Annotated in this window: 47 protein-coding genes and 1 pseudogene (1 of these 48 cut by a window edge); 16 read left to right on the top strand and 32 right to left on the bottom strand. The window is 64.6% G+C overall.

Features of this window, described 5'->3' with window-relative positions; translation table 11 throughout:
- The first annotated feature begins 461 nt into the window (after positions 1-461).
- Positions 462-1,631: a methyltransferase gene (locus ACE3UG_RS00900; protein ID WP_374618405.1), complete on the top strand. Its 1,170-nt coding sequence runs from the start codon at positions 462-464 to the stop codon at positions 1,629-1,631.
- A 40-nt stretch (positions 1,632-1,671) separates the two neighbouring features.
- Here the strand turns inward: ACE3UG_RS00900 and ACE3UG_RS00905 are convergent, their stop codons facing one another.
- The gene (locus tag ACE3UG_RS00905; RefSeq protein WP_374618643.1) at positions 1,672-2,901 is read right to left on the bottom strand and encodes a TIGR03862 family flavoprotein; all 1,230 of its coding nucleotides are present in this window, start codon (positions 2,899-2,901) and stop codon (positions 1,672-1,674) included.
- Between the two features lie 153 nt (positions 2,902-3,054).
- Here ACE3UG_RS00905 and ACE3UG_RS00910 point away from each other — a divergent pair, with 153 nt between their 5' ends.
- Positions 3,055-3,180: a hypothetical protein gene (locus ACE3UG_RS00910; RefSeq protein WP_374618407.1), complete on the top strand. Its 126-nt coding sequence runs from the start codon at positions 3,055-3,057 to the stop codon at positions 3,178-3,180.
- Between the two features lie 20 nt (positions 3,181-3,200).
- Here the strand turns inward: ACE3UG_RS00910 and ACE3UG_RS00915 are convergent, their stop codons facing one another.
- From ACE3UG_RS00915 to astD, 6 genes and pseudogenes are all read right to left on the bottom strand, one after another.
- Positions 3,201-3,374, bottom strand: a complete 174-nt coding sequence (locus ACE3UG_RS00915) for a DUF2964 family protein (RefSeq protein ID WP_374618409.1) — start codon at positions 3,372-3,374, stop codon at positions 3,201-3,203.
- Between the two features lie 197 nt (positions 3,375-3,571).
- Positions 3,572-3,799, bottom strand: a complete 228-nt coding sequence (locus ACE3UG_RS00920) for a DUF2964 family protein (RefSeq protein WP_374618410.1) — start codon at positions 3,797-3,799, stop codon at positions 3,572-3,574.
- A gap of 172 nt (positions 3,800-3,971) precedes the next feature.
- Positions 3,972-4,274 (bottom strand): DUF1488 domain-containing protein, encoded by a 303-nt coding sequence (locus ACE3UG_RS00925; RefSeq protein WP_374618412.1) that lies wholly within the window; start codon positions 4,272-4,274, stop codon positions 3,972-3,974.
- 204 nt (positions 4,275-4,478) lie between these two features.
- Complete coding sequence (locus ACE3UG_RS00930; RefSeq protein ID WP_374618413.1) at positions 4,479-5,036, bottom strand: NADPH-dependent FMN reductase; 558 nt, start codon at positions 5,034-5,036, stop codon at positions 4,479-4,481.
- A gap of 67 nt (positions 5,037-5,103) precedes the next feature.
- A pseudogene (gene astB / locus ACE3UG_RS00935) lies at positions 5,104-6,452 on the bottom strand (N-succinylarginine dihydrolase).
- A 43-nt stretch (positions 6,453-6,495) separates the two neighbouring features.
- Positions 6,496-7,977: a succinylglutamate-semialdehyde dehydrogenase gene (astD, locus tag ACE3UG_RS00940; RefSeq protein WP_374618415.1), complete on the bottom strand. Its 1,482-nt coding sequence runs from the start codon at positions 7,975-7,977 to the stop codon at positions 6,496-6,498.
- Positions 7,978-8,206: 229 nt separating this feature from the next.
- Between astD and astE the strand changes: the two genes are divergently transcribed.
- From astE to ydiK, 3 genes are all read left to right on the top strand, one after another.
- On the top strand, positions 8,207-9,325 hold the full coding sequence (gene astE / locus ACE3UG_RS00945) for a succinylglutamate desuccinylase (RefSeq protein ID WP_374618416.1): 1,119 nt from the start codon (positions 8,207-8,209) through the stop codon (positions 9,323-9,325).
- Positions 9,326-9,523: 198 nt separating this feature from the next.
- Positions 9,524-11,446 (top strand): hypothetical protein, encoded by a 1,923-nt coding sequence (locus ACE3UG_RS00950; RefSeq protein ID WP_374618417.1) that lies wholly within the window; start codon positions 9,524-9,526, stop codon positions 11,444-11,446.
- A 129-nt stretch (positions 11,447-11,575) separates the two neighbouring features.
- Complete coding sequence (gene ydiK, locus ACE3UG_RS00955; RefSeq protein WP_374618419.1) at positions 11,576-12,766, top strand: AI-2E family transporter YdiK; 1,191 nt, start codon at positions 11,576-11,578, stop codon at positions 12,764-12,766.
- Between the two features lie 533 nt (positions 12,767-13,299).
- Here ydiK and fahA read toward each other — a convergent pair.
- Both fahA and hmgA read right to left on the bottom strand, forming a co-directional pair.
- Positions 13,300-14,574 carry a fumarylacetoacetase gene (fahA, locus tag ACE3UG_RS00960; protein WP_374618420.1) on the bottom strand — a complete coding sequence of 425 codons (1,275 nt, stop codon included), beginning with the start codon at positions 14,572-14,574 and terminating at the stop codon, positions 13,300-13,302.
- Between the two features lie 100 nt (positions 14,575-14,674).
- A complete protein-coding gene (hmgA, locus tag ACE3UG_RS00965; protein ID WP_374618421.1) occupies positions 14,675-15,994 on the bottom strand; it encodes a homogentisate 1,2-dioxygenase in 1,320 nt (439 codons plus the stop codon).
- Between the two features lie 113 nt (positions 15,995-16,107).
- Here hmgA and ACE3UG_RS00970 point away from each other — a divergent pair, with 113 nt between their 5' ends.
- Positions 16,108-17,016, top strand: coding sequence for a LysR family transcriptional regulator (locus ACE3UG_RS00970; protein ID WP_374618422.1), 909 nt, complete (start codon positions 16,108-16,110; stop codon positions 17,014-17,016).
- A 36-nt stretch (positions 17,017-17,052) separates the two neighbouring features.
- Here the strand turns inward: ACE3UG_RS00970 and ACE3UG_RS00975 are convergent, their stop codons facing one another.
- From ACE3UG_RS00975 to ACE3UG_RS01015, 9 genes are all read right to left on the bottom strand, one after another.
- Positions 17,053-20,421, bottom strand: coding sequence for an ATP-binding protein (locus tag ACE3UG_RS00975; protein WP_374618424.1), 3,369 nt, complete (start codon positions 20,419-20,421; stop codon positions 17,053-17,055).
- 44 nt (positions 20,422-20,465) lie between these two features.
- Positions 20,466-21,140 carry a response regulator gene (locus ACE3UG_RS00980; RefSeq protein WP_374618425.1) on the bottom strand — a complete coding sequence of 225 codons (675 nt, stop codon included), beginning with the start codon at positions 21,138-21,140 and terminating at the stop codon, positions 20,466-20,468.
- Between the two features lie 275 nt (positions 21,141-21,415).
- Positions 21,416-21,733: a hypothetical protein gene (locus tag ACE3UG_RS00985; protein ID WP_374618426.1), complete on the bottom strand. Its 318-nt coding sequence runs from the start codon at positions 21,731-21,733 to the stop codon at positions 21,416-21,418.
- A 675-nt stretch (positions 21,734-22,408) separates the two neighbouring features.
- Positions 22,409-23,254 carry a sulfite exporter TauE/SafE family protein gene (locus tag ACE3UG_RS00990; RefSeq protein ID WP_374618428.1) on the bottom strand — a complete coding sequence of 282 codons (846 nt, stop codon included), beginning with the start codon at positions 23,252-23,254 and terminating at the stop codon, positions 22,409-22,411.
- Between the two features lie 279 nt (positions 23,255-23,533).
- Positions 23,534-24,841, bottom strand: a complete 1,308-nt coding sequence (locus ACE3UG_RS00995; RefSeq protein WP_374618430.1) for a CaiB/BaiF CoA transferase family protein — start codon at positions 24,839-24,841, stop codon at positions 23,534-23,536.
- A gap of 248 nt (positions 24,842-25,089) precedes the next feature.
- Complete coding sequence (gene corA, locus ACE3UG_RS01000) at positions 25,090-26,067, bottom strand: magnesium/cobalt transporter CorA (protein WP_374618431.1); 978 nt, start codon at positions 26,065-26,067, stop codon at positions 25,090-25,092.
- A gap of 75 nt (positions 26,068-26,142) precedes the next feature.
- The gene (locus ACE3UG_RS01005; RefSeq protein ID WP_374618432.1) at positions 26,143-28,848 is read right to left on the bottom strand and encodes a GNAT family N-acetyltransferase; all 2,706 of its coding nucleotides are present in this window, start codon (positions 28,846-28,848) and stop codon (positions 26,143-26,145) included.
- Between the two features lie 135 nt (positions 28,849-28,983).
- Positions 28,984-29,469 (bottom strand): DNA starvation/stationary phase protection protein Dps, encoded by a 486-nt coding sequence (gene dps, locus ACE3UG_RS01010; protein ID WP_374618434.1) that lies wholly within the window; start codon positions 29,467-29,469, stop codon positions 28,984-28,986.
- 117 nt (positions 29,470-29,586) lie between these two features.
- The gene (locus ACE3UG_RS01015) at positions 29,587-30,159 is read right to left on the bottom strand and encodes an HdeD family acid-resistance protein (RefSeq protein ID WP_374618435.1); all 573 of its coding nucleotides are present in this window, start codon (positions 30,157-30,159) and stop codon (positions 29,587-29,589) included.
- A 547-nt stretch (positions 30,160-30,706) separates the two neighbouring features.
- Between ACE3UG_RS01015 and ACE3UG_RS01020 the strand changes: the two genes are divergently transcribed.
- The 4 genes from ACE3UG_RS01020 to ACE3UG_RS01035 all read left to right on the top strand — a co-directional run bounded on the left by ACE3UG_RS01020 (position 30,707) and on the right by ACE3UG_RS01035 (position 35,618).
- Complete coding sequence (locus ACE3UG_RS01020; protein WP_374618437.1) at positions 30,707-31,234, top strand: spore coat U domain-containing protein; 528 nt, start codon at positions 30,707-30,709, stop codon at positions 31,232-31,234.
- 22 nt (positions 31,235-31,256) lie between these two features.
- Positions 31,257-32,015, top strand: coding sequence for a molecular chaperone (locus ACE3UG_RS01025; RefSeq protein WP_374618438.1), 759 nt, complete (start codon positions 31,257-31,259; stop codon positions 32,013-32,015).
- 112 nt (positions 32,016-32,127) lie between these two features.
- A complete protein-coding gene (locus ACE3UG_RS01030) occupies positions 32,128-34,635 on the top strand; it encodes a fimbria/pilus outer membrane usher protein (protein ID WP_374618439.1) in 2,508 nt (835 codons plus the stop codon).
- Positions 34,632-35,618 carry a spore coat protein U domain-containing protein gene (locus tag ACE3UG_RS01035; protein ID WP_374618440.1) on the top strand — a complete coding sequence of 329 codons (987 nt, stop codon included), beginning with the start codon at positions 34,632-34,634 and terminating at the stop codon, positions 35,616-35,618. Before ACE3UG_RS01030 ends, ACE3UG_RS01035 begins: the two co-directional genes overlap by 4 nt.
- A gap of 32 nt (positions 35,619-35,650) precedes the next feature.
- Here ACE3UG_RS01035 and astA read toward each other — a convergent pair whose 3' ends face one another.
- From astA to ilvB, 6 genes are all read right to left on the bottom strand, one after another.
- Positions 35,651-36,715 carry an arginine N-succinyltransferase gene (astA, locus tag ACE3UG_RS01040; RefSeq protein ID WP_374618646.1) on the bottom strand — a complete coding sequence of 355 codons (1,065 nt, stop codon included), beginning with the start codon at positions 36,713-36,715 and terminating at the stop codon, positions 35,651-35,653.
- 219 nt (positions 36,716-36,934) lie between these two features.
- The gene (locus ACE3UG_RS01045) at positions 36,935-38,176 is read right to left on the bottom strand and encodes an aspartate aminotransferase family protein (protein ID WP_374618442.1); all 1,242 of its coding nucleotides are present in this window, start codon (positions 38,174-38,176) and stop codon (positions 36,935-36,937) included.
- A 206-nt stretch (positions 38,177-38,382) separates the two neighbouring features.
- Positions 38,383-39,105 carry an amino acid ABC transporter ATP-binding protein gene (locus tag ACE3UG_RS01050; RefSeq protein ID WP_374618443.1) on the bottom strand — a complete coding sequence of 241 codons (723 nt, stop codon included), beginning with the start codon at positions 39,103-39,105 and terminating at the stop codon, positions 38,383-38,385.
- A complete protein-coding gene (locus ACE3UG_RS01055; protein WP_374618444.1) occupies positions 39,089-39,841 on the bottom strand; it encodes an amino acid ABC transporter permease in 753 nt (250 codons plus the stop codon). Before ACE3UG_RS01055 ends, ACE3UG_RS01050 begins: the two co-directional genes overlap by 17 nt.
- A 150-nt stretch (positions 39,842-39,991) precedes the next feature.
- Positions 39,992-40,771 (bottom strand): basic amino acid ABC transporter substrate-binding protein, encoded by a 780-nt coding sequence (locus tag ACE3UG_RS01060; RefSeq protein ID WP_374618445.1) that lies wholly within the window; start codon positions 40,769-40,771, stop codon positions 39,992-39,994.
- 197 nt (positions 40,772-40,968) lie between these two features.
- Complete coding sequence (ilvB, locus tag ACE3UG_RS01065) at positions 40,969-42,789, bottom strand: biosynthetic-type acetolactate synthase large subunit (protein WP_374618447.1); 1,821 nt, start codon at positions 42,787-42,789, stop codon at positions 40,969-40,971.
- A 172-nt stretch (positions 42,790-42,961) separates the two neighbouring features.
- Here ilvB and ACE3UG_RS01070 point away from each other — a divergent pair, with 172 nt between their 5' ends.
- From ACE3UG_RS01070 to ACE3UG_RS01080, 3 genes are all read left to right on the top strand, one after another.
- On the top strand, positions 42,962-43,441 hold the full coding sequence (locus tag ACE3UG_RS01070) for an Lrp/AsnC family transcriptional regulator (RefSeq protein ID WP_374618449.1): 480 nt from the start codon (positions 42,962-42,964) through the stop codon (positions 43,439-43,441).
- A 386-nt stretch (positions 43,442-43,827) separates the two neighbouring features.
- A complete protein-coding gene (locus ACE3UG_RS01075; RefSeq protein ID WP_374618451.1) occupies positions 43,828-44,385 on the top strand; it encodes a peroxiredoxin in 558 nt (185 codons plus the stop codon).
- A gap of 28 nt (positions 44,386-44,413) precedes the next feature.
- The gene (locus ACE3UG_RS01080; protein WP_374618453.1) at positions 44,414-45,058 is read left to right on the top strand and encodes a hemolysin III family protein; all 645 of its coding nucleotides are present in this window, start codon (positions 44,414-44,416) and stop codon (positions 45,056-45,058) included.
- On the opposite strand, the gene ACE3UG_RS01085 is transcribed toward ACE3UG_RS01080, so the two are convergent.
- Complete coding sequence (locus ACE3UG_RS01085; protein ID WP_374618454.1) at positions 45,049-46,776, bottom strand: response regulator; 1,728 nt, start codon at positions 46,774-46,776, stop codon at positions 45,049-45,051. The genes ACE3UG_RS01080 and ACE3UG_RS01085 overlap by 10 nt on opposite strands.
- 268 nt (positions 46,777-47,044) lie before the next feature.
- Here ACE3UG_RS01085 and ACE3UG_RS01090 point away from each other — a divergent pair, with 268 nt between their 5' ends.
- Entirely contained in the window at positions 47,045-48,688 is a 1,644-nt protein-coding gene (locus ACE3UG_RS01090) for a methyl-accepting chemotaxis protein (RefSeq protein WP_374618456.1), read from the top strand.
- On the opposite strand, the gene ACE3UG_RS01095 is transcribed toward ACE3UG_RS01090, so the two are convergent.
- Entirely contained in the window at positions 48,651-48,884 is a 234-nt protein-coding gene (locus tag ACE3UG_RS01095; RefSeq protein WP_374618458.1) for a hypothetical protein, read from the bottom strand. The genes ACE3UG_RS01090 and ACE3UG_RS01095 overlap by 38 nt on opposite strands.
- A 39-nt stretch (positions 48,885-48,923) precedes the next feature.
- A complete protein-coding gene (locus ACE3UG_RS01100; protein ID WP_374618460.1) occupies positions 48,924-51,536 on the bottom strand; it encodes a PepSY domain-containing protein in 2,613 nt (870 codons plus the stop codon).
- Positions 51,537-51,890: 354 nt separating this feature from the next.
- On the opposite strand from ACE3UG_RS01100, the gene otsB reads away from it, so the two are divergent.
- A complete protein-coding gene (gene otsB, locus ACE3UG_RS01105; protein ID WP_374618462.1) occupies positions 51,891-52,712 on the top strand; it encodes a trehalose-phosphatase in 822 nt (273 codons plus the stop codon).
- The gene (gene otsA, locus ACE3UG_RS01110) at positions 52,709-54,130 is read left to right on the top strand and encodes an alpha,alpha-trehalose-phosphate synthase (UDP-forming) (RefSeq protein ID WP_374618464.1); all 1,422 of its coding nucleotides are present in this window, start codon (positions 52,709-52,711) and stop codon (positions 54,128-54,130) included. The genes otsB and otsA overlap by 4 nt, the downstream gene beginning before the upstream one ends.
- A 95-nt stretch (positions 54,131-54,225) precedes the next feature.
- Here otsA and ACE3UG_RS01115 read toward each other — a convergent pair whose 3' ends face one another.
- The 5 genes from ACE3UG_RS01115 to mltG form a co-directional block, all read right to left on the bottom strand.
- Positions 54,226-54,900 carry an ankyrin repeat domain-containing protein gene (locus tag ACE3UG_RS01115; protein WP_374618466.1) on the bottom strand — a complete coding sequence of 225 codons (675 nt, stop codon included), beginning with the start codon at positions 54,898-54,900 and terminating at the stop codon, positions 54,226-54,228.
- 65 nt (positions 54,901-54,965) lie between these two features.
- On the bottom strand, positions 54,966-55,748 hold the full coding sequence (locus tag ACE3UG_RS01120) for a TatD family hydrolase (RefSeq protein WP_374618468.1): 783 nt from the start codon (positions 55,746-55,748) through the stop codon (positions 54,966-54,968).
- Positions 55,749-55,777: 29 nt separating this feature from the next.
- On the bottom strand, positions 55,778-56,818 hold the full coding sequence (gene holB, locus ACE3UG_RS01125) for a DNA polymerase III subunit delta' (protein WP_374618470.1): 1,041 nt from the start codon (positions 56,816-56,818) through the stop codon (positions 55,778-55,780).
- Between the two features lie 134 nt (positions 56,819-56,952).
- Complete coding sequence (gene tmk, locus ACE3UG_RS01130) at positions 56,953-57,597, bottom strand: dTMP kinase (protein WP_374618649.1); 645 nt, start codon at positions 57,595-57,597, stop codon at positions 56,953-56,955.
- A gap of 23 nt (positions 57,598-57,620) precedes the next feature.
- Positions 57,621-57,671, bottom strand: partial view of an endolytic transglycosylase MltG gene (mltG, locus tag ACE3UG_RS01135; RefSeq protein WP_374618472.1) — the 3' end only. It continues 945 nt past the right edge of the window; only the last 51 of its 996 coding nucleotides appear in the window; its start codon lies beyond the right edge, outside the window; its stop codon occupies positions 57,621-57,623.

Below are 57,671 nucleotides of genomic sequence, written 5' to 3' on the forward strand. Positions count from 1 at the left end.
CCCCCCCCCCCCCCCCCCCCCCCCCCCCCCCCCCCCCCCCCCCCCCCCCCGCCCCCCCCCCCCCCCCCCCCCCCCCCCCCCCCCAAGTCATTTGGGCGGAGGCGAGTGAACGCGGGCATAATGCGGGCTTCTGGCGCATCCTGAAGAAAGAGAAGAAGACGGACCGGAGCCCCTTTTTGCAGCGAGTTGGGTTTATGTCTGAGCGGCGGAAAGGGGCTCCGGTCCGTCTGGGGTGGGCATCCCGAGGGGGTTTGGAGCGTCTAGGGGGGGGTCTCTCAAAGGGGGGTTCCGATTCGACTGGGCCGGACTCCCAAAGGCGGCTCCGATTTGACTAGGCGGGTGTCCCAAAGGCGGCTCCGATTCGGCTGGGCCGATCTCCCAAAGGTGGGGCTCAGTTCCGACTGGTGCGGGCCTTCCCAAAGCGGCTGCGATGCGTCGCCACGTAATTCAGAAGACAAAGCATGAACACAATCCCGACGGTATCCTGGACTGAAGACGGTCGTCCCGTCAATGCGCGCTGGCGCTCCGAGGCGGGCGTAATGCCGCCGCGCAGAGTTGAAGTTGTTGACGACACGTTGACGGCTGACGACGCCTACCACATGGCCTGTGGCGGCACGGCGATGCTGTATCGAGGCGACTATCAGAATGCGCGCCAGTTGATGCAGGCGATGGCACGGCGGGTAGATCGAGTGCCGCATCGTCCGCGCCGCAAGTCGGTTGGCAAGGATACGGTTGCGCAGTCGAGCGCGGCAGAGGCGTTCCATAAGCATCGTATGGCGCAGGCGCAGCGGGCGCGCATCCTTGGCATGGTGCTTATTCCGTTGGATGCGGACTATGGAATTCCGTTGCGTCGCGCGCCGGAGGTTCGCGACGCTTGCGCAGAGGCGTGGGGGGTGCCGGACGGGGAGACGTCGGTGGCATCGCTGCGAGAAATACTTGGGTTGATCGGCGCGCATGAGTGGCGCAAAAAGGGCGTGGCGATTCCCGCGCTGGGCGCAGCGATCCATCCTTGGTACGGGGTGTTTTCCCCCGTACGCGGAGAGTACCTTCAGCTAATCGAGCAGGCGCCGTTGCCGGCGACCTCGTTGGCGTTCGACGTGGGCACGGGCACGGGGGTGATTGCAGCGTTGCTGGCTCATCGGGGAGTGGAGCACGTCGTCGGTACGGATCGTGACGCTCGCGCGCTGGCGTGTGCGCGGGAGAACATAGCGCGGCTGGGGTATGACCGTTCGGTGAAGATCGTGGAAGCCGATCTCTTTCCCGAGGGGCATGCACCGTTGATCGTCTGCAATCCGCCGTGGCTGCCGGCCAAGGCCAATGCGCCCATCGAGCATGCCATCTACGATCCGGACAGCCAGATGCTCAGAGGTTTCCTGAACGGACTGCAAGCGCATCTGAGCCCTGGAGGCGAAGGCTGGCTGATCCTGTCGGATTTGGCCGAACACTTGGGCCTGCGTACACGCGAGACGTTGCTGTCGTGGATTCACGCTGCCGGACTCGTGGTGCTCGCGCGTCACGATGTGCGGCCGCAACACGCAAAGGCGGGCGACGCCAGCGATCCGCTTCATGCTGCGCGACGCGCCGAAGTAACGTCGCTGTGGCGTCTGGGCGTTCGGCCGGCGCAACGTTAAGCGCAGAGACACCTGTCGGCCAATGGACCGTCGGGTGATATCAGCGCAGGGCCGCAAGATACGCTGCGGCGCCCTCGCCCGCCACACAGGCGCTGGCGAAGCATGCCGTGAGGAGATACCCGCCGGTGGGGGCTTCCCAATCGAGCATTTCCCCGGCACAGAACACGCCGGGCAAGCCCTTCACCATCAACCGCGCGTCCAGCGCTTCGAGCGCGACCCCCCCTGCACTGCTGATGACCTCGGCCATCGGGCGAGTGCGTAACAGCGTCAACGGCAGCCGCTTGATACCGGCTGCGAGCGCCGCCGGATCGTTGAACGTCTCGCGCGGCAGGCACTCGCGCAGTAGCGCCGCCTTCACGCCCGCAATGCCCAGGCGGCTCTGCAGATGACTGGCCAGCGAACGCGAACCGCGCGGGCGGGTCATTTCCTCGGTCACGCGCGCCGGCTGCCAGTCCGGCAGCAGGTCGAGATACACCTGCGTGCTGCCGTTGGTCAGGATCGCGTCGCGAATCGGCGCACACAACGCGTACACCAGACTGCCTTCGATGCCGTGCGTCGAGATCACGAACTCGCCTTTGCGCGTCGTGCCGTCCGGCGACGTCATCGTGACCGACTTTACCGGATGACCCGCGAACCGCTCTCGCATATGCGAAGTCCAGTCCGTCTCGAAGCCCGCGTTGGCAGGCATCAGCGGAGCGATATCCACGCCGTGATCGCGCAACCAGGGCACCCAGGCGGCGTCCGAACCCAGTTGCGGCCAACTCGCGCCGCCCAGCGTCAGCACCACGGCCTTCGCACGAACGCGACGCACGCCACCGGGCGTCGCGAATCTCAGATCATCCGCGCCTGCCGATGTTCGTGCGTCCCAGCCCAGCCAGCGGTGACGCACATGCAGACGGACCCCCGCCGCACGCAATCGGCTGAGCCATGCCCGCAACAACGGTGCGGCCTTCATGTCGACGGGAAAGACGCGCCCCGAGGTGCCAACGAACGTATCGATGCCCAACCGATGCGCCCATGAGCGCACGTCGTCGGCGCTGAATCGGCGCAGCCACTGACCCACCGCATCCGCCCGCTTGCCGTATCGGGCCACGAACGGCTCGGCGGGTTCGCTATGGGTAAGATTCATGCCGCCCTTGCCGGCCATCAGGAACTTGCGCCCCACCGACGGCATGGCGTCGTACACATCGACACGCCATCCCGCCGACGAGAGCACTTCGGCGGCCATCAAGCCGGCCGGACCCGCGCCTATCACGGCGACATCGATCATATCGACAGGCGCAGAGGTCGGGTTGTCAGAGGGCGTGTGAGAAGCGTACGAAGGGGTCATGCCTGGGAGCGATGTCGCGGGATAACAGCCGCCACACAGCACCGCTCGATAAGGCAAAGCAGAGCCGCGCGTCGTTGGCGTTGAAGGCCGCCATTGTCCCACATCAGTGCCATCCGGGCACTCGATTCTCCCGAGTGGGCCGTGCGGATCGGTGCGGCACCGTCATCGACGCTCATCCGCGACTCCCCCGGCATTGCGCTCGCCGAACCGGTCGAGTGACGGATCTCTGACCACACACGTCACGACGCGTCGTGCGACCCCCAAGGAATGAGCATCGTCGCCGTGCAGGTGGCCCCAGCCAGCACCACGGCCACGCCGTAGCGCGACACCTCGGGCAGGCTGAACAGCAAACCGTGAATCGTGGCGAAAACGCCCCCCAGCGTTACGAACGCCGCAAGGGAAGCAATGAACACGCGGGTATCCGAGCACATGGGTCACCTCGCAACGAGGCCACGCGCGTTGCGAAGCGCTTCATGCGGGGAAATCGACGAGACCCGCGGCTTGCTCAGCCGGGGCCACGCGAGTTTCGGCTGACTTCGGCGGCGTCCCTCATCTAGCAGTTTAGGCCGCAACCCGCCGAACGGCTACACGGCTAAACCGCTAAACGGACTCAGGGCTTGGAATTGGAATTGGCCTTGGACTTGGCAGCGCGCTCATCGTCACGCGGCCAAGGCGTGAGCATCACGACGACGAACAGAATACCGAACAGCGCCGTGATCACGCCGCCCTGCATCACGCGCGTTTGGTCGTAAAGCAGGCCGTGGATGGTGGCGAACGCCCCGGCCAATGTCATAAAGGCCGCAATCGAAGCAATGACGATACGGAATTCCGAACCCATGGCGACTCCTTGGACTGATCGGCAATGGTGCCGCTGAGGCATCCTCAACCGCAGCGATACCAGTGTACGCCACCGCCTAAGGCTCGCCTATCGAGTCGCAGGGCCAAACAATCGGGGATTTGACGCGCGTCAAAACCGTTCGACGAATTACCACTGTGTGGACCCGCGTCGATCAACGCCACGCCTCATGTCGCTTGGCCTCCCGGACCCAGCGAAAGTGCCCGCTGCGCAGTCGCACGGGGCCGGCGAGCCCCATCGTCAGATACTCACGGGTGAGCGCTTGAATATGACTGCGCCCGTGTTCGAAAGCGTGCAACAGATCGTCGGCGCGGGCCGAGTAGGCGCCGAAGTGATCCTCCAATGCTTCAGCAGATACCGCGCAATCAATCGGGCGACCGTTGACGACCACAGCGAACTCGATCGTCAAATCTTCGTAATTGAACACCGGCCGGTGATCCGGAAACTCGATTTGCATGGCAGCACCCCCGGTTGACGAAAGCACGCGATCGACGTGTCGGGCGACACGTTCCATCCAGCATAGTGCATCGACGGACAATTCGCGCGTCGGGTCATTAATCGATTCGTCAACGGCGATGGGTAGGTGCTCGAGCCTCCACCAAGACTCTCATAAATGGCATTAAAAAATTCACGTAATTCATTGATTTTAATATTTTTACAATTAATTTCTGTGTTCGAGAAATGCAACGAACCCGGCAATGAACGCCGCCAGTTGCTGCCGAACGCCGTCGTCCTGGAGATGCCCGTCCGCATCGAAGACCGTATTCGCGTGTGACACCATCAAACGCCCCTGCCACCAAGGAGCGGTTTGCAGCGTACGCAATACCGGCATCCACGCGTTCTGACTCAGAATCGTGCCGAACCCGCCGGGCGATGCCCCGATCATGGCCACCGGCTTGTCGCGAAACACGCGTGCGCTATCGGCGGGCGGTCGCGATAGCCAGTCGATACCGTTCTTGAACACCCCCGGTATGCCGTTGTTGTACTCCGGCGTGGCGAGCAGCAAACCATCGGCCTGTGCGATCGCGTCCTTCAGCGCGGCGACAGCGGCCGGAATCCCCTCGTTCGCCTCAACGTCGGCGTCATAGAGCGGAATGCCGTGCAGCGTGCGAACGTCGAGTGAGATGCCTGCGGGGGCAACCGCCTTCGCCGCCGCCAGCAGCGCCGTATTGAACGAGCCCTTGCGCAGGCTGCCGGACAGGCCAATGATTGTCGTCATCGAATCGACTCCTATCGTGATGAATCGGAAGTTACGGTGGCGCGGCACAATGGCCGGCCGAGCGCGCTCAAGCGTCGCGCTGGAACGGATACAGGCAACCCAGGCCAAGCAATCGCGTAAGTTCATCGAGGGCGGTGCGGCATTCGTCGAGCAGCGCCGGGTCGGCCAGATCGCTCACCGCCAGGCGGTCACGATAGTGGCGCTTCACCCAGTCGGCGAGCGCCGCGTAACGCGCATCGTCGATCCATATCCCCGCGTGGGTGGCGTTGCGCTCCTCGTCAGTCAAAACCACGCGCAAGCGCAGACACGCCGGCCCGCCGCCGTTGCGCATGCTCTCGCGCAAATCGAACACGCGCAGTTCGCGAATCGGTCCGCCACCGGCCACCTGCGATTCGAGATAGCGCCACACGGCCGGACGTTCGCGGCACTCCTGCGGCACAACCAAACACATCCCCCCACCCGCCTCCGGGGCGCGGGTGAGTAGCTGGCTGTTGAAAAGATAGCTGCCCACCGCGTCCGCCAGCGAAACCTCATCGACCCGTCCAATCGCGTGCCTCTGGCCGCCAGCCGTTCGCGAAGCCTTGCCAGCACCGCCGCCTGATCGACAAACGCCTGCGCATGACAAAACAGCACGTTGCCATTGCCCACGGCAATCACGTCATTATGAAAAACACCCGCGTCGATGGCGTCCGGATGCTGCTGCGCGAACACCACGTCGCCGTCGGCCAGCCCATGCACGCGCGCAATCGCCTGACTGGCCTGCAACGTCTGACGCGCAGGAAAGCGGCGCGGTGTCGGCGCGCTCGCGAGGTCGTCCCGCCCATAGACGAAGAACTCGACACCGCGCTCGCCATAGGCGCCACATAGCCGCGTATGATTCGCCGCCCCCTCGTCCCCCAGGGAAGGCCAGCCCGGCAACGCGTTGTGATGCGCGAAGCGTGCCTCGTCCGGGAATGCTGCACGCAGAACCCGCGCTGTCGTCTCGTGCTCAAACGCACGGTGCAACTTGCTGCACAGATTGGCCGGCGTGAAATGCACCCGGCCATCCGCCGTATCGGCCGACGGGCTGACCGTGGCCGCGTTGGCCGTCCACATGCTCGCGGCCGAACACGCCGCACCCAGTAACCCTGGGGCGGTGCGGGCCGCCTCGCGAATGACAGCGCGGTCATCCCCCGAAAAGCCCAATGTGCGCAACAACCCGACCGACGGACGCTCCTGCGGCGGCAATACGCCCTGTGCGTAGCCAAGATCGGCCAGCGCCTTCATCTTGGCAAGACCTTGCAGCGCGGCCTCACGCGGATTCGACACGCGATTGGCGTTGTTTGCCGAGGCAACGTTGCCGAACGATAAACCCGCATAGTTATGCGTGGGGCCGACCAATCCGTCGAAGTTGGCTTCGAGGGCAGAACGCGTCATGTCAATTCCTGAAAAAAGCGCAAAACAAGTCGATCAACGAGAATCAGTGCGAAGCGAAGTCCAATCCCGGACTCAGGTGCTCGGGCATGACCGCACGCGGCGCTTCCATCGACGCCATCGGGTACGCGCAGTAATCCGCCGCGTACCAGGCACTGGGTCGATGGTTGCCCGATTCGCCAATGCCGCCGAACGGCGCGGTCCCGGCCGCGCCCGTCGTCGGCCGGTTCCAGTTGACGACGCCCGCCCGAATCTCCGCGAGAAACTGCTCGTAACGCGCGGGATCGTCGGACAGCAGACCGGCCGCCAGCCCATAGCGCGTGCGATTCGCCAGCGCAATGGCCTCATCGAACGCGTCGTAGCGCAGCACCTGGAGCAACGGGCCGAAATACTCTTCGTCGGGCAATGCATCGCGCGTGGCAAGCGCCGTGACGTCGATCAATCCCGGGGTCAACAATGCCGCGCGGCTATCCGGCTGGGTCAGCGGCAGCATCGCGCGACTGCCGAGCGCCATCAAGTCGGCCTGAGCCGCAAGCATGCGGCGCGCCGCCTGCAACGACACCACGGCGCCCATGAAAGGCTGCGGCTGTGCGTCGTAACGTCCCACGCGAATGCGTTGCGTCACGAACACCAGCCGTTCGACGAACGCATCCCCCTGAGGCCCGCGCGGCACCAGCAGACGCCGCGCGCAGGTACATCGCTGCCCCGCCGAGAGGAAAGCGGATTGGATCGCCACGTGAACGGCCGCGTCGATATCGGCCGGTGCGTCGACGATCAGCGGGTTGTTGCCGCCCATCTCCAGCGCAAGGATCTTGCCGGGACGCCCGGCGAATTGCTGATGCAGCACGCGGCCCGTGGCGGAACTGCCTGTGAAGCAGACCCCGTCGATATCGTCATGCGCTGCAAGCGCCGCGCCCGTATCACGCGCGCCCTGCACAAGATTCAGGACGCCCGGCGGAAGGCCCGCTTCGATCCAGCATTGCACCGTGCGCTCAGCCACGCCGGGCGTCAGCTCGCTGGGTTTGAAGACAACGGTATTGCCCGCGAGCAACGCCGGGACGATATGCCCGTTCGGCAAATGGCCGGGAAAATTGTACGGCCCGAAGACTGCCATCACGCCATGCGCCCGATGACGTACGACGCTCTGGCCGTCCACCATGGCACCACGTCGCTCGCCCGTGCGCTCCTGGTACGCGTTCGCCGAATGCGTCACCTTTGCAGACATCGTCGCGACTTCGGTGCGCGCCTCCCATAAGGGCTTGCCGGTCTCTCGACCGATCGCGTCGGCAAGCGTGTCGGCTCGTGCGCTCACGATGGCCGCGAAACGCTGCAATACGCCAAGACGCTCGTCGGCACTGTATCGCGCCCAGCCCCGCTGCCCGCGACGCGCGGCCTTGACGGCAGCATCGACATCGGCCGAATCGGCCGCGTGGCCCTGCCACACGACATCGCCCGACATAGGGTCGAGCGAGTGAAATTCGGCACCGCTGGCGGTGCTCCAGACACCTTCGACATATAGATCCGTCATGAACGGTCCCCCTGCGTGCCACGCTCGATGGTACGGCGTGCGATGCGGATCATCATGACACGGATTCGGTCGCCGGAACAACGCGCACACGCCGGAACTGCCGTCAAACGCACATGAGCAGGACGTTGCGGGGCGTTGCGGGGCGTTGAGTGGCGTTGGCGCCGCCGTATGGCCGCGACGCCGATACCATGCATAAAATACGCGTCTGAGCCCCCGGAGATCCTTCATCATGACCGACGCCAACCGTTCGGCCTTGCGCCACTGGCTAAGCGACGTACGCGACTCGCGCGATAGTGCGCTCGTCGCAGGCACCGATCCCTGCGGTGTGCGCTGGCAACGGCACGCGCAAGGCGTTCTGGAACTGACGCCAGCCGATGCGCCAACCGATGCGCCAGATGTGGGCGATGCTCGCGATGCGACGGACACGAGCGTCGGGCGCCATCGCCCGCGCTTCGACGCCATCCTCTCGTGCGGCATTCACGGCGACGAAACGGCGCCGATCGAAATCGTCGACGCCATTCTGCATGACATTGCCGACGGCCGCCTGACGCTGCGCGAGCGTGTGCTCGTCGTGCTTGGCAACCCCGACGCCGTGCGGGCCGGCAAACGCTATCTCGAGTGCGACCTGAACCGCCTGTTCCAGGGCGCGCATGCCAAGCGTGCGGAGTCGCCCGCCGTACAGCGCGCGCGCGAGCTCGAAGTGATCGTTGCCCAGTTCTTCGCCGGCACGAACGGCGCGCGCCGTCTGCGACGGCATGTCGATATGCACACCGCGATCCGAGCGTCACTCTTCCCTCGCTTTGCAGTCGTGCCGGGAACACCACAGCACCCGCCGAGCGATGACTGGATCGATACCCTTGCCGCCGCCGACATCGAAGCGATCATGCTCACCGAGCAGCCATCGGTCACGTTTTCGTATCACACCTGCGCACGATTCGGCGCCGAGAGCTGCACGCTTGAGTTGGGAAAGGTCGCGCCGTTCGGACAGAACCGTCTGGAAAACTTCGCGGGTATCGACGCTGCACTCCGCCGCTGGTTGTCCGGCGCCGAAATGGGAGCGCGCGACGATGGCAAGACCCTGCGCGCGCAACGCTTTCGTGTGGCCGCGGAGATCGTGCGCCGGACCGACGCGTTCGTCCTCGACGTCCCCGCAAACACACCGAACTTCACCCCGTTCGCGGCAGGCACGGTGCTCGCGCGCGATGGCGAGAACACTTACACCGTTTCGCATCCGCAGGAACGGATCGTGTTTCCCAACCCCGATGTCGCGAATGGATTGCGCGCCGGCGTGATGGTGGTCCCGGTGGTGCCGGTGGTCCCGGTGGTGCCGGTGGTACCCGATGCGTGACACGCAGGTTGTGGAATCCCCCACCAATCAACATTTGACGGCCTGAGGCCGCTACGCAGCATCGCGAATTAACGACTTCAAACGACTGTTCAAGCGTGGCCGCAGCGGGCAGACGCGCGTAGCATCGCCCGCTTCATTTCGTCCTTTCATGCCTGCGGCGCAGTACCTCGCCGCTGCCCAAGTCACGCCCTTGACGCCATGCTCCGCAATTGCTGCTCGTGCTTTCCCCCGATTTCCAGCGCCACCCCGACCACCCGCGGTACCACGCCACTCAACGACGCCGAGCGTGGCGAACCGGCCTCCCCGCTTGCCGAAGATTTTGCGCGTGCCCAGCAGGCCGCTGTACAGGCCAGCGTCGCGGCTGGTGCGCCGCCAATGCCGATGACGCCGAATGGCATCCGAGCGTCGGCGGCGTTGGCGCCCGTGCCCGTCTTTCGCACGTCGTCCGCCCCGGCCGCGCCGTCACGGCCATCGAGCACAAACGCGCCTATCTTCACGATCGATTTGTCGACGGGGCCAGGCGCAACCAACGCGCGACGCATCGCCGACGCGTTATGGCGCGACGTCGCCATACCTGCACTTCAGGCGCTGGAAACGTCCACCGAAGCGAGCGAGTGGGACGACCGATTGGCGCCGCTCGAGCCGCCGGACGCGAATGAGCGGGCGTGGTCCGTCGACGCAAGCGAACCAGGCAGCCTGGCAACACAGCCCTGGTGTGACACGTTGCGTGCTCATCTGCATTGGCATGCGCGCACTTTGGCCCTCCACGGCCTCGACGTAGCAGCGGTGAGCGAGCGGTTCGAGACGCTCTTGCGCGAGCAGCGCCCGGGGTTCTCGTGGCGGTCGTTCTGCATCGGCACCCTGCGCGACGCCATGCCGTTCGCCGTGGGCTCGACCCTCGCTTCGCTGCTGGCGGAATCGACGGATCCTACCCGGTCCCAAGCATGGCTTTGGCCCCCATTGGCCGCGCTGACCATCATCGGGGTCAATCTGCTCGGCATGGCGGGCTTCAACGCGACCCAATTGCAATACCGCAACCGGATCGAACGCACGACCCCGGCGCCAGACCTGGAAGGATTGAGCGCGATCCTCTCCACGCCCTATCGCGCCGCCTTTGCGCAGGTGCTCGGCTTCGTCCTATGCTACGGCGTACTGCGCAACGGCGCCCGCTATGGCGTTGAGCGTGCCATATCGAACTGGTTTCCCGGCATTCTGACGCGGCGATTCGGCGACACACTGCACGCGTCGCTTGAAATTCCGCTGGCGCCGGTGCCTGGCATTCTGCTGCTGCCCATCATCCACCGAATGGGAACGACGCGGCACAACGCCAGCCTGCAAATTCTCACGCAAGACAACCTCGCCGAGTTGCTGATCGATACGCCGCAACGGGACCCCCTCCCTCGGGAATGGCGCGCGTACCTTCACGATATCGTCCAGGATCTCTCCGACATGCTTCGCTCTGCGCCCCCTCGGCTCATCTGGTTCGCGCTCATGACCACCTTCTACTATCTGGCGTGGATAGGCGACGGCCTGGCGCACGGGCACGGGAGCACCAATGCGACTGCACCGAACGACTCGCCCACCGCGCATAACGCAACGCTCGATGTGCCCGGCACGGTTTCCTCAAGCCTGTCCGAAGAAGCCCACGTTTTCGCGGTGCTGGACGTCCTTTACGGCGTCATCGGTCTGATCTTCTCGATAGGACACAGCGCCGCACAACGCGAGGACATCCGCACCGCGCACGAACGGCGCGCGCCTCGTCCAAAAATCAGTACCTGCACGGTCGTGACGATGGCCGACTCGGGCGTTTCCTCGGTCAGCTCCATGTCGATGCGGCGCGAGAGCCCGCGTAGTGTCAGCCCCCCCGAGATGAACAACAACTCACTCACGAGTACGCGATTTCCCTTCCCCGCCTCGCACACACCTGACGCGTTCTCCCCCCCCGCTGCGCTCGAGCACCGCGACGTGCAAATGGGGGCGAGCCGTCGCCCGGCCGGCATCCGTCGGCACGGCACCACGACGCCACCGCGCGAACTGCGTACGTTGCAGCACCGACCGAGGTGGCCAAGTGTCTCGTCCGACGGCTCCGACGACGACACTCGGCTAACGACTCCGCTCTAGGGCGCATGCGCGGCGCACTTGCCGCGCCCGCCTCGGCGTGGCATCTTGCTTACCAAGCGCACACCGTGTGCGAGGAGTACGTCCAGGCGCACGTAGATGCGCGCCTGCCCCCTGCCTGCCGGAGCACCCATGCTTTCCACGACCCCGAGCGAACTCGCCCGTAACCTGCTGATCGTTCTCGTTCTCAGCCTGCTGATGATCGGCACGTTATGGGTGTTGCTCCCGTTTCTGCCGGCATTCATCTGGGCGGTGACCATCGTCGCTTCCACCTGGCCGCTCCTCATCGGCCTGCAGCATCGACTGTGGGGCAAGCGCTGGCTCGCGACCACCGTGATGATCCTCGTCATGCTGGTGATCGTTGTCGCACCGTTGTCTGCCGCCATCGGCACACTGATCGTGCACGCATCCGACATCAGCGATCAAGTCCATTCCTTCGGCCAACGTGGCCTGCCGATGCCACCCGACTGGCTCGCACGCATTCCGCTGATCGGCCAGCGCGCGAGCGAAGAATGGCAGGCACTGGCGGTCGCCGGCCCGGGCGGTCTGTTGGCTAAGGTTCAGCCCTACGCCGCCAAGGCCGCTTCCTGGGCATTTTCCAAGCTGGGGTCGATCGGTCTGCTCGTGGTTCACCTCGGCCTCACGCTGATCATTTCCGGCATTCTCTTCATGCAGGGAGACCGGGCGGCCCGAGGGCTGATTCGCATGGCGCGGCGACTCGGCGGCGATCGCGGCGAAGAGTCGGTGCGGCTCGCCGGTATGTCGATTCGGGCAGTGGCGCTCGGCATCGTGGTCACCGCAGTCACGCAGTCGCTGCTCGGCGGCCTGGGTCTGTGGCTGACGGGCGTGCCGTTGTCAGGCGTGCTGACCGCGCTCATGCTGGTGCTGTGTGTGGCGCAGATCGGCCCGTTTCCGGTGCTTCTATCGAGCGTCGCGTGGCTGTACTGGCAGGACAGCCCGGTCCTCGCCACCCTGCTGCTCGTGCTCTCGGTATTCATCGGCATGCTCGACAATGTCATGCGCCCGATGCTCATCCGCAGAGGCGCCGATTTGCCAATGACGCTGATTCTCGCGGGCGTGCTCGGAGGGATGCTCACCTTGGGCATCGTCGGCCTGTTCGTTGGGCCCGTGATTCTGGCCGTGACCTACACGCTGCTGACCGCCTGGATCAACGAAGGCCTGAACCGTGCGCCCGCGCCGCCCAGCGGTGCACCGACGGTTACCGCCCCCTCGCCTGCGAATGTCACGCAGTCTGCAGACGACGCATTGCCTGTCGATGCCGGAGTCAAGGCGCCGTCGACGCCAAGCGACAAGCGTCATTGAGCCCGCGAGTGCGCAAGGTACGCCCGTCACGCGAATCGGACGTACTTTTCGGATGGCTTCACCTGTCGCCGCATGCCGCAATGTGGCTAAATACTTCCCATACTCATGTGATTCCGGGAAGTATCAAATGTCGCACGCCCCATCCCAATCCCCATCCCCCAACCCAACGCGTGCGCCCGCGCGGCGCTCGCTGCGCGTGCCGCGCCGCGCGCGTCTCGGCGATCCGCCGCTGTTGCGCCGGGTCGGCGACGAGCTCGCCTATACGCCAACGCGCTGCCGAGTCACCGCGAGCCTGATCGTCGGCCGAATCGATCCTTGGTGGCAGCGGCTGCGACCCGCTCAGCCGACGCCGCCTTGCATGCACGAGACATCACCGGTCCCGCCAACGCCCCACGCGCCGGCCGGTCACCCGGCACGACACGTTGCGCACACATGAATCGGTAGGGCCGGCGTCGAACTGGGCGTGACATCGATCGCGTTGATCGAATTGATCGCGCCTATCGCGCTTATCGCGCTTATCGCACTTATCGCGCCTATCGCGCCTTCGCGGGCAGAATCTTGCCCGTGACGTCACCGAAGCCGATGCGGTAGCCCGCCCCTTGACACCAGCCGGCCATCACCACCGTATCGCCGTCTTCGATGAACGTGCGCTTTGCACCGCTCGCGAGCGTAATCGGGTTCTTGCCGTTCCATGTCAGTTCAAGCAGGCTGCCGAACGAATCCGGCGTCGGGCCGCTGATCGTGCCCGAGCCCATCAGATCGCCAACGCGGACATTGCAGCCCGAGACGGTATGGTGAGCGAACTGCTGCGCCATGCTCCAGTACATGTGGCGGAAGTTGGTCCGGCAGATGGACGTCGCCTGGGCGTCGCCGTCCGCTTGCAACAGGACTTCCAGTTCGATGTCGAAGGCATGTTTGCCCTGCTGCTGCAGGTAAGAGAGCGGCTGCGGATTCTGCTCGGGGCCGGCCACGCGGAACGGTTCGAGTGCGTCCATCGTCACCACCCACGGCGAGATTGACGTGCCGAACGTCTTGGCGTTGAACGGGCCGAGCGGCACGTATTCCCATTGCTGCAGGTCGCGCGCCGACCAGTCGTTGAGCAGCACCATCCCGAAAATCGCCGCTTCGGCTGCGTCTACGCTCAGGGTCTCGCCCAGCGACGTATCACGACCGACGATGAAGCCGGTTTCGAGTTCGAAGTCCAGCTTGCGACAGCTATCGAAGATCGGGCGCGGTGTATCGGGCAATTTGATCTGCCCGTTCGGTCGATGAATCGGTGTGCCGCTCACGACCACCGAGCTCGCGCGCCCGTTGTAGCCGATGGGAATTTCCAGCCAGTTCGGCAGGAGCGCGTTGGCGGGATCGCGGAACATGCTGCCCACATTGGTTGCATGCTCTTTCGACGAGTAGAAGTCGGTGTAGCCCGGCACTTGAACCGGCAGATGCAATGTGGCCTGCGCGAGCGGCACAAGCGCCTGTGCCCGCAGCGAGGCGTTTTCGCGCAGGGCGGCGTCGCCATCCACGGCGAGCAGCGCCGTCAGCCGCGCCCGTGTGGCACGCCAGGCCGCGCTGCCCAGCGCCACGAAGGCGTTGATGCTGGGCTGTGCAAAAACGGCCGTGTCGGCCGCCTTGAGCAGGCCGGCCGCTTCGAGCGCCGCCAGATCAAGCACCTGATCGCCGATGGCCACGCCAACGCGCGGCGTGGGTTGCGACGGGGTACTGAACACGCCATACGGCAGGTTTTGCAACGGAAAGTCCGTCACGCCAGTGTTGGCGGACGCGACCCAGCTTTGCGGGAGTGCGGACATGTGGAATTCCTTCTTCGGGATAGCGCTTCGGCCGGTACTGCGCATGCGGTGTGCGCGTCCGGCCGGTTCACGGGGTGGCGAAATCGCGGCGCGATGCCGCTTACTTCCGGTTCGGGTTGAAGTGCTTCTTCAGACCCTGCCAGCAGGTGTAATAGTTGTCCTGCAATTGCTTGCTCTCCAGCGCGAAGCGCGTCGGACGAATGACCGTCGGCGTCTCGAACATGAACGCCATCGTCGCGTCGACCTTATGCGGCTTGCTCGTGTCGGCCGCCGAGGCCTTCTCGAACGTGTCCGCATCGGGGCCATGACCCGACATGCAGTTGTGCAGGCTCGCGCCGCCCGGCACGAAGCCCTCGGCCTTCGCGTCGTACACGCCGTGAATGAGTCCCATGAACTCGCTGGCAATATTGCGGTGGAACCAAGGCGGACGGAACGAGTTTTCCATCGCCAGCCAGCGTGGCGGGAAGATCACGAAGTCGATATCGTCGACGCCCGGCGTATTGCTTTGCGATTGCAGCACCAGGAAGATCGACGGATCCGGATGATCGTAGCTGATCGAGCCGATCGTGTTGAAGCGGCGCAGGTCGTACTTGTAGGGCGCGTAGTTGCCGTGCCAGGCCACGACATCGAGCGGCGAGTGACCGATATCGGCACGCCACAGCCCACCGCCGAACTTCGCCACCAGTTCGAAATCGCCTTCGAGGTCTTCATACGCCGCGACGGGCGTGAGGAAGTCGCGCGGGTTCGCGAGGCCGTTCGAGCCGATCGGGCCGAGGTCCGGCAGACGGAACAACGCGCCGTAGTTCTCACACACGTAGCCGCGTGCACGGCCGTCGGGCAACGTCACACGAAAACGCACGCCACGCGGGAGTACGGCGATCTCGTGGGGCTCGACGTCGAGCACGCCGAACTCCGTCGCAATATGCAAGCGCCCTTCCTGCGGCACGACGAGCAGTTCACCGTCGGCGTTGTAGAAGAAGCGGCCATCCATCGATTTGTTGGCCGCATAGAGGTGAATACCGCAACCTCGCCCGCCGTCCGGCCCCCCATTGCCGCCCATCGTGACCATACCGTCGACGAAATCGGTAGGCGCTTCCGGCATCGGCAGCGGATCCCAACGCATCTGGTTGGGCGGCGCGGGCACGTCGTCGAAACGGCTCAGCCAGCGCGACTGCGCAATCGCGGTGAACGGCTTGTGCATCGCGGCGGGACGAATGCGATACACCCAGGAGCGACGGTTATGCGCCCGGGGCGCGGTGAATGCCGCCCCCGAGAGTTGTTCTGCATAGAGGCCATACGGCACACGTTGCGGTGAGTTCTGCCCGATCGGCAGCGCACCGGGCAACGCCTCCGTCGCGAACTCGTTGGCAAAACCGGACAGATAGCCCGCTTCTCCTTGAATTTGGTCTGCTTGGCGCATGAATGGCCTCGTCTCCTGATCTCGAATGCCATCATTGTCCGACAAGCCACCACATTTTGCGATATAAATAGACGAATCAACTATATTCACAACATGAATAACATTACCCCATCATGATTGCCTTACGCGACGTCGATTTGAACCTGCTGGTGGTCTTTCATGCGGTACTCACGCATCGAAGCATTTCTCAGGCCGCTCGGGAGTTGGGCTTGTCGCAACCGGCGGTGAGCAACGGGTTGGCCCGCCTGCGGCAGACTTTCGAGGACGAACTGTTCACGCGGACCGGCGCAGGGATGCAGCCCACGCCCTTTGCCGAGGCACTTGCGGAGCCGGTCTCGGCGGCCCTTTCGGGGATCTCGCGGGCCATCAATCACCGAGAGGCGTTCGATCCGGCGAGCAGTCAGCGCGCGTTTACGTTGGCGATGACGGATGTGGGAGAGGTGTATTTCATGCCGGCGCTGGTCGATCTGTGCACGCGGCTCGCGCCCGGCGTGCACATCCGCACGGTACGGGCAACGCTGCCCGATCTGAAGGAAGCCATGGCTGCGGGGCGCATCGATCTCGCCGTGGGAGCGTTCGACGATCTGACCGGCCCCTTCTTCCAGCGCAGGTTGTTTCGTCAGCAGTACGTGAGCATGTTCCGCATCGGGCACGCGCTCGACACCCCTCGCGCAGGGCTGGCGCAATTCCAGGCGGCGCGCCATCTGTTCGTCGCCACCGGCGACAACCCTTACGCGCGCGTCAACCAACTCTTGGCGCAGGCCGGCTTCGGTGCCGACGCCAATTTCTGGGTGCCTCACTTCATCGCCGTTCCGTACGTGGTAAGTGCCAACGATCTCGTGGTCACCGTACCGCAAAAGTTTGCCGAGCGCGCCGCTGCGCCATTCGGTCTGCGCTTCGTCAAGCCGCCGCTTCGACTTCCTGCGTTGCAAACGAATGTGTTTTGGCACCGCCGATATCATCAGGACGCCGGGAACCAATGGTTGCGTCAGTTGATTTCGGAACACTTCGTCGAGGCGTGAAGCAGCACGCCTGACGCTGCGCTCAGGCGTCAGGGCTCACGCATCGCTCGCAATGGCATGCCCTTGTGCACGCAGCCAGTCGTTCCACGCCGTGTCGAGTGCTTCGAACGCGGCCTCCATCTGCCCCACGGATGCCTGGGGTGCCAGATGTTCCACCTGCGCCGCAAGCGACGCCAGAGAACTCAGCCCGAACGCCATGAAGCCGCCACGCAAACGATGCGCCGAGTGACGAAGCGGGTCGCGCGACACGTCGGCCAGCGCGGCACGGCAATTCGCGATGTCCTGATCCGCAATCTTGACGAACGTGTCGAGCATTTCCGACAATGGCAAACGCCAGTCCTTCGCCGCCACATTGTCCGGCGCCGTCTTGGGTGGGCTTTCGATCTGACCCATTGACGCGGGAAGCGGCGCAATCTCAACGCAAAGCGACGGATAGTTCGCCCGGACGAGTTCGATGACGCGCAGCAAGGAGCGGGCATCCACCGGTTTGTAGACGACGGCGTCGTACGGCGACTTCCCGTCACGGTCGGCGCGCAGCGTGACGTCGGCCGTAGCGACCACCACCGGCACATGCGGCGCACGCGCCTTGAGCTGCGTGGCGAGGGCATGCCCGGAGAGATGCGGCATATTGGCGTCCGTGATCACGAGCATGTGCGATTCTGCGTCGAACGCATCCAGCGCCTCGCGCGGGTCGTGGTAACAATCGACGATCGCGCCCAGCCCTTCCAACTGGCGGGACATCAACATGCCGCTGATCGGATGGTCATCCGCGACAAGCACGTACCAACCGGCCAGCGGCCTGACATGCGCCTTTGCGTTCGCGGCAGCCGGCAAGTCACCGCTCGCGGCATGCCCGGGCCGCGACTCGGTGCCTAGCACTTCCCAGAGCTCTGCCTGCTGGAACATGGCGACATCGCGCGGCCAGGCGGGCGTGCTGCCGGCCGGACGATCGACAGGTGTCGAGCGCAGCAGATAGACTTCAGCCCCGGCCATGCCGCGCACCGGCCACTCGTCGGCAAACATGAGCAGACCGGCGTCCTGCACGCGGCCAGCGCCGGACGACCACGACACGGCATCGTCGTACCTGAGCGGCTCGTAGCCGGCGCGGCGAATCAACGCGTCGAGATACCAGTGGCGACGCTCAAGCGCGCTCACATAGGCAAACGTCTCCCCCATGTCGACAACGAGCGGCGCTTCACTGCCCGACGCCCAGGGTAAATGGAGCGTGAAGCGCATTGTGGTGCCCTCCCCCTCCTGACTGTCGACCTGCAACTGGCCGCCCAGCATGGCGACGAACTGATGCGAAATCGCCAGCCCCAACCCCGTGCCGTGCTGCATGCCGGGCTCGGTGGTGCTCTTGCCGAATGGCCGGAACAAGTCCGCCAGATCGGCCGCCGCAATCCCGACCCCGCTGTCGCTGACCGTGAAGGCCACGTCGCAGCCCTGCGTGTCCGCGCGCGTCACCATCGCGCTGAAGGCGACGTGCCCTTTTTCGGTGAACTTGATGGCATTGCCGACAAGATTCGTGACCACCTGCCCGAGTCGCAGGGCGTCGGTATGCACGCCGCGCGAGAGCCGAGGATCGATCATCCAATCCAGCGTGAGCCCTTGCAATCGCGCACGTCCCGTGAACGACAGTCCGACCGCTTCAAGCTCCTTGAGCAACGATCCGTCACGCGTATTGAGCTCGAAGCGGCCGACCTGAATTCGCGAATAGTCGAGCAGATCGTTGATGAGATCGAGCAGATTACGTGTCGAACTCTCCATCACATCGACGTAATAGCGGTGATCGTCGCCCAGCGTCTGAGCGCTTAACAACTCGAGCGAAGCGAGCGTGCCATATAGCGGCGTGCGCATTTCGTGGCTTACGGTCGTCAGGAAGACGTCTTTGGCGCGATTCGCGCTCTCGGCAGCAAGGCGCGCCTTGCGTTGCTCCAGTTCGAAGCGGCGTTGCTCCGTGACGTCCGACAGCGTGCCGATCAGCACCGGCTGCTCACGAAAAACCGTGTCGACGAAGCTCACGGCGTAGTGACGCTCACCGGCTTCGTCGAGTGCACTCAGCAAGCGCCGCACCGGCCGCGTCACCACGCCGCTGTGCATTTGCCGATACATGCGCGTCAGCTCGCCATCGCCCAGATGTCGCAGCAGATCGACGGTGCCCGCATACGCGGGATTGCTCATGACCACGCTGGGCTCGAACGGATCGATGATCGCCATCCCAACCGGCGCCGTCTCGATGAGCGTTTGCGTGAAGGCATCCCGCTCGAGCAATGCGGTCGTACGCCGACGTGCCGGCTCGATGATGCGCTGACGCATGTAGCGCGTGCCAGCGTAGACGCCGGCCGCATAGAGGAACAACAGCAGCGTGGCGCCGAGCAACAGCGTGGCGCTCTGCTGGAGCAAATCGACCGGCCGCACGGCATATCGCACGAACCACGGCGACGACGCGAGATGGCGCTCGAAGATCACGCGTTGACCGTCATAGCGCAGCACCATTTGCGCATCGCCAAACATGGGCAACGTCACGATTGTACGCAGACGTCCCAACGTTGAGAGCGGTGCGCCAGCGCTGGCGACGACGAAGCCGTCCGCCGACACGAATTGGAGCGCTTCGCCCGTATGCTCCAACGTGCGCAGTCGCGGCGGGACAATCATGTCGGGCGCCATGCTCGTGCCGACATAGAGCATCAGATGTCCGTCGAGATCGCGGATCGGGACGAAGCTCGAGACTGCCGTCAAATGCGTGAGGGGATTTTCGTAGTTGTAGGTCCAGAAGGGTGTATCGTTGCCTGCCGGATGGCGCGCCGTGTAGCGCTCGACCTTGTTGATTTCCGCGAGCATCGCGTTGGTATCCCGCGCGAGATCGGCTGCGCTTGCCGATTGCATGTCGACAGCCGTTCGGCGAGCGGCAAACGCGCCGTCAGCAGAGATGATGAAGGTCTCGTCCTGTCCGCCGAGCGCACTCCAGAAGTTGGCGTCGAGAATCATCAACCGGAGGGTCATCCGTGCCAATACCTCGGCACGCTCAGGCGGAATGTCGGCCAGTTTGACAATCTGGAAGTCGCCGTCCCACCCCGCGCCCTCAATACGCTTTGCCGTGCCCACCGGCATGGCGAGGAGCGGCTTCACGATCCGATCGGCGAGCGCCTGCGTGACGCCGCCCGTACGAACGTGGCTCGCCAGCGCGGTTTGCGCCATCGCACTGGCTTGCTCGTTGAATATTTCGATATCGCGAATCTCGTGTCCTACGGTCGCGAAGAAAGCCGCCGTCTTCTGACTACCTTGCCAGACCATGCCGAATAACGCATAGGACACCGCCGCAACCCAGACCGAGAAACCGAAAAGGAGTGCAAGCAGCCCCCCAATGCGGAGCAATCGGCCGGCGATCGCGATATCACGCGTCATTGTCCGGGCGGGCATAGACGCCAATGTCGTGTGTCGGGACAAACTCAGACTGCGCTCGGTGATTCGACTTCGCCGTCACGTGAAAACTGGACCGGGCTCGATACGTGAAGCTTGAACAGCTCCATGTCGGTACGGCAGCCAAGCTTGCTCATCGCCATACGCTTCTGGTTGTTGATGGTCTTGGCCGAGCGCTTGAGCGCGTCGGCAATCTGCGAGACGTTCAATCCGTCCAGGTACATGCGCAGGACTTCCATTTCCTTCGGGGAGAGCGGGCGGCGCGCGGTCGGCTTGCGGCGCATCTGCTCTTCGAGAATCTGCTCGGCACGTCCGCCACGATAGCTCATGCCACGGCGGCAGCGCTCCACGCACACCGTGATTTCGCGCAGGTCGTCCGACTTGGTCATCACGCCCAGCACGCCGCAACTGTCGAGCGCGTGAATGATGGCCGGCTGCTCGATCGACGTGAACACGATGATCTTGACGTCCGGATACTTGCGACGCACACGGTTGATCATGACCAGACCGTCACCAAAGGTGCCGCCGGGCATGCAGTAATCGGTAATCAGCACGTCGACCGAATTGGTCTCGAGCGCCTTGAACAACTCGGTCGAGTTGGTGACGGGCGGCAGGACGTGAAAACCCGGATCCGGGGAAAGCATTTCACGCAGCGTGGAGGCGATGATCGGATGATCATCGGCAATCAGAATTTTTACCATCATTTTGCAGAATCCTTTTAAAAGAAGTCAGCCGTGGGCGCGCGCGATCCTTCGCCGTGTCTACGCGTCATGGCTTCCCAAAAGAGGAATGTGGGTCGAGCCGACACACTCGTTGGTCACGAAAGCGTGACCGCATTGATACTTCCAACGTTTGCAGGACTTGAAGGTCCGGCCCATCGCCATCGCCGGCCACGGATCGTCAGGCTTCATCAGCCTTCATTCAGTTACCGCCGTCATGCACAGCCGTCATGCACAGCATTACGCGCCGCATGCAAACGCTACCCGGCGATGCCGGCCGCGCTTGCGCCGTCCACCGTCGTCCAGCCTGAGCACGTCTTGTGCCCCGTCAGCCGCGATGCGCCCTCACCGATCACCGGTTTGACACAGTAACGAATACGTACACCGCGCAATCCCGCCGACGGCATCATGTCGCGCGCTCGCCCGACAACACGAATTCGTGTCGGTCCGGATGCCGCTTCCCACAGATGCACGCTACGGGTCTCGGGCCAATCGGCCATCCATCGATACGTTCCGCTCACGACGCGCCCAACTTGCGGCGTGCCACTCATTGCCACCGCCGCCGCTACCGGCCGCATACGCACTCCCACTTCACGCGATGTCGTGACCGGTTGCGAAAACGCCGACGCTCGCGCTCCGGTACTTTCCCATTTGTCAGTCGCACCCGACTCACGCGTTGCCGACGCCTTGTATTCACTGCAACCCGCAAGCAACGCCATGGCAATGGCGCCGCTCAGGCTCGTCAGGGTTGCAACAGTGCGCCGAACCAGGGCTGACCTGACACTCAAGCAGCGGGACAAGGGTGACGCAAATGAGTCGGCGTGTGTCGTGGTCATCAGTGCAAAGCCAATCGCGTCGCCGCGTGACACTTCGACGTTACGCGGCGTTGATGCGACCAGCAGAAATATAGGATAAATCTACAAAATCCTGCCGTTTTGGATCTGCTTATAGGAAATATCCTAGTCCAAATTAGGAGGATTACTAGGTGTGGCACTCATGGTGTACGCGGAATGCGGCCAATCCATGCGGAAACAACCCGAATCACGTACCGTTCACGCATGTGCCACGTCCCAATGGACCATCAGGTGACGAAAAGATTCATTTGATGCGTCCCCAGCGTGTCAACCACAGTCGGTACGCGGTGGGGTACGCAAATTCACGTGACACGGAGGGTCACGCAGAAGGCGTTGCGTTACTGAGAAGATTTACACGCGCATCGCGTTGGCACGCGTGCGACACGCGGCATGCGCCGTTTAGTGCCAGAAGGCCTTGGCAAACATGCCGAGCGCGACGACGGCCATCAGCGCAGAGAAAATTTGCTGTAGCCTCGACGCCGCAATATGGGGCGCGAGGGCACGTCCGAGGACCATGCCGACGATTGCACCGGCCACGAATATCCAACCTTGGGTGCCCGGATGCATGCCGTGCCACCACGCGATGGCAACCGTTCCTGCGGAGATCAGTGCGATGACGAAAAGCGAGGTCGCCACAACGCCGTGCACCGAGATATCGGTGAAGCGCCGCAACGCGGGGACGATCACAAACCCGCCGCCGACGCCCAGCAGTCCCGACGCAAAGCCGGACACCGCACCGATGATACCCAGCGTGCCCGCGACGCGTCGCGTCCAGTGCAACCGCCCTGTCTCCGGGTTCAAACGGCAGGCTGGCAGCACCGCGTCGTCTGGCGACGCCTCGTTGGTCGAGGGCTTGCCACCGCCGGCAACGCGCGACGCCTGATACATGCGCGCGGCCACGATCAGCATGGCGATTGCGAAAAGACCTACGAGCCAGCGCTCCGGCAGGCGCTGTGCCATCCACGTACCAAGCGGCGCGACGCACACCCCGATCACGGCCATCAGCGTTGCCGCACGATAGCGCACAAGTCCGGCACGCAATCCATGGGCGCTGCCCACTGCGGCACTCGCGCCGACGGCGAGCAAGGCCACCGGCCCGGCCTGCGGCACCCCCCATCCAAGCCCGAACACCAGCGCCGGAACGGCGAAGATCCCGCCACCCGCACCGGTCAATCCCAATACGAGACCGACCGCAGCCCCCAACAAGGCGGCCACTGGCGAAGTACTCAAGAGTTCGGAGAACATGGGCGGGCGTCCAACAGAGCGCGACTTGGCGATCCAAATCACTAGAAGTCATATGCTTATGACTGGATATTATATAGATACCGAGGGCGACGGAACAGCTCTCAGCGGCGGGGGCCGCAGGCGCAACAAAGGCCGACGGCCGAGGGCACCCTTGCGACGTTGTCGCCAGCGCCACGCAAGCGCCGCCGGTAGAGGCCGGTAGAGGCCGGAGGGGCCGGCAACGCCGCGCGAACCCGGTACGCCGGGACCGCTCAGGTCGCCCGGCCAGCGATACGACGACTACCGGCCGCGCGCGCGGTCGGATAACTCGCCAGGCAACGCCCACTCGGCTTCGAGTTCGGCGAGGATATCGCCCGTGTGCTCACCCGGCGCAGGCGGGTCCAGATGGGTGACAGGACGCTGACCGTTGAGCCGAACCGGTGAGACGATCGTGTGCGTCGTCTGGCCGCCGGGCAGCACCATCGGGCGCACCCATCCCATATGGGCGACCTGCGGATCGGCCAGTACCCGCGAATACGTGCTGATGGCCGTACACGGAACGCCCACGGCGATCAGACGGGCGAGCCACACGCTGCGATCCTCGAGCATGAAGACCGCCTCGAGCAAGTCGCGCAGTGCGCCCTGATGCCGCGCCCGCTCGCGCGCATTGGCAAATCGCGAGTCGTCGAGCAGATCGACGCGATGCACGAGCGCGCAGATCGCCTGCCAATGCGCCTGTCCATCGAGATCCATGCCGAAATAACCATCTCGGGCCCGGAACGTCGGCCAAGGCGCCGACGGCCCTCCGAAGCGCGCCGTATCGTCGTCGATCGTCAGCGGCGACGCATGACTGCGCACCCCGATCTCCGTCAGCCCATTCCGGTATACACTCGCCGCATCGGCAGGCTCGAGCGAGGTGACCGAAGCCTCACCCGGCACGGTGGCCGGCACCAACCCGGCGCGTTGCGCGGCTTGCGCGCCCTCATCTCCCGCGTGCAACGCGGCGATGGCGAGCGTTGCCCCGAGCATCGGCACGTCAATGTGCACACCGCGCCCCTGCTGCTTGGCGGCAACCAACGCGGCCGACGCCGAGAACGCCGCATAGAGTCCCGCGGCCAGATCGGCGATCGGCAAATCGCGTGGCGGCTCCAGCCCCCCCGGCGACGCCCCCAGCATGCCGCGCATGGCCTCGATCGCCGGAACGCCGGGTTGCGCCGCAAAACGCGGGCCATCCTGTCCGAATGCGGAAATCGAAACATAGACCAGGTGCGGCTGCTCGGCCAATAGCGCGTCGTATCCGAGCCCGGCGCGCCCCAGCGTACCCGGCGGCAGACATTCGATGACGACGTCCGCGCCGCGCGCCAGCGTGCGAGCCAGCCTGCGGCCTTCGGGCGTGCTCAAATCGAGCGCGACGGCGCGCTTGTTGCGCCGCAAACCCAACTGCGCCGATTCACCGAGGGGCCTCTGGCGATCGCTGGAATTGTCGTCGACGAGGCCGTCGACCACGATGACATCGGCGCCCATGTCTGCCAGCAGCAAGCCGCAGTAGGCACCCGCCGCGCCTCGACAGAATTCGATGACGCGGATCCCCGAGAGTGGTGCGTTCAATATCTGACCCCTATTCGCCTGGCGTTTGTTGTCGTTCTCAACCCTTGGCAACCGTCTAACGCGGCGTTGACGCATTCTAGTGCAATAGCTCTACCCCGGTCATCGCAGAAATCGGGGCGTCGGCAGGCCCCGTTGTCCCCCGACAACAAGGCGTATCGAGAGGACATCGTGCCACACGCCCGACATCGAAGCGGCGTTCGTCGCGGGGTCGCTCAACCCGTTGGCGACGGCGCTTCCCGCCCCCGATCTCACAGCCAGCCGGCCTTGCGGAATTTGACGAACAGCAGCCCATCGATGATGAGCATCACGGCAATGCACAACGGGTAGCCGTATTGGAATTTCAGCTCGGGGATATCGGCGAAGTTCATGCCGTAAATCCCGGCGATCATCGTCGGCACGGCGAAGAGTGCGGCAAACGAACCCAGGCGCTTGGTCGTCTCATTCTCGGAGAGCGAGATCATGCCGAGATTGACCGACAGTGCGGTCGTGACCATTTCACGCAACAGATCGATGTTCTTCGTAATGCGCTGGAGATGGTCGAAGACGTCGCGGAAATACTCCTGCATGCCACCGCACAGCTTGGGTGCCATCGCCCCGAACAGCTTGCTGACGGCCTCCATCAGGGGCACACACGCGTGCTGCAGCGTAATGAGCCGACGCTTGAGCTGATAGAGATCTTCGATGATCGCCCGTCCCTTTGCGGGGGCGTTCGGCGTGAAGATCTCCTCCTCGATCGTTTCGAGTTGCGCTTCCAGATCGTTGAGCACCGGAAAGTAGCTATCGACGATGGCGTCCATGAGCGCATAGAGCACGAAGATCGAGCCCTGACGCAGCAGATTCGGCTCCTTTTCCGCGCGCGCACGCACAGTACCGAGTCCCTGCGTGGCGTTCGAGCGCACCGATAGCACGTAGTTGTGCCCCGCGAAGATCGCCACCTCGCCAATCGAGAAATCGCCTGCCGAGTCCTTGTTCAGCACATGCAAAACGGCAAAGAGCGAGTCGCCGTACTGCTCGATCTTCGGACGCTGATGACCGTGCTGCGCGTCTTCCACGGCAAGGTCGTGCAGGCCGAACTCATGCTGCATGTGCGACAACTCTCCGGGACCGGGGTCCTTGAGCGCCACCCAGACAAAGCAGTGCGGGCGCTCGAGATAGTCCGAGATTTCGTCGGGATGCAGATCGGCAATCTTGCGGCCGTCCTCATAGGCCACACAATTCACTAGCATTCGTCTTCCTGATGTAGGCGAGTGCCCTGCCCCCAGTGCAAGCGCCCGGCACCGCAGAGGTGCCGGCAGCGACCGTCACACTCTGCGAGTCTCCCGCGCCTGCGCCGTCTGTTGCAGCGGCAGTCGGATATGAAGAACGCCCGCCTCCATCTCCTTGGTCTCGACAAAGCCGAGATGACGGGCGAGTGTCAGCATACGCGTATTTGCCGTGAGCACATAGCCGATGAGCTCCCCGGTGCCCCGCTTGCGGCTGTACTCGACGATGTGCTCCATGAGCGCACGCCCAAGCCCGCGCCCTTGCGCTGCGGGACTCACCGTCACCGAGAACTCGGCCACCGTGTTGTCCGGGTCGGCCAACGCCTGCACCACGCCGAGCAGGCGCGTATTGCCCGCTTCGTCCCTTTCCGTGGCGACGAACGTCATCGCGCGATCGTAGTCGATCTGCGTGACGCGGGCCATCTGGGAATGCGACAGCTCCTTGATCAGACCGAAATAGCGGAACTGCACGTCCTGCGGGGTCAGCGTATGGAAGAACGCTTGATAGGCAGGCTCGTCCTCCGGCCGGATCGGACGCACCCGCACCGGCTTGCCGCCGGCGTCGACCGTGCTCTCCAGTTCCTGCGGATACGGCCGGATCGCCAGACGTCCATGCCCCAGCGACGCCGGCGTGCGCGCCACGATGCGCGCGTCGAGTGCAAGCACACCGTGCGCATCGGCAAACAGCGGATTGATGTCGAGCTCGGCCACCTCGGGCACATCGCACACCAGTTGCGAGAGCTTCACGAGCGTGAGGTAGATGGCTTCATGGTCGGCGGCAGGCCGGTTGCGATAACCGGCGAGCAGCTTCGACACGCGCGAGCGCGCCACCATGTCGCGCGCGAGATTCAGATTCAGCGGCGGCAGTCCGATGGTGCGATCGGCGATCACCTCCACCGCCGTGCCCCCCTGCCCGAACAACAGGACCGGCCCGAACACGCTGTCCGTCGCCACCCCGACGATCAACTCGAAAGCTTCGGCCCCATTGGCCATGCGTTGCACCGAATAGCCGGTCACGCGCGCCTGCGGTTTCGCCGCGAGCACACGCTTTCGAATTTGACACGCGGCCTCGCGCGCCTGCTCGGGCGTTTCGATGTTGAGAACCACACCGCCAACGTCCGACTTATGCGTAATATCGGGCGAAATGAGTTTGACCGCGACCGGAAAGCCGATGCCTTGCGCCAATTCGCCCGCCTGCTCCGGCGTCTGGGCGACGAGCGTCTGCACCACTGGAATGCCATACGCGGCGAGCACGCCCTTCGCTTCGGGCTCGGAGAGCAACGTCCGCCCCTCGCGCATGGCGTCGCCGACAATGGCGCGTGCCCGCGCCACGTCCGGTGCGAAGCCCGGCGGAATCGACGGCGGCGTTTCCATGAGCAGCGACTGGTTGCGACGATAGTTGACGGCTTCCAGAAACGCGCGCGCGGCATTCTCCGGCGTGTCGTATGTCGGCCATCCGGCCTCCCGGCAGATACGGCGCGCGCGCTCGGCTGTCTCACCGCCAAGCCAGCAGGTAAACACGTTCTTCGACGGCTTCGGCAGCGCCGCTAGGGCGTTCGCCACTTCCCGACTCGGCATGACTGCGGTCGGTGCCTGAATGAACAGCACGGCCGCCGTATCCGCGTCGTCACACAAGGCCTCCAGGGTGGTGGTATAGCGCGCCAGATCGGCGTCGCCCCCGATGTCCACCGGATTGACCCGGCCGAGCGTCGCCGGCAGCGCGGCATCGAGCACCGCGCGCGTCTTGTCGGTCAGATGCGCAAGCTTGCCGCCCGCGAGCACCAGGGCGTCGGTGGCCATCACCCCGGCACCACCGCCATTGGTCATGATCGACAGCTTGTCGCCGTGAAATGGACGCAGTCGCGCAAGCGTCTCCACCGCCGCGAACAGATCGTCGGTCGTGTCGACGCGCAGCATGCCGGCGCGACGGATCGCCGCGTCGTACACATCGTCAGAACCTGCCAGCGCCCCCGTGTGTGAAGCGGCTGCCTGCGCCCCTTCCGGCACCCGCCCCGACTTGATGACGACCACGGGCTTGTTGCGGGCAGCGGCGCGCGCGGCAGACATGAACTTGCGCGCATCGCGAATCGATTCCATATACATCAGAATGGCGTCGGTGCCGGGATCGCTCGCCAGGTAGTCGAGCATGTCGCCGAAGTCCACGTCGGCGCTGTCGCCGAGCGAGACGAAGTGCGAGAAGCCAATGTCGCGCGCATCGGCCCAGTCGAGCACGGCAGTCGTTAGCGCGCCAGACTGCGACACGAAGGCAAGCTTGCCCGGGCGGGCACCCATATGCGCAAAGCTGGCGTTGAGCCCAATGCCTGGACTCAACAGCCCGATGCAATTCGGTCCCAGAATGCGCAGCAGGTGGGGCTTCGCGTTCTTGAGCATGCGGTCCTGCAATGTCACCCCGTCGCGATCGCGTTCGCGGGCAAGCCCCGAGGTGAGGACCACAACCGCGCGTGTGCCGCGATCGCCGAGTTCGCGAATGAGATCGGGTACCGTCGCCGGCGGCGTACAGATCACGGCCAGATCGGGCGCCTGCGGCAGTTCGCCGACATCGCGGTAACACTTGCGCTGCGCGAGCATCGAGTATTTCGGATTGACCGGATAGATCTCCCCTTTGAAGCCCCCGTCGATGACGTTTTGCAGCACCGTGGTGCCCACGCGTCGCTCGCGATTGGACGCGCCGATGACGGCGACCGACTTCGGCTGAAGCATCTGGCTCAGATTGCGGGTGGTCATAACAGCTCCGGGGGCGAGAGGAAGACATGCGAGCGCGCGCACCGGACACCGCCGGGGCGCGCGGCGTCATTTCGCGAGCCGTCGGACTAGGGCACGGCGAGCGGGCACCCGGGCGGGTGCCCGGCAACGTCGCCGTTATTCGCCGCGCAGGTGCGCTTCCACCTTCCACAAGTAGACGTCAACACCCCGAGAGATTTCCGTGAAGATGTCCGACGTGGTGGCGTCGCCGATCGACGCCGAGGCGTCGATCAGGCTACGAATGATTTCGCCGTAGCCGGCGAGCGCTTCAGCCAGCGCGGCAGCGTGATCGAGGCCGCGCTTGAACTCGTTTTTATACGGCGACAGTTCGGTCTTCTGTGCGACGGTCTGCACCCGGGCATCGGCCACGCCGCCAAGCGCCACGAGTCGCTCCGCACAGAGATCGCTCCATTCGGTGGCGGCGTCGTAGACCTCGTCGAACAGCAGGTGCAGCGCGATGAAGCTCGGGCCGTGCACGTTCCAGTGCGCCTGTTTGGCCTGGCGCTGGACATCGACGCCGACGATCAGCGCCCGACTCAACTGGTTGACCGATTCGATACGAACCTTCTCACCGAGGGTGTTACGCGTATGATTCAAAGCCATTTCACACTCCTGACGTCTGACAGCCCGCAGGCTGCCGGGAAAGTCGTCGGCATCGGGCGGAGAAAACCGCCCCGTGCGGACGAAGGGAACCTCGCACGACTCGGAACGGCGGTGCGACTACGACCGCAGGTGTCCCGAGGGTGCCTGCGACGCGCCGTGTGCGACGCCCCGCAATTTGAATCCGGCCATGACCAGCAGCACACCCCAGACAATGGCCCACGACCCAATGGCCCAGATCAGCGCAAGCGCGCCCGCGCCCGGTTGCCACATGATGAACATGGCGAACAAAATGCTGAACACACCGGAGAGAATGATCCACAGTTCGCCCTTGATCTCGCGACGCAGCGCGATGCCGGCGGCCACCTGCAACACGCCGGTGACAAAACTCCAGGCCACGATATAGATAAGCAAGGCAACGGCGGTCAACGCCGGATTGAGATAAGTCAGGACACCGATGACAACGCCCGCAATGCCTTGTAACAGCGGCAGCCACCAGTCGGCATGCTCGCGGCGCGCACTCCACGCCCCGCCTAGCGAAAAAACGCCGTCCACGAACGAAAAAGCGCCGAAACACAGCACGAGCACCGCAATCGTCACACCGGGCAACGCAAATGCCGCGATGCCGAAAATCACGGCCAGTCCACCGCGCAACGCAAGCAACCACCAGTATTTCGACAGAAGTCGGAGCATGGCATCCCTCTCGTGAGATATCCGCAGGTAGCGAACACGCGCAATGAGCGTCATATCACACGTATGGCGTGAATGTCGCCCGATGCGCATCAAGAAGTCATTCTAGAGACTGCCTCGTTGCGAGATCAAGTGAAATATGCGCAACGACGCGTACCATCTGCACGCGCTTTGATTGACGTCATGATGCCGCGTGCTTCCTGCCCAGTTCGCACCCGCGCCTTCGACGACGTCTCCCGCCTCAGCACCGCAGCATTCAGTCACAAGCGGCGTGAAACATGCCCCGCAACCTTCCCGCGCAGATATCGCCATGCGCGCTGCGTCACCTCGATGCATGCGCTTTGCGCGTATTCGAACGACACCTGACGTGCGGTATTTCGCCCTTTCGATGGGATTATTCCGAAAGCCCTGCGCACACAGATACATCGGGCAAATGCCCCCATAAACTACGTAAAAAGCGGTTGAAAGTCGGCACCACAAAAGACGCCATTTGCGTAGCTCCAACGTCCCATCCCTGTTTCTTCAAATAGGACTCCAAAGGAGAATGACGATGAACCGATCTCTGCTGTGTCTGGCCATTTTCGCAATCGCCTGTATGGTGGTTCTCGGCGTACCGGCACACGCCGCCGTCTATACCAATGGGTCGGCAACGGCGCAAATGCGCGTGCAGTTGACGATTCTTCCCGGCTGTACGATTGCCGCCACGCCGATGACGTTCAATCCGGTCCAGGGATCGGCGACCGGCCCGGTGGCGAGCACATCGTCGCTGACCGTGATCTGCACGGCGTCGACGGGATACAACATCGGCCTGAACGCGGGCACCGTGGCGAGCTCGACCGAAACGAATCGCCTGCTGGCCGGTGCCGTCTCCGGCAATTCCACCACGATTCCCTTCGGCCTCTATCAGGACGCCGACTACGCCATGCCATGGGGCAACACACAAGGGGCGAATACCTTGAGCGACTTGGGCACCGGCACGACCAAGGTTCACACCGTCTACGGACAGGCCACGCTCTCGGCAACGATGCCCGCACCGGACGTCTATTCGTCGACGGTCACGGCGACTGTGTACTTCTAACTTCTAAATCGCAGGATCGATCATGAGCCCCATGAGACCTGTCGTTCGCCGTCCCACGGCGTACGCCTGCGGCGGCGCGTTCGTCGCCCTGCTAACGCTTTGCGTGGTCGACGGTAACGGTGCGACGCTGCAAGTCTCACCGGTGATCGTCAACATCCTGCCCACCCAACCAGCCACGACGCTCACGCTGGGCAACACCGGCGACATGCCGATTCATGGCCAGTTGCGACTGTTCGCGTGGACGCAGCGCCACGGCGACAACGTGCTCACGCCCACCGAGGATCTCATCGCCAGTCCGCCGATCCTGCGCATCGAGCCCGGCGAGCGGCAGATCGTCCGGCTCGTGCGGGTGACGCAAGCGCCCGAGCAAAGCGAGCAGAGCTACCGCCTGCTCGTCGATGAACTGCCCTCCACCCGCACCACCCCCGCAGAAGGCGTTTCGATCCGTCTACGTTACTCGCTGCCGGTGTTCGTACAAGCGAGTCATGCACGGGCGCCGTCGCTACATTTCGACGTGCGCCTGGCGCGCGGCGAGCTGGAAGTGCGCAACGATGGCGAACGGCACGCGCAACTCGGCGCCACGCGCGTGTTGGACGCCACCGGGCGCAGCGTCCAGTTGACGCGAGGCCTGCTGGGTTACGTGCTCGCCGGGCAGACGCGCCGCTTCGCCGTGCGCTGGCCCGCAGGTGCACGCCCGATCGCACCGTTCACGGTCGAATCGCGCATCGATGCCATACCGATGCGCTTTGCCGCAGGCGCAGCGCCGGATGGCGAGCGCTAGCCGTGCATTCGTACGACGTGCCGCTGCCGCTGCCCGCCGCCCCCGGACGTCGGCCCCACAGGGAAGGACCAGGACGGCATCCGGGGCGTTGGCCGCTGCGGTGGCCACGTCGATGACACTCGGCCTGACCGCCTTCGGCAGGGTGAGCGACCTGTACGCTGCGCCCGCCTCGACCGCCTCGACCGCCAGCGAAGACGGACAAGCGCCACTGTATGACGTCTCAGGCACGGAGATGGGCGACGACGCCGCCTTGCGCGCCGCCGCCACGCATGTTCCGCCGCGCCCCGGTGCCACTTCGCGGCTCGACGGACCTTACGTGCTGGAGGTCGTCGTCAACGGCGAGGCGAATGGACAGATTGCGCCGTTCGTGCGTCGCGAGGGACGCTGGTTCATGCGCGCAGGCGATCTTCGCGCACTGGGATTGACGTCTGCCCGCCTGCCGCAGCACGACGCCACCGAAGTCGCGCTCGATTCGCTCGACGGCATCCGGGCAACCTACAACGCCGCGCATCAGACGCTGGCGTTGCAGGTCGGCGACGCGTGGCTCGCACCTTACCCGCTCGGCAGTCCACGACCGGTCATCGTAAGCGCGACGTCAGGCACCGGCGTGCTCGTCAACTACGATGGGTATGTCCAGCGTGATCGGCGCACGCGCGCGTCCGTCTGGAGCGAAGTCCGCGGCTTCTGGCCGGGTGGCACGGTTCGGCAGACGGGTCTCGTCGAATACTCTGCCTGGCGGCACGGCTACCGCCGGTACGACACATGGTGGCAGCACGACGATCCGGCCCGCGTGACCACCTGGGCAGCGGGCGACGTCATCACCGGCTCGCTCTCATGGACGCGTTCCGTGCGCATCGCCGGTCTGCAATGGCGCCGCAACTTCAGCTTGCGCCCTGACCTGGTGACCTTTCCGATACCGGCGTTACGCGGCAGCGCCGTGGTCCCGTCGTCGGTCGATCTGTATCTCGATGGCGTGCGACGCATGAGCGGGCGCGTGCCGCCGGGGCCGTTTGTCATTCAAGAGGCGCCCGGCCTCACCGGCGACCTGCAGGCGAGCGTCGTCACGCGCGACGCGCTCGGGCGCGAGCAGGTCGTCACTGTGCCGCTCTATATCGATCCGCGACTGCTGGCGCCCGGCCTGTCGAGCTTCTCCGTAGAAGCGGGGTTGCCGCGCGACGATTACGGCGTGCGCTCGTTCTCCTATCGCCGTCAGCCGGTCGCATCGATTACCGCGCGCTATGGCGCAACCGACACCATGACGCTCGAAGCCCAGGCGCAGGCCGGACGACGGCTTGCACTGGGCGGCGTGGGTGCGCTCACGACGCTCGGCCAGGCGGGCGTGGTCAGCGCATCGGTCGCCCTCTCGAGCGGCCGGGGCACCGGCACGCAGTGGAGCGCAGGTTATCAATACCTGTCGCGACGCTTCGGCATCGACGCCCAAATGATTCGGACGGCCGGCCGCTATCGCGATATCGCGTCGCTCGACGGCGTGCCCGCGCCGCGCGCCAGCGACCGCGTAAGCGTGTCGGTGCCGCTCGGGCACAGCAGCACGGCGTCGCTCGCCTGGTTCGCCCAGCGCACGGCACATCAGCCGGCAACCCGCGTGCTCTCCGCAAGTGTGTCGCTCCCCGCAAGCACGCGCGGCATGCTCTCCATCGGCGGCTTTCGCGATTTCGCCCACCGCCGCTCCCATGGGGTGTTCGCCATGCTGAGCGTCTTGCTGGGCGGCGGCGCATTGGGCACCGCGTCGTTCAACCAGCAGGACGGACAGACGCAGGCATGGGCGGGCGCGAGCCGCGCGCCGGACTATGGCGGCGGATGGGGTTGGCAGGTCCTCGGCGGGCGCGCATTCTCGCAACGCACCGCGCAAGGCGAGTTGCAATATCTCGGACGACACGGCCAGATCTCGGCCCTCGCCCAACAGGTCGGCTCTCAAACGGGCGCCGCCCTCGGCATGACCGGGGCACTCGTCGTCATGGACAACAGCGTGCACGCCACACGCCGCACCTACGACGCGTTCGCACTCGTGAGCGCCGATCGGCAGGCCGACGTCCCCGTGCTGCGCGAGTCGGTGCCCATTGGCCGCACGGATTCGCGCGGCTACTTCCTCGTGCCGGATCTCAACGGGTTCGAAGCGTCGCTGATCGGCATCGATCCCATGCATCTGCCCGTCGACCTGGAGGTGGCGACCACCGAGCGCCGCATTGCACCGCAGTCGGGCAGCGGCGTGCTGGTGCGCTTCCCGGTGCGCCGCTACCGCGCCGCGCTCGTCACGCTCGTGGACGCAACGGGCCAGCCGCTGCGTCCAGGCACATCGGTACGCCACGTGCAGAGCGGTTTCGTGACGGTGGTCGGCTACGACGGCGAGGTCTTTATCGATGCCCTCGGGCCTCGGAATACGCTCGAGTCGCGCGACGCCGGACAGCGCTGCCGGGTCTCGTTCGACTGGCGCCCGCCCGCGGATGGCCGGATCACCCGCGTCGGCCCGCTCGAATGCGTCGCATTCGGCACCCTTGCCAGCGAGCGCCTCGCGCCCACGCCGCCGGACAAGCCCTCTGCATCGCCCTCGGCACTCTCGCCCTCTGCCCTCTCGCCCTCCCCACCGGAGAACGCGTCATGACAGACGCGAGGTGGGCACCGAAGACACGGCGGGCATGGCAGCGCTGTTCCGTGGCAGCGGGTTATATGTTCCTGAGTGCCGGTTCGCAGGCGCAGATCTGTTCGGTCGGTACGCCATCGCTCGCATTCGCCGCCTTCAGTCCGATCTCCAGCGCCGCCCTTTCGGCGACGGGAACCCTTCCCGTCTCATGCACATGGCCGCTGCTCGGAGGCCATCCCAACGTCCAGCTCTGTGTCGCGCTGAACGCGAGCCAGCCGCTCACGCTCACCAACGCCGGCAATGCCATCCAATTCGGACTCTTCATCGACCCGTCGTTCTCCAACGCGTGGGGCAGCAGCCCCAGTCAGATGATCGCGCTCACCATGACCCGTAATATCCTGGGCGGTACCGTCACGCAGAACGTCAACTTCTACGGGCGAATCTCGGCGGCGCAGACCACCGTGCCGACCTCGGGCAGCAGCAACACCGTCTACACCCGGGCGTTCACGTCGGCGGACACGAACCTGCAATATGCGCCCTACGCACTCCTGTCACCGCCCCCCGCCTGCGGCAGCGCGATGACCGCCGTGCCGGGCACACCGTTCACCACGAACGTGACCGTCATCAACAACTGCACGATCGCCGCCACGAACATCGTCTTCGCCACGCAGTCCGCGCTCGCCAATCCCATCGCCGGCGCGGGCCAGCTAACCGTGCAATGCACGCGGAACGACGCGTATCGCGTGAGTTTGTCCGGCGGGTCAATGGGCACCGTCACCTCGCGCCATATGGCTGGCCCCACGGGCGCGAGCGTCAACTATCAACTGTATCTGGACAGCGGCTACGCCGCGATCTGGGGGGATGGAACCGCGGGAACGTCGCAACTAACCGGCGTTGGCACGGGACTCGTTCAGTTCATTCCGATCCACGCACGCGTGCCCGCTCAATCGACACCGGCCCCCGGCGTCTACACCGACACGGTGACGGCAACGATTGAGTTCTGACGGCGTGGGATCGAACCGCTTTTGCGTCGCGTCTAGACAGCCTCGGCACGCGGCGGCTTGAGCGGCAACACTTGAATGCGGTCCCCCTGTGAGACGCCAAGCGCCTGCGCTGCGAGCGGACTGAGCGTGAACGCGCGCCGCTCCGGACGCCCTTCGACCAGCGTCGCGCGAAAGTCGTCCAACCCGAGGCGTGCCACGAGGTAAGGCTCGGCGTTAGGGACGTTCGACGCCGGACTCCCCTCCTCGCCGGGACGCGTCGCGATGTTGACGCTGAGATAGCGGCTGTCGCGTGCCGCGCGCAAGTCCGCCACGCGAGCCTCAAGCACCGGTCCGCTGTCGAAGATGTCGACATGCGCACCGAAGCGCATGCCCTCCTGTTCCAACAAACGCCGGGCCGGCAGCGTATCGCGATGCGTCACGCCGATGGCGGCTTGCGCCTGAGGCGAGAGAAAGTCGACGTAGAGGGGATACTTCGGCATCAATTCGGCCACGAACGACTTCTTGCCGATGGAGGTGAGGTAGTCCGCCTGATCGAAATCGATCTTGAAGAAATGGTGTCCGAGCGACTGCCAGAACGGACTCTGCCCGTCGTCGTCGAAAAAGCCGCGCAGCTCGGCACAGACGTGCGGACCGAAGCGCTCGGGGAACTGCGCCATGAAAAGAAAGCGTGCCTTGGAGAGCAAGGCGCCATTGCCGTGCCCGCGCCACATCGGATCGAGCAGCAACGAGCACAGCTCGCTATATCCGGTGAGGTCGTTCGAGAGCGAGAGCGTCAACATTCGCGACCAGACGTTCAACTCGCGGCTCGCATGGACAATCGTATCCTTGCGATACGTATAGAACGGCTGCTCCAGCCCAACGGCCGCCTCGAGTCCGCACACGCCCGCGATCTCGCCGCTCGCGGCATCCTCCATCACGAACAGATACCCCTGCTCCGCCGTGGGCGCTTCACCGCGCACGGTGGCGGCAACGCGAGCCAGACGCGCTTCGAGCGCCGCCGGATCGGGTTTGAACGACGTCATGCCCGGCCCCGCCAGCGCCGCGAGCGCGAGCAGTGCGGGCAGATCCTCGCGACGAGCCAGACGCACCACACGCAGCGAGGTCGCCGCCCCATCGGCCGACAAGTCCGGCGAGACGGTGTCGGCCGCCACGTGAGGGGGAATCGCCATTTTCGATTGACGGGTCATAGGCACATCCGGCGAGGTGGGTGAAACAAGGGCCGGAGCGACGTCATCCGCCGGTCCGGCCCGAAGTTTTTCACGCGTGTGACTCAGATCGCGATGTCGGGGCGATGTCGGGGCGCTGTCGGGGCGCTGTCAGGCCGCCTTCGCCGTGGCGGCAACGGCCGCGACCGCCTTCTCCAGCGACGCGAGACCGGCGTCGATGTCGGCGAACGGAATGTTCAGCGCCGGTGCGAAACGGACCACGTCGCCGCCGGCCACCAACAGCATCAAACCGTGCTTCTCCGCTTCCATCACGATGTCCTTCGCGCGGCCCGCGAATGCCGGCTTGAGCACTGCGCCGATGAGCAGCCCCATGCCGCGCACCCGGTCGAACACGCCATGACGCGCGTTGATCGCCTCGATGCCCTGGATGAAATGATCGTGACGCGCCTTGACACCGTTGAGCGTCTCGGCCGTGTTGATCAGTTCGAGCACCCGCCCGGCAATCGCCGTGGCGAGCGGGTTGCCGCCATAGGTGCAGCCGTGCGTGCCCGGCGAGAAGCTCGCCGCGATCTTGCTCGTGGTGAGCATGCCGCCAATCGGATAACCGTTGCCCAGCGCCTTGGCGGTGGTCAGGATGTCGGGCGTCACGCCATATTGCTCATACGCGTATAAGGTACCCGTGCGGCCGACCCCTGTCTGCACTTCGTCGAAAATCAGCAACGCATCGTGCTTGTCGCACAAGGCGCGCAGTCCCTCCAGGAATTCCGGATCGGCCGGCAGCACGCCGCCCTCGCCTTGCACCGGTTCGACGATGACGGCTGCCGTGGCCTCGGAAATCGTCGCCTCGGCCGTCGCCAGGTCGTTGTACGGCAGGTGCATGATGCCGGCCGGCACAGGGCCGAAACCTTCCGTGTACTTCGCCTGACCGCCGACGCTCACGGTAAAGAGCGAACGGCCGTGGAACGAGTTGTAGAACGAAATGATTTCGAACTTTTCCTTGCCGCCGCGCTCGGCCGCGTGGTCGTAGGCGTAGCGACGCGCAAGTTTGAGGGCGGCTTCGTTGGCTTCCAGACCCGAATTGCAGAAGAACGCCTTGTCGGCGAACGTCGCCTCGGTGAGCGCCTTGGCCAGACGCAGCACGGGCTCGTTGGTGTAGCCATTGCCGATATGCCAGACCTTGCGCGCCTGGGCTTCGATGACCTTCACCAGTTCCGGGTTGGCATGGCCGAGCGCGTTGACCGCGATACCGCCGGTGAAATCGACATACTCACGGCCCTGCTGGTCCCACATGCGCGAGCCTTCGCCGCGCACGGGCACCATCTGGGCAGGAGCGTAATTGGGCACCATCACGTCGTCGAACGTCTGGCGGGTCACAGCGATTGGCTGGCTCATGACTACCTCGTGAAATCGGAGTGCAATCTGCGATTGCGGGGCAGACCTCGACAAAGGTCACTGCCCTGTGAAAAAACCTGGCTGTAGGCTCAGGGTGCCTGCGGCGCGCCGGTGCCGGACGGCACGGGCACTCGGCGCGCGTACCCCCGCATTGTAATCAGATGCGGCGCGCGGATATACCTCCGCGCGCATCGACATCGAGTCAATTACAGGACTTTGCGCAAGAATTCGCGCGTGCGCTCGTGCTTGGGGGCCGTGAACATCTGCTCCGGCTTGCCTTCTTCCATGATCACGCCCTGATCGATGAAGAGGACCCGGTCGGAGACTTCACGCGCAAAGCCCATCTCGTGGGTCACGACGACCATCGTCATGCCTTCGTCGGCCAGCGACTTCATGACTTCGAGCACTTCGCCCACGAGTTCCGGGTCCAGCGCCGAGGTCGGCTCGTCGAAGAGCATGACCCTGGGCTGCATGGCGAGCGCGCGCGCAATCGCCACGCGTTGTTGCTGACCGCCCGAGAGCTGGTTCGGGAACGCGTCGATCTTGTCGATCAGGCCGACCTTGCGCAGCAGTTGCTCGGCGATGGTCACCGCTTCGCCACGCTTGATGCCGTTGACCTGCATCGGCGCGAGGATCAGGTTCTCGAGCACCGTCATATGCGGGAACAGGTTGAAGCGCTGGAACACCATGCCCACGCTCGCACGCATGGCGTTCATATCCGTCTTCGGGTCCTCCACGTGGAAGCCGTTGACGAGTACTTCGCCGCCGCTCACATCTTCCAGACCGTTCAGGCAGCGCAGGAACGTGCTCTTGCCCGAGCCCGACGGGCCGATCACACAAACGACTTCGCTTTCTTCGATGCGGCAGGAAATGCCACGCAGTACGTGCGCCGCGCCGTACTGCTTCTGCAGATTATTGACGACGATCACCTTTGCCGTACCTCGTTTCCAGATGTTGAACAAATGCCGAGAGCACCAGCGTGATCACCCAGTAAATGAGCGAAATCGTCAGGTACGGCTCCCAGTAGCGGGCGTAGGCGCCCGACACCGTGCGTGCAGCGTATGCCAGTTCCGCCAGACCGATCGCCGACGCGAGCGACGAGTCCTTCACGATCGCGATGGCATTGTTACCCAGCGGCGGCAGCATGCGGCGGAATGCCTGCGGCAGCACCACGCGACGCAACGTCTGCATATAGGTCATGCCCAGCGAACGGGCCGCTTCGGCCTGACCGCGATCGATGGATTGAATGCCTGCGCGGAAAATTTCGGAAACGTAGGCCCCGGCATTCAGCGAGATGGCCAGCACCGCCGACATGAACGCGCCGTATTGCGAGCGGATCTCGCGCGCGAGGTCGCCGCTCACGATCCATCCGTCGGACGGGTTGATCAACAGCGGCATCAGCGCGAAGTGAATCAGAAGAATCTGCACGAACAGCGGCGTGCCGCGAAAGAAGCTGACGTAGAAGCGCACCGGGTATTGCACCGCGTAGCGCAGGAAATACTTGTAGAAGCCGTGACGCGCTTCGGCCAGACGGCCGACGCCAAGCACGAGCCCAAGTAACGTGCCGGCGATCACGCAGATCACCGTGCACTTGAGCGTCATCAGCGTGCCCTCGACGAACAGAGGCATGTATTCGCTGATGATGTTCCACTGGAACCCACCCATGAAGCACCTTTCTCACAAAATGAAACAAACCGGCTGGCCGGCGGAAAAACGCTCGCGGCCCGGGGGTTGACGTCGGCAGTCGACGATCAGCTCACGGGCCGCGAGTGGCCAGATCTCTGGCGCGCGTGGCGCGAATCTTACACGCGTTGCTTACTGTTGCGGCAGCGACGGCACCTCGGCGTCGAACCAGTGCTTGTAGATCTTGGCGTAGGTGCCGTCAGCCACGATCTTCTTCAGACCGGTGTTGATCTTGTCGAGCGCGACCTTGTTGCCCTTTTTCACCGCGATGCCGAAGTACTGACGCTTGAATTTGCTGTCGTAGACCAGCTTGAACGGCTTCTCCGGATGGCTCTTGATGTAGAACTTGATCACGCCCACGTCGCCCACGGCGGCGTCCACACCACCGCGATACAGCTCTTCGAGCATGAGCGGGGTGTTGTCGAAGCGGCGGATCGCGATGCTCGTGCGGCCCAGTTCGTCCGAGACGGCGATGTCGCCCGTGCTCGAATTGACCACCCCCACCTGCAGCTTCTTCAGGTCGGCCAGGCCAGCGACCTTGGCGCCCGGCGCGGTGATGATGACCTGATCGGCCGGGAAGTACGGGGCCGAGAAATCGACCATTTCACGGCGCTTGTCGGTAATCGTGATACCGGAAATGATGATGTCGCGGTCGCCCTGGTCGAGCGTGGCGAAGATGCCTTCCCACGGCGTACTGACCAGTTTCACGTTGAATCCGCCCGCCTTGCCGATCGCCTTGATGATATCGATATCGAAGCCGGCCAACTCCTTCTGCGGTGTTTCAAACTCGAACGGGCGATAGGTACCGCCTGCGCCCACGGTGTAGGTCGGATCGGCGGCCTGTGCCGCCGGCACCGCGAAGAAGGTCGTCAGAATACAGGCGGCGGCCACCACGAGGCGCTTCGTCAACATATTGATTTCCTTGGGGAGATTTCTTGAAAGAGCGCAATGATACTCCTCGCCGTTCCCCGAACGAAAAAAAGCCGCCGCGACGCAGCGGCGGCGTTGCGATCTAGCGACGCGACTCAAAATTCCCACGCAATGGGAATGCCATCGAGGCAAATGCCCGGTGTCCGTCTGCGCCCCGACCCCGGCCCGCAAGCGCCGAATCAGAAAGCGCCCGCCGCGATCGTCCCGGACGACTGGCCGGGACCGAAGACCATGTCGCGATACGACTTGCCGGCGGGAATCATCGGATAAACGTCGTCCTCGCGGGCGACGAGCACGTCCAGCAAATATGGCTCGCTCGGGTCTTCGAGCATGCGTGCGAGCGCGGCGGGCAATGCGTCGGCCCGGGTGACCCGGGCGCCGGCCACACCGTACCCGGCGGCAATCGTGACGAAATCGGGATACGGGCGCCCACCGTCTGCCCCGTGCGCCACGTTCGGGTCGACCAGCGACGACGCCACGCGGTTGCGCGCGTAGATCATGTCCTGCCATTGCCGAACCATGCCGAGCCACTGGTTGTTGATGACCAGCACCTTCACGCCCAGCCCATAACGGCGACACGTCGACAATTCGTTGACGGACATGTTAAGGCTGCCGTCGCCGTCGATGTCGATGACCGGCACGTCCGGCAACGCCGCTTTGACACCGATCGCCGCGGGCAAACCGAAGCCCATCGTGCCGAACCCTGCGCTGGACAGGAAAGTGCGTGGTGCGCGAAGGCGAAGATGTTGCATCGCCCACATCTGGTGCTGCCCCACGCCCGTGGTCACGACCGCCTGCGGCGGCAGCAGCGCCGCGAGCGCGGAGATGACATCGACGCCCGTGAGCACGTGCGCGTCGCCGGTGGCGGCGTGCCGGGGTGCGCGCAGCGGGTGCGCCTCGCTCCGGCCGCGCAGATAGGCGTGCCAGTCCGGCACGTTGCGGCGCTCGGCATGCGCGAGCAGGCCAGTGAAGGCGTCGCGCAAATCTGCATGCACGCCGAGCGTGACGGGCTTGTTTTTGCCGATTTCGGCGGCATCGACATCGATATGCACGATTTTCGCGTGCCGCGCGAACGACGCCGGATCGCCAATCACCCGGTCGTCGAAACGCACGCCGAGCGCCAGCACGACGTCGGCCTCGTTGAGCGCAACGTTGGCCGCGTACGCGCCATGCATGCCGAGCGGGCCGAGCAGCAGCCGATGGTCGTCCGGCATCGCGCCGAGGCCCATCATCGTGAGCGCCACGGGGCAATCGAGCGCTTCGGCCAGCGCCACCAGCCGCGCGCCGGTGCCCGATGCGATAACGCCGCCCCCGGCGTAGATCACCGGGCGCTCGCTATGGGCGAGCAAGGCCGCGATGCGTTGCGCCGTCTCGTCGCTCATTCCCATCGGCACCGGGGCGGTGAAGCGCTTGTCGGTCGGCTGGTCGGGGCGTGCCTGCTGAATGTCCTTCGGGAAATCGAGCAAGACTGGGCCAGGGCGCCCCGCCAACGCGCACGCGGCCGCCTCACGCAACGCGGCGGGAATGTCCCGCGCTTCGCGTATCTGCCGGGCGAGCTTCGTCACCGGTTGGGTGATCGCGACGATGTCCACTTCCTGAAACGCGTTCTTGCCGAGCCAATGCGTGGCAACGTTGCCGGTGATGGCGAGAATCGGTACGGAATCGCTCGCGGCATCGGCAATGCCCGTCACCAGATTGGTCGCGCCGGGGCCGGAGGTCGCCAGGCAAACGCCGAGCCTGCCCGTGGCGCGGGCATAGCCTTGCGCGCCGAAGACCGACCCTTGCTCATGCTCGGTGCGTATGAGGGTGATCGCCACGCGTGAAAGCGCATCGAGCATTTCGAGGTTGGCGCCGCCCGGATAGCAGAACACCGTATCGACGCCGATATCGACCAGCGTGCGTGCAATGAGGTCGGCGCCTTTGGCAGACAACGGCGTCACGGGCTGGGCAACGGCGCCGGTCGCGGGTTCGGCAGCAGGGAGCGTCAGGTCGAGTTTCATGGGTATGCGGTTTCCTGCAGATTCCGCCGAAGCGGAACGGAGTGTTGTGGCAAATCGGCCTAATGGAAGTCAAGCTTACGGGCATCGCCCGGCAAATGCTTCGCGTATCGTTGACAAAATCCCGTCGATTTCACATGATTCATTCATATTTAGCAATGTTTGAGACTTAATCATGCAAATCGACGATTTCGATGAAAAAATCCTCGCACTGCTTCAGGAGGATGCTTCACTCTCGGCGGCGCAAATCGGTGAGCGCATTGGACTTTCGCAGTCGCAGTGCTGGCGCCGCATCGACCGGCTCGACGCGGAGGGTGTCATCGAGCGACGCGTTGCGCTCGTCGACCGAAAGAAGGTCGGCCTGAACGTGATGCTCTTCGCACACGTGAAGCTCGCCGGACACAACCGCAACGCGCTGCCTGAGTTTTCGAAGGCGATTCAGGCATTCCCCGAAGTGCTCGAGTGCCATGTGCTCATGGGCAACGTCGACTTCCTGCTGCGCATCGTCACGCGCGACGTCGAAGCGTACGAGCGCTTCTTCTTTGAGCGCCTTTCGCAGTTGCCGATGGTGCAGGAGGTCAATTCGATGATCGCGCTCTCGCAGATCAAGTCGACCACCGTCCTGCCGATCGGGAGCGACAACCGGGAACGCTGACCGGGAACGCTGACTGGGAGCGCTGACCGGGAGCGCTGACTGGGAGCGATGACCGGCGGCGCGAACTGGGTGGAAGCGACCGCCGAGTGCCATCCGCCAGCACCACGGCCCGGAACCGACCGCCGAGTGCAATGACCGCGACTCGCCAACCGGAACGGTCGCCGGGTGCGTTGACCGCCCTCGCGACGGGCGTGTCCGATCGCATTTGCGCGCTTCATGACGCTACGCTGACAAAACCGTGTCACGAGATCCGCAGTAGACTGTTGCCCGCCGACACGACGTCGACGCCACGTTGCCGGTCGCGTCGAACGACATTTGTGCCTGTTGGACAGCGCCTTCGCTAGCCTCTATTCTTTATTCTTGAGCATTCACTCCGGGAGCCCTGCATGAAACGTTGGTTCGCAATCGCTGCCGCGGCCGCCATTGTCGGCGTGACCGCCTGGTGCTTCATCCCCGCACATGCCGCACTGAAGAACGGTACACAGGCGCCGGACTTCTCTGCCCAAGCCTCGCTCGGCGGCAAAGTCTTCACGTTCTCGCTCGCCGACGCCCTCAAGAAGGGCCCCGTCGTGCTGTACTTCTATCCGGCCGCGTTCACCCAAGGTTGCACGATTGAAGCGCACGATTTCGCCGAGGCGACCGACAAGTTCAAGGCGATGGGCGCGACCGTCATCGGCGTGTCGCACGACAACATCGACACGCTTAATAAGTTTTCCGTGTCCGAGTGCCGCAGCAAGTTTGCCGTGGCAGCCGATACCGACCAGCACATCATGCGCGCCTACGACGCCGTGCTCTCGCTCAAACCCGATTACGCCAATCGCGTTTCGTATGTCATTGCGCCAGACGGCAAGGTGATCTACAGCTACGTGAGCCTCAATCCGGACAAGCACGTCGCCAATACGATGGAAGCCGTTCGCAAGTGGCGTGAAGCACACCCCGCCTGATCGCTACGTCTTCACAGGGTGATGCAGAATGAAACCGACAGCGCGTGCACAAACTCGTAGTGAAGAACTTGCCAATAGCGTCAGCCACGGCATTGCCTGCCTGGCGGCCCTCGCCGCAATTCCTTTCCTGTTTACTGCGGTCCGCCCCCCGCTGCCGAGTACCGTGCAGCAGATCGGCATCGGCGTGTTTGCCATCACCATGGTGGTCGTCTATCTGGCGTCCACCCTGTATCACGGACTGCCTGACGGCCGCGCAAAGCGGCTGTTCATGCGCGTCGACCATTGCGCCATCTTTCTCTTCATTGCCGGGACGTACACCCCCTTCACCCTCAAGATTCTCAACGACCCCTGGGGCTGGCCCCTGCTCACCGGCGTGTGGACGATGGCCATTGCCGGGCTGATCGCCAAGGGGCTTGGCCTGCTCGACCGCCCGCTCGTCTCCACCTTGCTCTACGTCGGTCTGGGCTGGGTCGCCGTGCTGGTGGCCGGCCCGGTGCTCGCCGCCATCCCTGGCCCCGGTGCCGACTGGCTGTATGCCGGAGGCGTTGCTTACACCGTGGGCGCCCTCTTCTACTCGCTCGACGGCCGTATCAAGTTCGGTCACTTTGTCTGGCATCTGTTCGCCATCGGCGGCACCGCCTGCCACTTTCTCGCCGTCTACCGCTATCTCTGAGCGCCCGGCGCGACCCGGACCTCCGCCAGTTTCTCGGATAGCCGGTCGCACCGCGCCGTCAACGACGGGTCGCCGAACATCCGGCACGCCCCGCGCATTCGATGCAGCAATGCCTGCGCAGCATCGATGTCCTCCGCGCGACGGGTCGCAATCAGCCGGCGAAAGCGAGCGAGATCCTTCGCCATTTCGTCGCGCATCATGCGCCGCGCGTAAGGGTCGTCCGCCAGCGACGGCCGACGTGCCTTCGGGCGCTCGGCTGTGCCGGACGGTGCAACCGGCGCATCCTTCATGCAGGGCCAGCGTACCGCCAGCGTTTGCGCGAGCCGCTGGCGCGAGACAGGCTTCGTGAGCACATCGTCGATCCCGGCCTCTCGCGCGGCACGCGCCCCCACCACCGACCCTGTCACCGCAAACACCACCGGCGCGCGGCGCCCAAGCACCGGTGCAAGCGCACGAAGCGCCTTCGCCAGCGTCAGTCCCGACGCGTCGCCCAGTTGCACATCGGTGAGCACGACATCGACATCGTGCGAAGTCCATTGCAACAACGCATCGGTCAAATCTTCGGCGCTCTTGACGATGCACCCGAGCGACGTCAGTTGGTCGGTGAGGATGGCGCGATTCATGACGTGGTCGTCGACCACCAGCGCCAGCAAGCCGGAACGTACGTCAACGCGTACGGCAGGCACGACGGGCGCGACCGGCACCACCGGCACGGCGGCCGTCGGCGCGTTCCCCCGCCGCACCGCAGCATCCGCCACGCCGGCACGCGGCGACGCGCACGGCATCACGAACGGTACCGACAGCCGGAAGCGCGCCCCCGTCGTCGACGGCTCCACACACAGTGATCCCCCCATGCGCTGCGCCCATTGCTGGGCGATCCAAAGCCCCAGCCCTGTGCCAGGCACCGAGCGGTCGGCACGGGCAAACGCCGCGAAGACCGCGTTCTCCATGCCGGCAGGGATTCCTGGCCCGGTGTCGCTCACGTGAATCGTCAGTTGCCCCGATTCGCCCTCACGCCTGCGCCCGAGCGAGGCCGGATCGACCGCACTCGTCGCGGCGTCGGGCGTTGCGTTCCACGACGCCCTGATGGCGATACCGCCGCAGACGGTGTACTTCAATGCGTTGTCGAGCAGCGTTCGCAAAATCTGACGCAAGCGCGCCGCGTCAGCGCGCATCGTGACGGGCACGTCCCCGGCGATGTGACACTCGAGTACGAGCCCTTTGGCACGCGCCGCCCCCGCGAACAGTTCGATCTCCTCGTCAAGACACGCGCGCACCTCGAAGACCGACGCTCTTAGCGGCAGTTCGGGCACACCGCCCTGTCCAAGCTGCAGCACGTCGTCCACCGCGCTGGCGACCACGCCGAGCATGTTTCGCATGGCGCCGAGTCGCTCCCGGGGCGCCATCGCCCCCACCCCGCCGCCGGAACTGTCCGCCCCCTCCGGGCCAACCGAACCTACCGGACCTACCGGACCTACCGGACCGCACGGTCCGTCAGCCCGGCCGACGTCGTCGCACAGCGCATCCAGATGGCCCTGCAACACCTGCAACGGTGCCCGCAACTCGTGCACCAATGCCAATCGAAAGGTACTGACGCCCCACGGGTCGCCGCTTACATAGCCGTCCGGCCCGCTCAGCGCCGCCGCCCCCGGACCTTGCGGCTCATACCCTGCGGCGTCGCAGCCACCACGTTGGAAATTGAAGTTGTCGAGATTCATCGCGTCGTTGACGCCTCATCACGATTCGCGCGCTTCGGCGTACTGAAGAAACAGAAAGAGTCTTGAAGTCTGGCCTTTTGCAAGGCGTTTGCGACTGCGCAAATTCCGATCTTCTTTTGCGGACGCCGCACTTTCGGAATCCCCCGAGCCAAATGACTCAAGTTCTGCCGCCCGATTGCCGATATTCCCTTTACCCCGTCTTGCGTACTCAGACGGACAAGGAGGCCCTGCCGACGCCGCGCCCCGGACATTCCATCCATCGACCGCCATGTATAAGAACATCACGATTCGGACCAGTCTCACGCTGGTGCTAGGTTTGCTTGGTGCACTGCTCGTCCTCGTCAGCGTTCTCGGCCTTCAGGCGCTGGGTTCCAGCAATGAATCCCTGAGCAAGATGGCCACGGAGGACACCCCCGCCCTGGCGGAACTCAAGGGCACCGGCGAGGAGATTCTGCGAACCCGTATGTCGATGGCTACCTACGCTTCGTACGTCAGCCTCGGGGGGAATCCGGAGGAATCCGAAAAGGTACTCAAGCGCGGTACCCAATACATCGCCACGTCGGACGCCCTGTGGAACGATTATCTGAAACGTCCCAAAGAAGATGCGCACGAAGCGGAGTTGGCAAAATCGGCCGACGACAAGCGGCGGGCCTTTTTCGATAAGGTTGTGACGCCCGCACTCAACGCCCTGAAGCAAGGCGACGTGGCCGGGTTCCACCAGATTCAGGCGCGCATCGCCCCGGCAGCGTATGGCGCCGTCGATGCGGCCATGCGCGAGCTGCAGGACATTCAGGTTGCACGTCAGAAGGCCCGCTTTGAGGCCGCGCAGCAGCGCTACAGCCGCATGCGCATTGCGATGGGCGTGACGTTGGCGGTTGCGCTGCTGCTCGCGCTGTGGGGCCGCGCCATGCTCGCGCGCGCCGTGCTGCGTCCGATCCGCGAAGTGATCTCTCATTTCGAGCGGATCGCCGCCGGTGATCTGAGTCAGCGTATCGAACAGCGCACGCGTAACGAGATGGGTCAACTCTTCGGCGCACTCGGGCGCATGCGCGACGGCCTCGCCAGCACGGTCGGCACGGTGCGCGAGAGCACCGAAGCCATTCACGCGAGCGCCCGCGAGATTGCCGACGGTAACGCCGATCTCTCGCAGCGCACCGAATCGCAGGCGTCGTCGCTGGAGCAGACGGCCGCGAGCATGGAAGAGCTCACAGCCGTCGTCAAACAGAACGCCGAAAACGCCCGCGCCGCGAGCCAATTGGCTGTCACGGCGTCGGAGACCGCATCGCGCGGCGGTGACGTGGTGCAGGAAGTCGTGGCGACGATGCGCGACATCGCCGAGGCGTCGCAGAAGGTCACCGATATCCTGACGGTCATCGACGGCATTGCCTTCCAAACCAACATCCTCGCGCTCAATGCCGCCGTTGAAGCGGCCCGTGCCGGCGAGCAGGGCCGTGGCTTCGCCGTGGTCGCGGGCGAGGTCCGCACGCTGGCGCAGCGCAGCGCGTCGGCCGCAAAGGAAATCAAGGGATTGATCGAGGCGTCGGGCAACCGCGTCGAGATCGGCACCCGCCTGGTCGAGCGCGCCGGTACGACGATGGTGGATGTCGTGCAGTCGGTTAAACGCGTGACCGACATCATGGGGGAAATTTCGGCAGCCAGCGTCGAGCAGTCGAGCGGTATTGAACAGGTCAACCGGGCCGTGACGCAGATGGACGAAATGACCCAGCAGAACGCCGCACTCGTGGAAGAAGCTTCCGCCGCGGCTGCCGCGCTCGAAGCGCAAGCGGCACGCCTGCGCGAGTCGGTGGCGCTGTTCCGCCTGTCGTCCCACGAAGCTGCTCGCTCGCAGGCGATCGCCGCCGGTGAAGCCAACGTCAACGCGCCCTTCGGGACGCTGGCGCGCGCCGCCTGAATGCCGCGATAACCGCAGCCATAATCCAGCCATAATCCAGCCATAATCCAGCCATAACCGCAGCCATAACCGAGGCGATAGCGGCCACCTTCAACGCCGAACGCCCCACCTTCGGGCAGGCTGGCAGGTGGCCGTCGGCACGACGGGCATCGATGATGCCGATGCGCACGGCGATGGAAAAAGGCTCGATCGACATCGAGCCCCGTCGCCACGTTAGCGCACCGCCGAAACCCGCCTAATAGATGTCGCGGCGATAACGCCCTTGCGCCGACAAATCGAGAAGAACGTCCTCGCCGAGCGCTTCTGCCAGCGCGGCATCAACGGCGGACGCCATGCCGCAGCGGCTGCCACACACATAGATCGACGCCCCATCCGCCACCCAGGCGGCGATGTCCTGCGCCGCCTCGCGCACCCGATCCTGCACATAGATGCGTTGCGCCTGATCCCGCGAGTACACACGGTCGAGACGCGCAATACCGCCCTGCGCCTGCCACTCCCGCAGCGTTGCGTCGTGGAAAGCATCGTGTGCCGCCTGGCGCTCACCGAAAATCAGCCAGTTGCGCATCTGCCCCCGCGCTATTCGCTCGGCAAGGTGGGCACGCAATCCGGCCAGGCCGGTACCGTTACCCATCAGGATCATAGCGTTCGCATCCGCCGGGCCATGGAAGCCGGGGTTGGGACGCACGCGCATCGTCACGCACTCGCCCACTGCTGCCGCGTCGGTAAGCCAGCTGGAACCGAGCCCCAGCGTTCCGTCAGGATGGCGCGCCTGGCGTACGAGCAACATCAATCGGCCCTCACCGGGCGTCGACGCAATCGAATATTCGCGCGCCCGCAGCGGCGCCAGACGCGCCAGCCATTCTTGCACGTCGATGCCCGCCGACGGTGCGGCGTCGGGCAACACACGCGTTTGCAGTGCTTCGCCCAAGGTCGTTTCACGCCCCGCGATATTGACGCGCACATCGGGTGCCCAGACACTGCCCGAGAGGAAGGTATCGATGTGCGCGACCGGGTGGCGCGGCAGCACCTCGACCAGATCGCCGGCAACCCAGGTCGCGCCCGGCGGCGGGGTAAAGGCCAGGTGATAGGCGGGCAACCCGGCGCTGCCGGGATTGAGCCACGCGCGCTCGACCAGGGTCCACGACTGGAAACGCGGGCCGTCCTCGGCGTTCGCTGCCGCCAGTGCACAGCCCAGCCATTCGCCCAGGCGCGCCTGCCACCTTGCCCATGCCCCCGGATCGCCCCGGTCGACTTCGATAGGCTCGAACGCCGCCACGCCGCCCTGCGCTCGTAGCCAGCCATCGAGCTTGCGGCCGAATCCGCAGAAGCGGTCATAGTGGCTGTCGCCGAGCGAGAGCAAGGCGAAGCGCAGCGTCGGCAATGCCATTGCCTGGTTCATCAGTTGTTGCGCAAACCGGCGCGCGCTGTCGGGCGGCTCGCCATCGCCGAATGTGCTGACGATGAACAGTGCCCGTTTGGCCGCGCCGAGTTGCGCCTGACCGATGCGCGCCAGCGGCTGGATCTGCGCCGGCACACCCGCGCCCTGCAACAGGCCGGCCGTCTGCCAGGCGAGGCCCTCGGCCACCCCGCTCTGGCTCGCATAGCCGATCAGCACCCCGTCATGCGCGAGCGATACACCCGCCGATATCTGCGATACCTGCGCTACCTGCGCTACCTGCGATACCTGCGGGTCACGCGTCGCTGCGGCGGGTCGCGAAGCCGCCAGCAAGCGCTTCTTCTTGCGACGATCGAGATAGAGCATCCAGCCCGTGATGAAGAACACCGGCATCATCAAGCTCGAGAACATCATGACGACGACGCCCACCGGACCGAAGAAGCTGCCACGATGCAGCGCGTAGATGCTCGTCATCAGTTGTCCGCCCAAGGTCTTGCGCGCGTAACGGTCTTCGTTGCGAATCTCGCCGGACACCGCATCGATATCCATACGGCTGAATGCCCGCTCGTGCGATGCCGACGCGTCGAGCCACGTCATCTGAAGCGGCCCTCCAGGCGCCCGCGCCGGACGCAGATACACCTTGGTGTAGTCCGGCACGCGTGCGGTGAAACTGCGCCACACCGTGTCGATGCCGTTTGCCGTTGTCGCGGCAAGATCTGGCAGCCGCGCCGTCTTGCCTTCGCCTGATTTGTGCCGCATCGGCTGGGTGCGCGCCGGCTGCGGCACGCCCGCGATCGCGAAGAGCATGCCGCGCCACGTGTCGTACGACCAATACAACCCCGTTGTGGCCGAGAGCAGATAAGGCACCAGCACCACCGTGCCGATCACCGCATGCAGGTTCCACAGGAACGGTCGGCCACGCTTCTTGAAGTCGATGTGGAGCCACGTGCGCCAGTGGCCAATCCGGCGCGGCCAACGCAAGTAAAGGCCACTCAATGCCAGCAGGAACAGCAGCAGCGTAGCGGCCGCCGTGATTTGCTTGCCTATCCCGTCCACCGTCAGGAAGCGGTGAATGTCCATGATGAAGCGAAAGACCGCATCGGCCTGCGACCGGCCCAGCATCTGCCCCGTGTACGGATCGACGTAGTACGTCTCGCCGCGCGGACCGTCCCCTACGGACAGGCGCACGCCGACGGCATCCTCCGGCGAACGCGTCACCGTCACGAGCAGAATGCGCCGGTCGGGCTGCGCATCATGTACCCTTGAGATCAGTTCGGGAATGGGCAACGGTGCCGAGTCACGCTGGGCCACCGTCATCACACCCGAACTGAAGGCTCGGGTGAGCGCGTCGTCATAGGAAAGCAGCGCGCCGGTCAGACCGACCACTGCCAACACCAGCCCGGCGGTAATGCCAAAGCACCAGTGCAACTGAAACCACAGTCTTTTCATCATTGTTGTCGTCCGACGCACGTTCGTGCACCGAAGTGGGCGCGTGCGTGGCAAGTGTGCCGTGCCACCATCCCCGATGGCGCACTTTACGGCAATTGTTGAATGTTATTGCAAACGATTCTCATATTCAATACCAATTTTGCTTTCCAGGCCTTGTAGGTGTCGTCCGACATGTGTTTCATAGAATGGACGACCGCTTGTCACTTTTTGACGAGCTAGGATGAATACACCCGCGCGGATGTCCGCGCTCCTGCCCACCGAAGCGCCGCAAGTCACGTCCCGTCTGTCCTCCCCTGCGCCCGCCGCTCGGCCCCGGATTTGACCTTTCGACCTGCGGCACGATAGCGACGGAGTGCCATGCAACCCCTAGCGTCTTCCCCGCCCGCCCCCTTGGCAACGACACCGGCCGACGACTGCGATGTCGACGTGAGTTCGGTCGCTTTTTTCTTCGATCTCGACGGAACGTTGGCGCCGCTGGCGCCGCGACCCGATGCCGTCAAACTGCCGCACGACACGGCCAGCGTGCTCCCCCGCCAGGTCCAACGCACGCGTGGCGCCATCGCCGTCGTGTCCGGGCGGACCATCGACGATATCGACGGCCTGCTGGCCCCATTGCGCGTGCCTGCCGCCGGCCTGCATGGCGCGGAAATCCGTCATGCGAGCGGCGCGTGGGTTCGCGCCGACGGCCATGCCGCCGACACGGCACACATCGCGGCGATGATCGCCCCGCTGCAAGCGCTCGTCGACCGGCACCCCGGGCTGCTGCTGGAGAACAAAGGCAGCGCGCTCGCGCTTCACTATCGCGGTGCGCCCGAGCTCGCGGGCGTGGCGCGCGACACGCTGCGCGAACTGGCGGAGCTGCACGCCGAGCGCTTCGTGCTTCAACCCGGCAAGCTCGTCTTCGAGTTGCGCCCTCGCCACGTCAGCAAGGGCCACGCGATCACCACGTTGTTGAAGGAGGCTCCCTTCGCCGGGCGAACACCGCTCTTCGCTGGCGACGATCTGACCGACGAGACCGGCTTTGCCGACGTGAATGCGCTGGGCGGCATCACGATCAAGATTGGCGAGGGTGAGACTTGCGCCCGCCACCGTCTGCCGTCGCCGGAGGCGCTCACGGTCTGGCTGCTGACATTGCGCCACGGCGCTCCGCCCCTCGCCTCACAGGAGATTGGCGTATGAGTCGCCTGGTCATCGTATCGAACCGGGTTGCCCCGATCACCGAGGGCAAACCCACCGCCGGCGGACTGGCCATCGGCGTGTTCGAAGCGCTCAAGAACACTGGCGGCATGTGGTTCGGCTGGAATGGGGAGATTCGTGCCGAGCCGGCCAGCGCGCCCGAGATTGCCCAGCGCAACAACGTCACCTTCGCCACCGTGCCGCTCACGCGCCGCGACTACAACACGTATTACCGCGGCTTCTCGAACGCAACGCTGTGGCCGACGTTCCATTACCGCGACGACCTCACGCGCTACCAACGCGACGACTACAACGGCTACCGCCACGTCAATGCGCGCTTCGCCGCGTTACTCGCACCGCTCCTGGAACACGACGACCTGATCTGGGTACACGACTACCATTTGCTCCCGTTTGCACAGGCCTGCCGTCAGATCGGGGTGAAGCAGCGGCTTGGCTTCTTTCTGCATATTCCGTTCCCGTCGCCGCAAGTGCTCATGACCGTGCCACCGCACGAAGCCTTGGTGCGGGCAATGTGCGAATACGACCTCGTGGGCTTTCAGACCGAAACCGATCGCACGGCCTTCACCGACTATCTGGTCCGACACGTGGGCGCCACCCTGCATGAGGATGGCACCGTCACGGCCTACGGGCGCGCAGTGCGCACGGGTGTCTATCCGATCGGCGTCTATCCCGACGAGATTCAGCAGCAGGCGACCGCCCGAGCGACGATCAAGCACATCCTCGATCTGAAGCAGGGTTTGCAGGAACGCAAGCTCATCATGAGCGTGGATCGTCTCGATTATTCGAAGGGAATGCTCGAAAGATTTCGCGGGTTCGAGCGCTTGCTCGAGCTGTGGCCGAATCAGCAAGGGACGGTGAGTTTCGTCCAGGTGGCGCCGCCCAGCCGCTCGGACGTCGCTGGCTACGGCGAGATTCGTCGCCAGTTGGAAACCGAGGCGGGTCACATCAACGGCCGCTTCTCGGATCTGGCCTGGACACCGCTTCGCTATATCAACAAACGCTACGATCACGAGGTGCTGATGTCGTTCTTCCGGGCCTCGCAGGTGGGCTACGTCACGCCGTTGCGCGACGGCATGAATCTCGTGGCAAAGGAGTATGTCGCCGCGCAGGATCCGGCGGACCCCGGTGTGCTGGTGCTGTCATGCTTTGCGGGTGCCGCGCAGGAACTGGACGGCGCGCTGATCGTGAATCCCTACGACATCGACGGCATGGCCGAGGCGCTGCGCGCCGCGCTGAACATGGCGCTGTCCGAGCGACAGACACGCTACGAGCGCATGATGGCGACACTGCGCAAGCATAATCTGTCGACGTGGCGCAATCGCTTCATTGCGGACCTGCGCGCCCCCGAGGCTGGCGCCAAGCCACCGCCATTGCGCTGCGCTCAACCGGCCGCGGCCTGATGGCCTGATGGCCCGATGGCCCGATGGCCCGAGGATCGGACCAAGGCCGGTCACGCCGGCGGCGGCCGAATCACGATCGCGACGTGCGGGCCGCCTTACTTGCCCGCCGGACGCGACTTCTGCATTTGCTCCAGACGCTTGCGCAGGCCGTCCGCGATTTCCGTCTGATGGGATTGCGTCGCAAAGTCGACGGCCGTCATACCGATCTGATTCTTGAGGCTGACGTCCGCGCCGCCGTCGAGCAGCACCTTGCATGTGGTGATGTGACCACCGCGCGCAGCCATCATGAGGGGCGTGGTGCCGTTGGGCGACTCGGCGTCGACGTAGGCCGACGCATCGAGCAACATCTGCACGATATCGTCATGTCCGTTGGTCGCCGCGTAGTGCAGCGGCGCCCACCCCTTCTTGTTGACTTCGGCATCCTTGTCGATGAGCAGTTTGACCATCGGCGCGAGGCCCTGCAGCGAGGCGATCATCATCGCGTTCTCGCCCGCCGCGTTGGTCGCATCGAGATCGGTGCGCTTGTCGTTGATCAACAATCGTGCAACGTCCACCGACTTCTCACGCATGGCGATCACCAGCAGCGGATTGCCCTTTTCATCCGTCGAATTGGGGTCGACACCCGCCTTGAGGGCTTGGGCAACCGACTTCGTATCGTTGAAGACAACCGCCTTGACCAGCGCCGAATTGGACGTGGCCGCCGTGGCGCACGCCGTCAAACAAAGCACACTGAGCAGCATCCAGGCTCGGATCATCGAAAATTTGGGCATCGGGGGCTCCTGTCGGTCGTCCGTTGAATAGGGTAAAGGCAAATCGGTCAATCGGGTGCTGCGGGTCAGGGCTTCGCCGTGGCAAACAGCCGGAAGAAGTTTGCCGTGGTGGCGTCTGCAATCTTCTGCAGAGGCTCGCCGCGCAGATCGGCAATGAACTCCGCCACATGGCGCACGTAGCCCGGCTGATTGAGCTTGCCGCGATACGGCACGGGAGCGAGATACGGCGAATCCGTCTCGATCAGCATGCGATCGAGCGGCACGCGTCGCGCGACGTCCTGCAAATCGCGCGCGCTCTTGAACGTAACGATGCCTGAAAACGAGATGTAGAAATTCTGATCGAGCGCGCCTTGCGCGACGTCCCAGCTCTCGGTGAAGCAATGCATCACGCCAGCGGCTTCGCCCGCCGCTTCTTCGCGCATGATGCGCAGCGTGTCTTCGGCGGCGGCCCGTGTGTGAATGATGAGTGGTTTGCCCGTCGCACGTGCCGCACGAATATGGGTGCGGAAGCGCTCGCGCTGCCACGCCATGTCCTCGACGCTCCGGCCTTCGAGCCGGAAATAATCAAGTCCGGTTTCCCCGATGGCGATCACTTTGGGCGCGGCGGCCAGTCGAACGAGGTCGTCGACGCTCGGCTCCGGCGTGTCTTCGTAATCGGGATGCACGCCCACCGAGGCGTACACGTTTTCATGCTGTGCGGCGATGTCCAAGACCTGCGGCAGCGTCGGCAGATCGACCGAAACGCACAGGGCGTGGCTCACCTTGTTCTCGCGCATGCGTGCCAGCAAGGCGGGCATTTGCTCGGCCAGTTCCGGGAAATTGATGTGACAGTGCGAATCGATGAACATGATGGGCGATCGGATGCCGGTGCCGTGCGTCAAAGCGACGCCGGCCCACCGAACAACTGTTTGTATTGCAGGAATAGCGCCTCGAGCAGCACGCGCGTATTGAGCGGGTGATTCTGAACATGACGCTGCTGCGCGAGTTCGCGCAGGAAGCCGAGCAAGCGGACGTCGTCCGTCGCGTCGCCACACCGGCGCAAGGCAGTGGCGTGACTCGGAAAGAATCGGACGCTACCCGCCATGCGCTCGGCGAGCACGTCGAAGCACCAGCGTTGCAACGTCTCCAGAATGCCCGGCAGATGCCCCTTGTGCAGTTGCTCGGCACAGGCGAAGGCGTCGATCGCCGCGCCCTGCGCAAGCTGACCGAGTAGCCAGTCGCGCCAGCCGCGCTCGTCCGGCTCCGCCAGTGCGCGCGCGGCGAGCGGCGCCCCACCCGCTTCGGCGAGCACAGCGGCAGCGGTGGCGGCGTCCAACCCGGCCTCGCCCATCAACCATTGTGTGGCCTGTGCGTGGTCCGGGCGGGTGAGCACCAGACGACGGCAGCGCGACAGAATCGTCGGCAGAAGCCGGTCGGGCTGCGTCGTCACCAGCAGGAAGACCACGCCCTCGGGCGGCTCCTCGAGCGTTTTGAGTAAAGCGTTCGCCGCGTGGACGTTGAGCGCCTCGGCCGGATACAACACGACGACCCGCCGACCCTGGCGGTGCGAGCCCAGGTTCGCGAAGTCGATCACTTCGCGCACCTGTTCGATCTTGATTTCCTTGCTCGGGGTCTTGGTCTTCTTGTCGCCGTCCGCGTCGGCGCGGGCATCGGCACCGGGCAAGCTATCGGCCAATGCCTCGGGGCAGACGGCGCGAAAGTCCGGGTGATTGCCGCTGGCGAACCATTGGCACGCACCGCAGGTGCCGCACGGCATGTGATCGTCGCCAAGCGATTCGCACAGCAGCCCCTGCGCGAACGTACGGGCAAGCGCCAGCTCGCCGATCCCGGGCACAGCCTGCAACAGCAGCGCGTGCGGCATCTGGGCGCGCAGATCGTTAAGGCGTGTCCAGTCCTCTGACTGCCACGGATACAGCATGTAGGCTCCTTGGCCGGAAATGCGTCTGGCGGGACACCGCGCCCACCCACCCAGGGGGCCGGATTGACCCGAACCGTCCTGGCGATGTTCAGCGCGTGTCCCGATGCTCGATGGAATAGCCGGATTATCGCGCGTCAGCGCGATCCGTGCCCCGGCAAGCCCAAACGGGCGAACACGCCCGCGAGCTGCTCGGCGATCGCCTCGATGCGCTGCGCGGCGTCAATCACAACGAATCGGTCGGCAAACTCCTCGGCGCGGCGCAGATACTCCTCGCGCACCCGAGTGAAAAAAGCCGCCGATTCGCGCTCGAACTTATCCGGCGCTCGGGCACCTGCCAGCCGTGCAGCGGCAATCGCCGGATCGAGATCGAACAGAATCGTCAGATCGGGTTGACGCGTGCCCTGCACCCAACGCTCAAGCGCCGCCAGCTTGTCGCGCGACAGACCCCGGCCGCCGCCTTGGTACGCAAACGTTGCATCGGTGAAACGATCGGAGACGACCCAATCGCCGCGCGCGAGCGCAGGTTCAATCACCTTTGCAAGATGCTCCCGGCGTCCGGCGAACATCAGCAGTGCCTCGGTCTCGAGATCCATCGGCTCATCGAGCACCAGCTTGCGCAGGGCCTCGCCCAGCGGCGTGCCGCCCGGCTCGCGCGTGGCGACCACGTTGCGTCCCTCGCGGGCGAGGCCTTGACGCAGCGTGTCGACGAACGCGTTGACGTGCGTGCTCTTGCCTGCGCCGTCGATGCCTTCGAACGTCACGAACTGACCCGGCACCACGGCCGGCGCCTCGGGAGAATGCGTCATTGCTCACCTCGCTGATATTTGTCCACGGCGCGATTGTGTTCCTGGAG

It is taken from the genome of Pandoraea sp., assembly GCF_041919235.1.
Lineage (GTDB): Bacteria > Pseudomonadota > Gammaproteobacteria > Burkholderiales > Burkholderiaceae > Pandoraea.

Coding starts and splice junctions, on each gene's coding strand:
- astE (WP_374618416.1), top strand. CDS start 8,207: ATGACCGACGCCAACCGTTCGGCCTTGCGCCACTGGCTAAGCGACGTA.
- corA (WP_374618431.1), bottom strand. CDS start 26,067: ATGCTAGTGAATTGTGTGGCCTATGAGGACGGCCGCAAGATTGCCGAT.
- ACE3UG_RS01075 (WP_374618451.1), top strand. CDS start 43,828: ATGAAACGTTGGTTCGCAATCGCTGCCGCGGCCGCCATTGTCGGCGTG.
- astD (WP_374618415.1), bottom strand. CDS start 7,977: ATGACGGATCTATATGTCGAAGGTGTCTGGAGCACCGCCAGCGGTGCC.
- ACE3UG_RS00970 (WP_374618422.1), top strand. CDS start 16,108: ATGATTGCCTTACGCGACGTCGATTTGAACCTGCTGGTGGTCTTTCAT.
- ACE3UG_RS01090 (WP_374618456.1), top strand. CDS start 47,045: ATGTATAAGAACATCACGATTCGGACCAGTCTCACGCTGGTGCTAGGT.
- ACE3UG_RS00980 (WP_374618425.1), bottom strand. CDS start 21,140: ATGATGGTAAAAATTCTGATTGCCGATGATCATCCGATCATCGCCTCC.
- ilvB (WP_374618447.1), bottom strand. CDS start 42,789: ATGAAACTCGACCTGACGCTCCCTGCTGCCGAACCCGCGACCGGCGCC.
- otsA (WP_374618464.1), top strand. CDS start 52,709: ATGAGTCGCCTGGTCATCGTATCGAACCGGGTTGCCCCGATCACCGAG.
- ACE3UG_RS00975 (WP_374618424.1), bottom strand. CDS start 20,421: ATGACGCGTGATATCGCGATCGCCGGCCGATTGCTCCGCATTGGGGGG.
- ACE3UG_RS01020 (WP_374618437.1), top strand. CDS start 30,707: ATGAACCGATCTCTGCTGTGTCTGGCCATTTTCGCAATCGCCTGTATG.
- ACE3UG_RS01030 (WP_374618439.1), top strand. CDS start 32,128: ATGACACTCGGCCTGACCGCCTTCGGCAGGGTGAGCGACCTGTACGCT.
- dps (WP_374618434.1), bottom strand. CDS start 29,469: ATGGCTTTGAATCATACGCGTAACACCCTCGGTGAGAAGGTTCGTATC.
- ACE3UG_RS01045 (WP_374618442.1), bottom strand. CDS start 38,176: ATGAGCCAGCCAATCGCTGTGACCCGCCAGACGTTCGACGACGTGATG.
- ACE3UG_RS01035 (WP_374618440.1), top strand. CDS start 34,632: ATGACAGACGCGAGGTGGGCACCGAAGACACGGCGGGCATGGCAGCGC.
- ACE3UG_RS01015 (WP_374618435.1), bottom strand. CDS start 30,159: ATGCTCCGACTTCTGTCGAAATACTGGTGGTTGCTTGCGTTGCGCGGT.
- ACE3UG_RS00905 (WP_374618643.1), bottom strand. CDS start 2,901: ATGATCGATGTCGCCGTGATAGGCGCGGGTCCGGCCGGCTTGATGGCC.
- ACE3UG_RS01070 (WP_374618449.1), top strand. CDS start 42,962: ATGCAAATCGACGATTTCGATGAAAAAATCCTCGCACTGCTTCAGGAG.
- ACE3UG_RS00920 (WP_374618410.1), bottom strand. CDS start 3,799: ATGGGTTCGGAATTCCGTATCGTCATTGCTTCGATTGCGGCCTTTATG.
- holB (WP_374618470.1), bottom strand. CDS start 56,818: ATGCTGTATCCGTGGCAGTCAGAGGACTGGACACGCCTTAACGATCTG.
- ACE3UG_RS00930 (WP_374618413.1), bottom strand. CDS start 5,036: ATGACGACAATCATTGGCCTGTCCGGCAGCCTGCGCAAGGGCTCGTTC.
- ACE3UG_RS01100 (WP_374618460.1), bottom strand. CDS start 51,536: ATGATGAAAAGACTGTGGTTTCAGTTGCACTGGTGCTTTGGCATTACC.
- ACE3UG_RS01115 (WP_374618466.1), bottom strand. CDS start 54,900: ATGCCCAAATTTTCGATGATCCGAGCCTGGATGCTGCTCAGTGTGCTT.
- ACE3UG_RS01060 (WP_374618445.1), bottom strand. CDS start 40,771: ATGTTGACGAAGCGCCTCGTGGTGGCCGCCGCCTGTATTCTGACGACC.
- ACE3UG_RS01055 (WP_374618444.1), bottom strand. CDS start 39,841: ATGGGTGGGTTCCAGTGGAACATCATCAGCGAATACATGCCTCTGTTC.
- ACE3UG_RS00985 (WP_374618426.1), bottom strand. CDS start 21,733: ATGCGGCCGGTAGCGGCGGCGGTGGCAATGAGTGGCACGCCGCAAGTT.
- ACE3UG_RS01025 (WP_374618438.1), top strand. CDS start 31,257: ATGAGCCCCATGAGACCTGTCGTTCGCCGTCCCACGGCGTACGCCTGC.
- hmgA (WP_374618421.1), bottom strand. CDS start 15,994: ATGCGCCAAGCAGACCAAATTCAAGGAGAAGCGGGCTATCTGTCCGGT.
- ACE3UG_RS01080 (WP_374618453.1), top strand. CDS start 44,414: ATGAAACCGACAGCGCGTGCACAAACTCGTAGTGAAGAACTTGCCAAT.
- ACE3UG_RS00950 (WP_374618417.1), top strand. CDS start 9,524: ATGCTCCGCAATTGCTGCTCGTGCTTTCCCCCGATTTCCAGCGCCACC.
- otsB (WP_374618462.1), top strand. CDS start 51,891: ATGCAACCCCTAGCGTCTTCCCCGCCCGCCCCCTTGGCAACGACACCG.
- ACE3UG_RS01120 (WP_374618468.1), bottom strand. CDS start 55,748: ATGTTCATCGATTCGCACTGTCACATCAATTTCCCGGAACTGGCCGAG.
- ACE3UG_RS01085 (WP_374618454.1), bottom strand. CDS start 46,776: ATGAATCTCGACAACTTCAATTTCCAACGTGGTGGCTGCGACGCCGCA.
- ACE3UG_RS01005 (WP_374618432.1), bottom strand. CDS start 28,848: ATGACCACCCGCAATCTGAGCCAGATGCTTCAGCCGAAGTCGGTCGCC.
- ydiK (WP_374618419.1), top strand. CDS start 11,576: ATGCTTTCCACGACCCCGAGCGAACTCGCCCGTAACCTGCTGATCGTT.
- ACE3UG_RS00900 (WP_374618405.1), top strand. CDS start 462: ATGAACACAATCCCGACGGTATCCTGGACTGAAGACGGTCGTCCCGTC.
- ACE3UG_RS00990 (WP_374618428.1), bottom strand. CDS start 23,254: ATGTTCTCCGAACTCTTGAGTACTTCGCCAGTGGCCGCCTTGTTGGGG.
- ACE3UG_RS00925 (WP_374618412.1), bottom strand. CDS start 4,274: ATGCAAATCGAGTTTCCGGATCACCGGCCGGTGTTCAATTACGAAGAT.
- ACE3UG_RS01095 (WP_374618458.1), bottom strand. CDS start 48,884: ATGTCGATCGAGCCTTTTTCCATCGCCGTGCGCATCGGCATCATCGAT.
- fahA (WP_374618420.1), bottom strand. CDS start 14,574: ATGTCCGCACTCCCGCAAAGCTGGGTCGCGTCCGCCAACACTGGCGTG.